General features: G+C 72.8%; 34 protein-coding genes (1 of these 34 running past the window's edge). 13 read left to right on the top strand and 21 right to left on the bottom strand.

What is annotated here, in order from left to right:
• The 5 genes in view from AB0G50_RS27560 to AB0G50_RS27540 are tightly spaced (at most 45 nt apart) and all read right to left on the bottom strand, a layout consistent with a single transcriptional unit that may run on beyond the window.
• Positions 1 to 96, bottom strand: the start of a protein-coding gene (locus tag AB0G50_RS27560; protein ID WP_360113755.1) for a kinase. The gene continues 846 nt to the left of window position 1, outside the view; only the first 96 of its 942 coding nucleotides appear in the window; it begins with the start codon at positions 94 to 96; its stop codon lies beyond the left edge, outside the window.
• Entirely contained in the window at positions 93 to 4,022 is a 3,930-nt protein-coding gene (locus AB0G50_RS27555) for an amino acid adenylation domain-containing protein (RefSeq protein WP_360113753.1), read from the bottom strand. Before AB0G50_RS27555 ends, AB0G50_RS27560 begins: the two co-directional genes overlap by 4 nt.
• A gap of 3 nt (positions 4,023 to 4,025) precedes the next feature.
• Positions 4,026 to 4,238: an MbtH family protein gene (locus AB0G50_RS27550; RefSeq protein WP_360113751.1), complete on the bottom strand. Its 213-nt coding sequence runs from the start codon at positions 4,236 to 4,238 to the stop codon at positions 4,026 to 4,028.
• A gap of 45 nt (positions 4,239 to 4,283) precedes the next feature.
• Positions 4,284 to 12,074: an amino acid adenylation domain-containing protein gene (locus AB0G50_RS27545; protein ID WP_360113749.1), complete on the bottom strand. Its 7,791-nt coding sequence runs from the start codon at positions 12,072 to 12,074 to the stop codon at positions 4,284 to 4,286.
• The gene (locus tag AB0G50_RS27540; protein ID WP_360113747.1) at positions 12,071 to 15,124 is read right to left on the bottom strand and encodes an amino acid adenylation domain-containing protein; all 3,054 of its coding nucleotides are present in this window, start codon (positions 15,122 to 15,124) and stop codon (positions 12,071 to 12,073) included. Before AB0G50_RS27540 ends, AB0G50_RS27545 begins: the two co-directional genes overlap by 4 nt.
• A 222-nt stretch (positions 15,125 to 15,346) precedes the next feature.
• Here AB0G50_RS27540 and AB0G50_RS27535 point away from each other — a divergent pair, with 222 nt between their 5' ends.
• From AB0G50_RS27535 to AB0G50_RS27520, 4 genes are read left to right on the top strand one after another with little or no spacing between them, the layout of a single operon-like run.
• A complete protein-coding gene (locus tag AB0G50_RS27535; protein WP_360113745.1) occupies positions 15,347 to 16,258 on the top strand; it encodes a tryptophan 2,3-dioxygenase family protein in 912 nt (303 codons plus the stop codon).
• 29 nt (positions 16,259 to 16,287) lie between these two features.
• Entirely contained in the window at positions 16,288 to 17,199 is a 912-nt protein-coding gene (locus AB0G50_RS27530) for an alpha/beta hydrolase (RefSeq protein ID WP_360113743.1), read from the top strand.
• 20 nt (positions 17,200 to 17,219) lie between these two features.
• The gene (locus tag AB0G50_RS27525) at positions 17,220 to 18,812 is read left to right on the top strand and encodes a tryptophan halogenase family protein (RefSeq protein ID WP_360113741.1); all 1,593 of its coding nucleotides are present in this window, start codon (positions 17,220 to 17,222) and stop codon (positions 18,810 to 18,812) included.
• An 11-nt stretch (positions 18,813 to 18,823) separates the two neighbouring features.
• Entirely contained in the window at positions 18,824 to 20,053 is a 1,230-nt protein-coding gene (locus AB0G50_RS27520) for a cation:proton antiporter (RefSeq protein ID WP_360113739.1), read from the top strand.
• 110 nt (positions 20,054 to 20,163) lie between these two features.
• On the opposite strand, the gene AB0G50_RS27515 is transcribed toward AB0G50_RS27520, so the two are convergent.
• Both AB0G50_RS27515 and AB0G50_RS27510 read right to left on the bottom strand, forming a co-directional pair.
• Complete coding sequence (locus AB0G50_RS27515) at positions 20,164 to 21,444, bottom strand: helix-turn-helix domain-containing protein (protein WP_360113737.1); 1,281 nt, start codon at positions 21,442 to 21,444, stop codon at positions 20,164 to 20,166.
• Complete coding sequence (locus AB0G50_RS27510; protein ID WP_360113735.1) at positions 21,441 to 21,944, bottom strand: flavin reductase family protein; 504 nt, start codon at positions 21,942 to 21,944, stop codon at positions 21,441 to 21,443. The genes AB0G50_RS27515 and AB0G50_RS27510 overlap by 4 nt, the downstream gene beginning before the upstream one ends.
• 363 nt (positions 21,945 to 22,307) lie before the next feature.
• Between AB0G50_RS27510 and AB0G50_RS27505 the strand changes: the two genes are divergently transcribed.
• Both AB0G50_RS27505 and AB0G50_RS27500 read left to right on the top strand, forming a co-directional pair.
• A complete protein-coding gene (locus tag AB0G50_RS27505) occupies positions 22,308 to 23,960 on the top strand; it encodes a condensation domain-containing protein (protein ID WP_360113733.1) in 1,653 nt (550 codons plus the stop codon).
• A 38-nt stretch (positions 23,961 to 23,998) separates the two neighbouring features.
• The gene (locus AB0G50_RS27500) at positions 23,999 to 24,613 is read left to right on the top strand and encodes a response regulator transcription factor (RefSeq protein ID WP_360113731.1); all 615 of its coding nucleotides are present in this window, start codon (positions 23,999 to 24,001) and stop codon (positions 24,611 to 24,613) included.
• Positions 24,614 to 24,637: 24 nt separating this feature from the next.
• On the opposite strand, the gene AB0G50_RS27495 is transcribed toward AB0G50_RS27500, so the two are convergent.
• Positions 24,638 to 25,564, bottom strand: coding sequence for an ornithine carbamoyltransferase (locus AB0G50_RS27495; RefSeq protein WP_360113730.1), 927 nt, complete (start codon positions 25,562 to 25,564; stop codon positions 24,638 to 24,640).
• Positions 25,565 to 25,586: 22 nt separating this feature from the next.
• A complete protein-coding gene (locus tag AB0G50_RS27490; protein ID WP_360113728.1) occupies positions 25,587 to 27,113 on the bottom strand; it encodes an amino acid adenylation domain-containing protein in 1,527 nt (508 codons plus the stop codon).
• A gap of 306 nt (positions 27,114 to 27,419) precedes the next feature.
• On the opposite strand from AB0G50_RS27490, the gene AB0G50_RS27485 reads away from it, so the two are divergent.
• Positions 27,420 to 27,641 carry a hypothetical protein gene (locus AB0G50_RS27485; protein ID WP_360113726.1) on the top strand — a complete coding sequence of 74 codons (222 nt, stop codon included), beginning with the start codon at positions 27,420 to 27,422 and terminating at the stop codon, positions 27,639 to 27,641.
• Positions 27,642 to 27,693: 52 nt separating this feature from the next.
• On the opposite strand, the gene AB0G50_RS27480 is transcribed toward AB0G50_RS27485, so the two are convergent.
• The 7 genes from AB0G50_RS27480 to AB0G50_RS27450 all read right to left on the bottom strand — a co-directional run bounded on the left by AB0G50_RS27480 (position 27,694) and on the right by AB0G50_RS27450 (position 37,093).
• On the bottom strand, positions 27,694 to 29,436 hold the full coding sequence (locus tag AB0G50_RS27480) for a VWD domain-containing protein (protein ID WP_360113724.1): 1,743 nt from the start codon (positions 29,434 to 29,436) through the stop codon (positions 27,694 to 27,696).
• Positions 29,437 to 29,593: 157 nt separating this feature from the next.
• Positions 29,594 to 30,214, bottom strand: a complete 621-nt coding sequence (locus AB0G50_RS27475) for a response regulator transcription factor (protein ID WP_360113722.1) — start codon at positions 30,212 to 30,214, stop codon at positions 29,594 to 29,596.
• Positions 30,211 to 31,314 (bottom strand): ATP-binding protein, encoded by a 1,104-nt coding sequence (locus AB0G50_RS27470; protein ID WP_360113720.1) that lies wholly within the window; start codon positions 31,312 to 31,314, stop codon positions 30,211 to 30,213. Before AB0G50_RS27470 ends, AB0G50_RS27475 begins: the two co-directional genes overlap by 4 nt.
• A gap of 33 nt (positions 31,315 to 31,347) precedes the next feature.
• Complete coding sequence (locus AB0G50_RS27465) at positions 31,348 to 32,544, bottom strand: fibronectin type III domain-containing protein (RefSeq protein WP_360113718.1); 1,197 nt, start codon at positions 32,542 to 32,544, stop codon at positions 31,348 to 31,350.
• A 55-nt stretch (positions 32,545 to 32,599) separates the two neighbouring features.
• Positions 32,600 to 33,403: an MBL fold metallo-hydrolase gene (locus AB0G50_RS27460; protein ID WP_360113716.1), complete on the bottom strand. Its 804-nt coding sequence runs from the start codon at positions 33,401 to 33,403 to the stop codon at positions 32,600 to 32,602.
• 115 nt (positions 33,404 to 33,518) lie between these two features.
• A complete protein-coding gene (locus AB0G50_RS27455; RefSeq protein WP_360113715.1) occupies positions 33,519 to 35,129 on the bottom strand; it encodes a hypothetical protein in 1,611 nt (536 codons plus the stop codon).
• On the bottom strand, positions 35,126 to 37,093 hold the full coding sequence (locus tag AB0G50_RS27450; protein WP_360113713.1) for a hypothetical protein: 1,968 nt from the start codon (positions 37,091 to 37,093) through the stop codon (positions 35,126 to 35,128). The genes AB0G50_RS27455 and AB0G50_RS27450 overlap by 4 nt, the downstream gene beginning before the upstream one ends.
• Before the next feature lie 316 nt (positions 37,094 to 37,409).
• On the opposite strand from AB0G50_RS27450, the gene AB0G50_RS27445 reads away from it, so the two are divergent.
• Positions 37,410 to 42,662, top strand: a complete 5,253-nt coding sequence (locus tag AB0G50_RS27445) for a CHAT domain-containing protein (RefSeq protein WP_360113711.1) — start codon at positions 37,410 to 37,412, stop codon at positions 42,660 to 42,662.
• A 3-nt stretch (positions 42,663 to 42,665) separates the two neighbouring features.
• On the opposite strand, the gene AB0G50_RS27440 is transcribed toward AB0G50_RS27445, so the two are convergent.
• The gene (locus AB0G50_RS27440) at positions 42,666 to 43,217 is read right to left on the bottom strand and encodes a restriction endonuclease (protein ID WP_360113709.1); all 552 of its coding nucleotides are present in this window, start codon (positions 43,215 to 43,217) and stop codon (positions 42,666 to 42,668) included.
• A gap of 40 nt (positions 43,218 to 43,257) precedes the next feature.
• The gene (locus AB0G50_RS27435) at positions 43,258 to 44,133 is read right to left on the bottom strand and encodes a LysR family transcriptional regulator (protein ID WP_360113707.1); all 876 of its coding nucleotides are present in this window, start codon (positions 44,131 to 44,133) and stop codon (positions 43,258 to 43,260) included.
• Between the two features lie 118 nt (positions 44,134 to 44,251).
• On the opposite strand from AB0G50_RS27435, the gene AB0G50_RS27430 reads away from it, so the two are divergent.
• Complete coding sequence (locus AB0G50_RS27430) at positions 44,252 to 45,238, top strand: NADP-dependent oxidoreductase (RefSeq protein WP_360113705.1); 987 nt, start codon at positions 44,252 to 44,254, stop codon at positions 45,236 to 45,238.
• A 43-nt stretch (positions 45,239 to 45,281) separates the two neighbouring features.
• Positions 45,282 to 47,129 carry a tetratricopeptide repeat protein gene (locus AB0G50_RS27425; RefSeq protein ID WP_360113703.1) on the top strand — a complete coding sequence of 616 codons (1,848 nt, stop codon included), beginning with the start codon at positions 45,282 to 45,284 and terminating at the stop codon, positions 47,127 to 47,129.
• Positions 47,130 to 47,137: 8 nt separating this feature from the next.
• Here the strand turns inward: AB0G50_RS27425 and AB0G50_RS27420 are convergent, their stop codons facing one another.
• A complete protein-coding gene (locus AB0G50_RS27420) occupies positions 47,138 to 47,902 on the bottom strand; it encodes a helix-turn-helix domain-containing protein (RefSeq protein WP_360113702.1) in 765 nt (254 codons plus the stop codon).
• Between the two features lie 65 nt (positions 47,903 to 47,967).
• Between AB0G50_RS27420 and AB0G50_RS27415 the strand changes: the two genes are divergently transcribed.
• Positions 47,968 to 49,362 (top strand): DHA2 family efflux MFS transporter permease subunit, encoded by a 1,395-nt coding sequence (locus AB0G50_RS27415; RefSeq protein WP_360113700.1) that lies wholly within the window; start codon positions 47,968 to 47,970, stop codon positions 49,360 to 49,362.
• A gap of 325 nt (positions 49,363 to 49,687) precedes the next feature.
• Here the strand turns inward: AB0G50_RS27415 and AB0G50_RS27410 are convergent, their stop codons facing one another.
• Positions 49,688 to 50,836, bottom strand: a complete 1,149-nt coding sequence (locus tag AB0G50_RS27410) for a hypothetical protein (RefSeq protein ID WP_360113698.1) — start codon at positions 50,834 to 50,836, stop codon at positions 49,688 to 49,690.
• Between the two features lie 456 nt (positions 50,837 to 51,292).
• On the opposite strand from AB0G50_RS27410, the gene AB0G50_RS27405 reads away from it, so the two are divergent.
• A complete protein-coding gene (locus tag AB0G50_RS27405) occupies positions 51,293 to 51,805 on the top strand; it encodes a hypothetical protein (protein WP_360113696.1) in 513 nt (170 codons plus the stop codon).
• 44 nt (positions 51,806 to 51,849) lie between these two features.
• Here AB0G50_RS27405 and AB0G50_RS27400 read toward each other — a convergent pair whose 3' ends face one another.
• Positions 51,850 to 55,125: a DUF4082 domain-containing protein gene (locus AB0G50_RS27400; protein WP_360113694.1), complete on the bottom strand. Its 3,276-nt coding sequence runs from the start codon at positions 55,123 to 55,125 to the stop codon at positions 51,850 to 51,852.
• 531 nt (positions 55,126 to 55,656) lie between these two features.
• Here AB0G50_RS27400 and AB0G50_RS27395 point away from each other — a divergent pair.
• Positions 55,657 to 57,585 (top strand): metallophosphoesterase family protein, encoded by a 1,929-nt coding sequence (locus AB0G50_RS27395; RefSeq protein WP_360113692.1) that lies wholly within the window; start codon positions 55,657 to 55,659, stop codon positions 57,583 to 57,585.
• Positions 57,586 to 57,671 lie beyond the last annotated feature (86 nt).

The raw sequence follows: 57,671 nt of genomic DNA, 5'->3' as shown, positions 1-57,671 counted from the left end.
CCCGTGGTGCACGCCGACCGACGCCCGGCCGTGCCCGACGACCGGGTCGTCGGGCACGGCGGCCGCGGTGTGGCGCGCGGCGGTGCGCTCGGTCACCGCGCCTCCAAGCGGTCGCGGACGATCCCGCCGATGGTCCGGAGTTCGGCGCTGCCCGACATCTCCCAGTGGCGGCAGGGGATGTCGTGCACCAGCAGTCGGCCGCCGACGTGGTCGAGCCACCGCTCCGGTGACGCCGAGGCGTCGGTCCGACCGGCGGTCGCGGCGAAGAAGAGGACGTCGCCGTCGAACACCCCGGGCCGGTGGCCGCGCAGGAGTTGCAGGTGGTTCCCGACGGTGCCGACCAGGGCGGCCACCTCCCGGTCGGCGAACGTCGCCAGCACCGCGTTCTCCTTGGCGCGTCGCACGACCAGGTCCAGTGGCGGATTCCGGTCGGTGCCCGGGTCGCCTGCTCCCTCGCCGAGCAGCACGGCCAGCACGTCCTGCCGCGTCGGCAGGCCCTTGTCGAGGTCGGGGCCGGGCGGGTAGGAGTCCATCAGCGCGAGCAGACCCACCTCCTCGTCCTTCTCCCTCAGCCGCACCGCCATCGCGTGCGCCACCAGGCCGCCGAACGACCACCCGAGCAGGTGCACCGGTCCGGTCGGCTGGACGGTGCGCAACTGCTCCAGGTAGTGGTCGGCCATCTCCTCGAGGGAAGCGGGCAGCCACTCCGGCTCGGTGAGACCCCGGGTCTGGATGCCGAACAGCGGGGTGTCCGCGTCCAGCCCGCGCAGGAGCCCGGCGTAGGCCCACCCGAGCCCCGATCCGGGGTGCACGCAGAAGAGCGGCGCGCGGGTCCCTCCCGGCCGCAGCGGCAGCACCACCTCGAGCGCCTGCCTGTCGTCCCTGGCCACGCTGTTCGCCAACAGGGCCGGAGTCGGAGCCTGGAACAGCGTTCGGATGCCCACGTCCGCGTCGAGCACCGACCGGATCCGCCCCACCATCTTCGCCGCGATCAGCGAGTGCCCGCCCAGCTCGAAGAAGTTGTCGTCCGGACCGACGGCGTCGAGGCCGAGCGCCTCGGCGAACACCTCGCACAGCACCTGTTCCCGCGGCGACCGGGGCGAGCCCGCGCCCGAGCGACGCGTGGAGGTGACCGCGCTCAGCGCCTTGCGGTCGACCTTCCCACTGGTGTTGAGCGGCAGGCGGTCCACCAGCACCAGGTCGCGCGGGACCATGTAGTCCGGCACGGAGGTGGCGAGGTAGCGCCGCACCTCGGCGACGTCGAGCCCGCTCCGCGCCGGCACCACGTGGCCGACGAGGTGCTTGCCGCTCGCCCCGCCGTCGAACGCCGTGACGACGGCCTGGCTGACGAGCGGGTGCCGGGCGATGGCCGACTCGACCTCGCCCAGTTCGACGCGGAACCCGCGGATCTTGACCTGGCCGTCCGCCCGGCCGATGAACTCCATGTCGCGGTTCGCGTTCCACCGGACCAGGTCGCCGGTCCGGTAGAGCCGGTCGCCACGCCCGCCGAAGGGGTCGGCGACGAACCGCGCCGCGGTTTCGCCCGGCCGGTTGAGGTAACCGCGCGCGACGTGTGATCCACCGACGTAGAGTTCGCCGACGCCACCCGGTGGCACCGGCGCGAACCGGTGGTCCAGCACGTACATCGTCGTGTTGGCCATCGGGACGCCCAGCGACAACGACGGGGCCTGCCGCCGGTCCGGTCCGAACCTCTCGTAGCTGGCGAACACCGTGGTCTCGGTGGGTCCGTAACCGTGCACCAGCAGGGTGTTCGGGCACTGGTCCAGGACTCGTTGCACCGCGGTCGGAGAGCCGACGTCCCCACTGGTCCACAGTTCCGCCAACCCCGCGAGCGGCTCGACGCACTCCTCCGCCATCAGGTTGAACAGCCCGGTGGTGAGGTAGGCCGCGGTGACGTGGTGCTTCGTGATGGTGTCGCCCAGCGCGCGGGGGTCGACCGGCCCGGCCGGGGCGAGCACCAGTTGCCCCCCGGACAGGAGGGTCACCCACACCTCGTAGACCGAGGCGTCGAACGAGTTCGCGGAGTGCACCAGCACCCGGCGACCCCGGTCCGGGTCCCAACAGCGGTCCCGGGCGAAGGCCACCACGTTGTCGTGGGTGACGGCGACCCCCTTGGGGCTGCCGCTCGAACCCGAGGTGTACATCGCGTAGGCCAGGGCCGCTCCCGGCACCGCGACGCCGAGGGGCGTCCCCGGGTACCCGGACAGGTCCACACCGTCGACGACCACGACGGTCCGGCCGTCGAACCGGTGCGCCGACTCTCCCGCGCGGTCGACCAGGACGACCTCGGCACGCGTGTCCTCCAGGATCTCCCGCACCCTGCTCTCCGGAGTTCCCGGCGTGATCGGCACGTAGGCGCCACCCGCCTTCATGATCGCCAGCATCGCCACGACGACGTGGGGCGAGCGGTCCATCACCACGGCGACCAGGTCGCCCGGCGCCACACCGAGGTCGCGCAGGTGCCGGGCGAGGCCGTTGGCCCTGTGGTCCAACTCCGCGTAGGTGAACGCGACGCCGTCGGCCCCGATCGCGGGAGCCCCGGGAGCGCGCCGCGCCTGTTCCTCGAACTCGGCGTGCACGGTTCCGGTCGGACCGAGGTCCAGCGAGGTGTCGTTGTACCGGTGGAGGATCCGGTCGCGCTCCTCGGCCGAGAACAGGTCGATCGAGCTGATCCGCGCGCCGGGGTCGTCGGCGACCGAGGCGAGCAGCCTGCCGAGCCGCGCGGCCAGCCCCTCCACCGTCGAACGGGCGAACAGGTCGACCGAGTAGTCGATCCGGCCGCGCAACCCCGCCGGCCGCCCCTGTTCGTCCCGGTGCGCCTGGAACCCCAGGGTGAGGTCGAACCGCGAGTGGCCCGGTTCGACGTCCACGTCGTACGGCTCGGCGCCCGGCAGCCCGATCGTCGTCGTGGGGTCGCCGTCCACCTCGAGCATGACCTGGAACAACGGGTGGCCGGAGGTGGATCGAGCCGGGTTCATCGCCTCGACCAGTCGGTCGAAGGGCAACTCCGCGTTGCTGTAGGCGGTCAGGTCGACGTGCCTGACCCGATCGACCAGTTCGCCGAAGGTCGGGTCGCCCGAGAGGTCGACGCGCAACACCAGGGTGTTGACGAAGAACCCCACCAGGTCGTCCAGCACGACGTCGTCACGGCCCGCGATGGTCGTGCCGACCACCACGTCCGTGCCGCAGCCGAGTCGGGTCAACAGCGCGGCCAACCCCGCGTGCACGACCATGAAGAGGGTCGCCCTGTGCTCGTTCGCCAGCGCGGCCAGCCGGGAGTGCAGCCGGGCGTCCAGGTCGAGGTGCACGGAGCCCTCGACCCCGCTCGGCACCGCCGGACGCGGTCGGTCGGCGGGCGGACCCACCTCGGCGGGCGCACCCGCCAGCGCGCGCATCCAGTGGGCGAGCCGTTGGGACAGCACGCTGTCCGGGTCGGTCTCGTCGCCCAGGAGCCCGCGCTGCCACAGGGTGTAGTCGCGGTACTGCACCGGCAGGGGCGGCCACTCCGGCTCCCTCCCGGCGACCCTGGCCCCGTAGGCGGTCGCGAGGTCGCGGGTCAGCGGGCCGAGCGACCAGGCGTCGCCGGCGATGTGGTGCAGGACGACGACGAGGACGTGCCCACGCGCTCCCTCGGAGAACAGCCGGGCGCGCAGCAGCGGTCCCGACTCCAGGTCGAACGGCTCCGCGGCGAGGGCGCGCAGGGCGTCCTGCACCGAGGCGGGCTGTTCGTGCCGGAAGTCGACCACGGCCGCGTCCGGGTCCGGCACCTCCTGGAACGGGGTGCCGTCGTGCGTGCTGAACACCGTGCGCAGGACCTCGTGCCGGGAGACGACGTCCCGGAAGGCCGCGCGCAGCGCTCGCGGGTCGGTGTCGGGTGGAAGGCGCCACGCCATCCGGATGTCGAACGGGATCCCGGTGTCGTCCATCTGGTCGAGGAACCACAGGCGCTGCTGCGCGTAGGAGAGCGGCAACCGGCCGCCTTCGAGACCGCGTGATGCCACGGGTCAGCGCTCCATCTGGTCGATCAGGCTCCTGGGGCGCATGTCCTCCCAGTGCGTGGACACGTACTCGAGGCAGTTGTCCCTGGTGTCCTCGCCGTGGACCGTGGTCCAGCCCGCGGGCACCTCCAGGAACGAGGGCCACAACGAGTGCTGGTTCTCGTCGTTCACCAGCACGACGTATCGGCCGTCCTCGTCCTCGAACGGGTTCGTGGTCATCGCTTCTCCTCTGCTCGTCGTGCTCGTGTCCGTCCGACGGGCCGATCAGGCCGGGTCGCGGAAGAGGTCTTCCAGTTCGGTGATCTCGTCCTGGTCCAACCGCACCAACTCCAGGTCCGACGGGGTGTGTCCGCCGACGTGGTGCAGGTCGACCTGGTCGATCAGGGCGACGAGCGCCCGACGGGTGCCCTCCGCGATCGCGCGGACGTCCGATTCGGCCAGTACCGAGGCGGGCCACAGGAGTTCGAACCTCAGCCGCGGTCCGTCGGGACCGTCCACGGCGAGGGCCTCGACCTCCAGCACGTGCCGCAGGGCCATCGCCGGGTCGGGGCCGTTGCCGGGTACGACCCGGTCCCACTCGGCGGTCCAGTCCCCGGACGCGCCGGCACCGAACCTCCCGAGGTAGTTGAACCCGACCTGGGGGGTGGGCGCGTCGGCCAGCGGTCCGGCCGACTCGGCGTTGAGGTACCGCAGCAGGCCGTAGCCGATGCCGTTGTCGGGGGCTTCCCGCAGCAGCTCCTTCACCTGCTTCACCGCCGTCCCCAACGAGGGCACCTCCGCCTCCCCCCAGCCCAGGTCGCCGACGTCCAGGCGGACCGGGTACTCGGCGGTGAACCAGCCCACCGTTCGGGACAGGTCGGGGCCGTCCGCGACGAACTCCCGGCCGTGGCCCTCCAGGTCGACCAGCAGAGCCGTGCCGGAGCCGCCCCGCCACCGCACGCTCGCCGCCAGGAACGCGGTCAGCAGCACGTCCTCGGTGCTCGCGTAGAACGCCGCGGGAACGTCGGTCAACAACGCTCGGGTCTGCGCGACGGACAGGTGGAAGTCGAGCGACCGGAGCGAGGCCACCACGTCGCGAGCGGGGTCCAGGGTCGACTCCGGGGCGAGCGGTGCCGGCGGGGTGAGCACGTCGCGCCAGCGCGCCAGCTCCGCCACCCGCTCCGGTCGGGACGCCTCGGCCACCAACCTCTCCGCCCAGCCGCGGAACGACGTGGGCACGGGTTCCAGTTCGGGTCGCCTCCCCGCGGCGACCTCCTGCCACGCCGCCGCCAGGTCGCCGAGCACGACGCGCCAGGACACCCCGTCCACGACCAGGTGGTGCGCCATGAGCAGCAGGTGCCCCGGCCCGTCCTCCGCGCGGAACCAGACGGCGCGCACCATCCGTCCCGACACCGGGTCCAACGCCGCCTGGGCCCTCGGACCGTGCTCCTGGAGCGCGGCGTCGAGCGACTCCTCCCGCGCCATGTCGACGGTGTCGAGCACCGCGTCCCAGGCGATGTCCACTCGCGGGTCGACCACGAGTTCCCGCGCCACCCCCTCCTCGTCGCGAACCAGCCGCGCCCGCAGGAGGTCGTGCCGTTCGAACAGGGCGGTCAGCACCGCGCGCAGGCCCGCCTCGTCGAGCCGCGCGGGCGTGCGCACCACGACGGCCTGGTTGTAGGTGTCCGTCGGACCGCGCTGCTCGCCGAGCCACCTCGCCGCGGGGGTGAGCGGCACCACGCCGGAACCGTTCTCGGCCTCCGCCCGGACGGTCGTCGCCAGCCGCACCGCCCGTCCCGCGAGGTCCGCCACGGTGCTCGAGGCGTAGACGTCCCGCACCGTGATGCCCAGTCCCACCCGTCGCGCCCGGCTCACCAGCTGCATCGACACGATGCTGTCGCCGCCCAGCTTGAAGAAGTTGTCGCCCGCGCCGACCAGCGGCACGTCGAGGATCTCCGCGAAGAGGTCGCACAACGCGGACTGGGCGGGAGTGGTGGGCGGCACGATCGTCGCGGTGTCCGGCACGGCCGTCGCGATCAGGGCCTTGCGGTCGATCTTCCCCGCCGCGGTGAGCGGGAGTGCGGTGTGGGCGGTCCACCGTCGCGGCACCATGTAGTCGGGCAGCAGTCCCGCCACGTGGTCGGCGAGGACGTCGTCCAGCGCCCCGTCGGCCCCCGCCCGGTCCTCCACGACGTGCGCGGAGAGGTGCTTGCGACCGTTCGCGTCGGCGACCGCGACGACCACGGCCTCGCTGACCCTCGGGTGGGTCAGCAGGCGGGCCTCGATCTCGCCCAGCTCGATCCGGTAGCCGCGGATCTTGACCTGGTCGTCCAGCCGGCCGAGGAAGTCCAGCGCGCCATCCGGGCGGAAGCGCGCCAGGTCACCGGTCCGGTACATCCGGGTCCCGGCCGGCCCGTGCGGATCGGCCACGAACCGGCTCGCCGTCAGCGTGCTCCGGTTGAGGTATCCGCGCGCCACGCCCGCTCCCGCGATGTAGAGCTCGCCGGTCACGTTCACCGGCACCGGCTGGAGGAAGCGGTCCAGCACGTACATCCGGGTGTTGGCGATCGGCGTGCCGATCGGCACCGGGCTGTCGGGGTCGAAGTCCGCGCCGATCTCGTGTGCGGAGCAGCCGACGACGGTCTCGGTCGGCCCGTACTCGTCGATGACGCGGGCGTCGGGCGCGATCCGCCGCCAGGCGGCCACCGTCTCGGGCCGCACCTCGTCCGCGCCCACGACGTAGGTCCGCACGGAGTCCAGCCGGGTTCCCTCGGGCAACTTGGCCCGGAGGGCGTCCAGGTGCCCCGGTGTGATCTTGAGCAGGCTGAAGTCGACCCGGTCGACCAGGAGCGACGCCAGCGCGTCGAGGTGGTCGTCCTGCGGGATCAGCACGACGTCCTCGCCGGCGAGCAGGGGCAGGAAGAAGTTCGGGATCGACAGGTCGAAGCCGATCGACCCGAGAGCGACCGCGCCCGCCGAACCCGGCGTGTCGCGGCCGACGACGCCGAACCAGTCCCCGGCCCACGACAGGTAGTTGGCGAGGCCGTCGTGCGAGACGAGCACACCCTTGGGCCGCCCGGTCGAGCCGGACGTGAACATCGCGTACACGAGGTTCGCCCCGGTCGGCGCCTCCGGAGGTCCCGACGCGCCGGACTGCTCGATGGCGGGCCAGTCGGTGTCGACGTGCACCACCGGACCGGAGAAGTCGGCGGGCAGCGCGCCGGTCAGGTGGTGTTGCGCGACGACGATCCGCGCGCCCGTGTCGGACAGCATGAACGCGGTCCGCTCGGCCGGGTTCGTCGGGTCGAGAGGCACGTACGCCGCGCCGGCCTTGAGGATTCCCAGGATGCCGACGAACATCTCCGGGCTGTGCTCCACGCAGATGCCCACGAACGCCTCGCGCCGCACGCCGAGCCCGGCCAGGTGCGCGGCGAGCTTGTCGGACCGCGCGTCGAGTTCCGCGTAGGTCAGGGCGTTCGCGTGGCGCGCCGCGTACCGGACGGCGATCCGCTCCGGGGTGCGGGCCGCCTGCGCCCGGAAGGCGTCCACGAACGTCCGCTCGGGGTAGGCGACCGCCGTGTCGTTCCACTCCTCGAGGATCCGGTGGCGCTCCGCCCGGTCGAGGACGTCGATCGCGCCCACCCGCACGTCGGTGTCGGCGGTGATCGCCGTGAGCACCCGGACCAACCGGCCGAGCACGGCCCGCACGGTCTCGAGGTCGAACAGGTCGGTCGAGTACTCCACCACGCATTCCAGCGCCGCGGCCGTGCCGTCCCGGTCCACCCGCTCCATGAACGCGAAGGCGAGGTCGACCTTCGCCGCCGGCGCCGAGACGGGGTGGTGCACCACGTCCGAACCGGAGAGCGCGAGCTCCCAGCCGTACTGGTGGTGCAGTTCCAGCAGGACCTGGAACAGCGGGTTGCGGCCCGCCGAGCGTTCGGGGTCGACCAGGTCGACCACCCGGCCGAACGGCACGTCCTGGTGGGCGAACGCGGCGAGGTCGGCATCGCGGACCCGCTCGAGCAGTTCGGCCGCGGTGGGGTTGCCGGACAGGTCCGTCCGCAGGGCGACCGTGTTCATGAACAGGCCGACCACGTCGTCGAATCGCTCGCCCGGCCTGCCCGCGGTCGAGGTGCCGATCACGACGTCGGAATGCCCGCCCAAGCGGGCCAGCAGCAGGGCCAGACCGGCGTGGAGGACCATGAACACGCTCGAGTGGTGGGTCCTGGCCGCCGCGCGCAGGGCGTGGTGCAGGTCGGGAGGGAGCACCAGCTGGGTCTGCGCGCCGCGGAAGCTCGTCTCGGCCGGACGCGGTCGGTCGGTCGGGAGGTCCGACTGCTCGGGCGCGCCCGCCAGCGTCGGACCCCAGAAGGCGAGTTGTCGGGACAGGACGCTGTCCGGATCGCTCTCGTCACCGAGTCCCTCGTGCTGCCACGACGCGAAGTCGGCGTACTGCGCCCGGAGCTCCGGGCGTTCGGGGCGGTCACCGGTGATCAGCGCGCCGTACGCCTCGCCGAGGTCCCGGATCAGCCTTCCCAGCGACCAGCCGTCACCCGCGATGTGGTGCAGGACCAGCAGCAGCACGAAGTCGTCCGGCGAGGTGCGGAACACGTGGACGCGCAGGGGCAGGTCCGCCCGCAGGTCGAACCGCCGGGCGACCGCCTCGGCCGTCGCCTCGGCCAGGTCGGCCTCGGCGAGGTCGCTCACCTCGGGAACGACGAGCCCGGCCTCGGGGGGCTGGATCCGTTGGACCGGGATGCCGCCGGCGTCGTCAAACCGGGTGCGGAGGCTCTCGTGGCGGTCGACCACGTGGTCGACGGCACCCGCGAGCACGTGGAGGTCGAGCACGCCCGTGCCGCGGAACGCCACCGGCATGTTGTAGGCCGACCCGGAGTCGTCAAGCTGGTCGAGGAACCACAGCTGTCGTTGGGCGTGCGAGGTCACGACGTCCTCCTTGGGCCCGTCGTGGGAGCTCGGCTCCCCGTCGCCGCCGCTCGTCGCCGCGGTCAACCGGGCGGCGAGCGCCGCCGGGCTGCGCTCCTCGAAGACGTCGCGCACCGTCAAGGTCACGCCGAAGACGTCGCGGATGCGCGCGATGAGGCGAACCGCCATCAGGGAGTGCGCGCCCAGCGCGAAGAAGTCGTCGTTCGCCCCGACCGCGGTCGCACCGAGCAGGTCCGCCATGAGGTTGCCGACGATCTCCGCGTGCGCCGAGCCCGGCGGGCTCGCGGGGACGGGGCTCCCGGTCGCCGGCTTCGGCAGCGCCGCGCGGTCGACCTTGCCGTTGATCGTCAACGGGATCTCGGAGATCTCCACGACGGCGGAGGGGAGCAGGTACTCCGGCAACACCTCGGACAGCTGCGCGCGCAGGGAGGCGACGACCGCGGGGCCGCCCGGGGTCGGGACCACGTAGGCGACCAGCCGCCGCTCACCCGGTTCGTCCTCCCGCACGACCACGACGGCCTGCGCGACGCCGGGACGACCGGCCAGCACCGCCTCGACCTCGCTGGGCTCCACGCGGAACCCGCGGATCTTCACCTGCCCGTCGGCGCGGCCCTCGAACCGCAGTTGCCCGTCGACGCCTCGGAGCGCGCGGTCCCCGCTGCGGTACATCACCGCTCCCGGACGCCCGGAGGGATCGGCGACGAACCGCGTCGCGGTCAGGTCGGGACGGTTGAGGTAGCCGCGGGCGACACCGGCGCCCGAGATGTAGACCTCGCCGACGACGCCGTCGGGCACCGGGCGCAGCAGACCGTCGAGCAGGTGGATCACGCAGTTGTCGAACGGCAGCCCGATGGGGACGCTCGTCGCCGTCGGGTCCGGCGCGCAGAGGGCGGCGGTGACCCCGACCGTCGTCTCGGTCGGGCCGTAGCCGTTGAACATCCGCCTGCCGGGAGCCCATTCCGCCACCAGTTCCGGCGTGCAGGCGTCGCCGTTGACGATGAGCGTGAGGTCGGCGGGCAGGCTCCCGGCGGGCAGGTTCGCCACGACCGCGGGCTGCAACGCCGCGTGGGTGACCTTCGAGGCCGTGACGAACTCCGCGAGTTCGCGACCCAGCGGCGGGTCGTGAGGTGCGAACACCACCGCGGCGCCGGAGAGCAGACCTCCGAAGACGTCCCACACCGACGCGTCGAAACTCGGGGAGGCCAGTTGCAGGAGACGGCTGGAGCTGTCGACGGACAGGACCTTCCGCAACGCGCCGACCAGGTTCACGACCCCGCTGTGCGGTACCGCGACGCCCTTCGGCACGCCGGTGGACCCCGAGGTGTAGACGACGTACGCCAGGTTCGACCTGACCGGTCGGGTGGCCGGCACCGCGTCCCCGTCGCGGGGAGCGCTGTCGACGGCGACGAGGTCGACACCCGAGTCCCGCAGCGCGGCGGACGGCTCGCCCGCGGTGAGCACGACCACCGGGTTCGCGTCGGCGACCATCCAGGTGATTCGCTCGGCCGGGTACCGCGAGTCGAGCACCAGGTAGGCGGACCCGGTGCGCAGCACGGCGAGCATGGCCGCGAACAGGTCGAAGGACCGGGTGACGGCGAGCCCGACGATCCGGTCCGGGCCCACCGGGTGGCGGCCGAGCACCCGGGCGATCCGCTCGGCGCGCTCGTCCAAGGCCCGGTAGGTGAGCTCGGAGCCGTCCGGCGCCACCAGCGCGACGGCGTCCGGGCGCAGGGCGACCTGCTCCGCGAAGAGGTCCACGACGGTGCGGTCGGAACCCGGCGTGGTCGGACCCGCCGCGCGCGCGGCCAGGTCCAGCACCTCGCCGGTCGGCAGCATCCTCAACCGCCCGAACGGATCGTCCGGCCGCCGCGCGAGTTCCTCGAGGAACAGCACGACCCGGTCGCGGACCCGTTCCGCGGTGTGCGGGGTGAACACGTCCGGCCGGAAGTCCACCTGGAGGTGCATCCGCTCGCCCGGCACCGCGAACAGCCCGATCGGGTAGTGCCCGCCGTCGGACACCGACACCACCGACGCCCGCAACCCCGGCACGTCGACGGGCAACGGGCCCAGCGCGAACGGGAAGTTCGCGTAGATGGTCATGGTGTCGAAGAGCGGGCCGAGCGCGCCCAGTTCGAAGATCTCGGTCAGCCCGAGGTGCTGGTGCGCGGTCATCCTGACCTGGTTGGACTGGCTCTCCCGCAGCGCCGCGTGGACGGGCCGGGCCGGGTCGAGCCGCACGCGACCCGGAACCGTGTTGATGAAGAGCCCGACCATGTCCTCGACACCGTCGAGTTCGGGCGGCCGCCCCGCGACCGACACGCCGAACACGACGTCCTGCCTGCTGGTCAGGTGGCCGACGGCCGCGGCCCACGCGCCCTGCACCACCGTGCTCTGCGTCAGGCCGTACCGGCGGCCGTAGTCCTCCAGCGAGCGGGTCAGCTCCGCGGTGAGGGTCACCTCGGTGCTCCGGGTCCAGATCGGCGCGGGGCTCGTGGTCGAGGGCGTCACGAGCGTCGGCCGGTCCAGCCCGCGCAACGCCTGCCGCCACGCCTCCTTGGCCGCGTCGTGGTCCCTCCCGGCCAGCCAGCCGAGGAAGTCCCGGAACGGCCGCACCGCGGGCAGCGCCCGGCCGGCACCCCGGTAGAAGGCGAAGAGGTCGTTCAGCAGCAGGGGAATCGACCACGCGTCGAGCAGGATGTGGTGACAGGTCAACAGGAGCCGGTGCCTGTCACCGCCGAGCCGGATCAGCGTCCACCTCAGCAGCGGGGGACGGGCGAGCCGGAACGGGCGCTTCTTGTCCGCCGCCGCGAGCCCGGCCAGTTCCACGGCCTGGTCCACCGGGTCGCGGTCGCCGAGGTCGACATCGTACCACGGCACGTCCACCTCCGCCGCGATCACCTGCACGGGTTCGCCGGACTGCTTCTGGTGGAACGCGGCGCGGAGGTTGTCGTGGCGCCGGGGCAGGGCCGCCGCCGCGGCCCTGAGCCGTGTCCTGTCGAGGTCGCCCTCCAGGTCGAGGGCGACCTGCACCACGTACACGTCCGCGGCGTCCCGGTCGAAGGTCCCGTGGAACCACAAGCCGGCCTGCATGGGGGTGAGCGGAAGGATGTCGGTGATCCGGTTGGCGCTCATTCCGAAAGTCCTTCGACGTCGCTGATGACGGAGTGGAACCGGTCGATGTCCTGCTGGGAGACCGTGACCAGGGGCACGTCGGCGGGGGAGAGGGACTCCCGGGCCGGGTGGAGGTCCCGGTCGGAGAACAGGGTGAGGGCCGAGCGCACCAGGACGCCGACCTCCCGCGGCGCGAAGTCGGGCGACTCCGGCCCGGAACGGGCGAGGGCGACCTCCAGGACCGGCCGCGGGCCGTTTCCGGCCAACGCCACGACCACCTCGAGCGCGTACCGCGCGCCCACCCGCGGAGGTTCCGCCGCGGTGTCCGGGCAGGGGCCGTGGTAGCGGAAGTGCACGACGGCCTCGGACCGGTGCACACCGCCTGCCGGGCTCCTCCGCAGTTCCTCCGCGACCCGGCGCACCGCTCGCGCGGGTGTCGTGTCCGCGGCCAGGGTGCCCGGGGCCAGGGTCATCCGGCGCAGGGTCGACATCCGACCGACCGTCCTGGCGTACGCCTCGGTCCGACCGTCCTGCTCGACGTCGACGACGGTCGGCCCCGTCCGGAGGTGCCCCTGCAAGGCCGCGGCCAGCGCGGTGAGCACGAGGACCTCGAGGTCGCAGCCCCACGCCTGGGCGCGGTCCTCCAGTGCCCCGGTCTCGGCGGCGGTGAACCGCTCCCGGACCGATCGCGTCCCCGCCGCCGCCGGGTCGGGCGGGCCACTCCCGGGCGGTGGTGCCGGTGTCCTGCCGCGCAGGGCCGTCATCCACTCCCGGTACGGCGCGGCCGGTTCGAGCTGTGGCGCCCGGCCGCGGGTCAGCGCGGTGAGCGCCGAGGAGAGGTCCTCCCGGAGGATCCGCCCGGTGCGCGCGTCGACCAGGAGCGGGTGCACCACCAGCGCCAGCGAGCCCGTCCGGTGCGGACCGCGGTCGAACCAGACCACGCGCACCGTGGACTCGGTGCCGATCCGCGCGCGTGCCTGCGCCACGTGCTCCGCGCGGGACCGGTCGTCGGCCGGGTCGACCCGGGTCACGAGCCCCCGCGCGTCGACCTCACCGGCGGCCGCGACGCGCAGGCCCCGGGAGGTCGACGCGCGCAACAACTCGTGCCGCTCCACGAGGCTTCGCACGGCCGCCACGACCACCCGTTCGTCCACACCGGACTCCAGGTCGACCTCGTGGACCGAGCCGAAGGGCTCGACGCGGTCGGTGTCCTCCGCGAGCCACGCGGTCAGGGGGAGGTGGGCGACGGTGTCGGTGCTCGTCGTCGCCCCGCGGGCGACGAGGGCCGCTGCCAGCGCCGTCGGCGTCTGCACTCGGTCCACTTCCTCGGGGGTGAGGTCCAGTCCCGCGTTCCGGCCGGCGTTGACGAGCCTCGTCAACGCCATGCTGTCACCGCCCAGCCGGTAGAAGCCGTGGCCCGGGTCGACCGCGGGCAGCCCCAGCACGTCCGCGAACAGGCGGCACAGGGCGTCCTCGACCGGCGTGCGGGGCGAGGTCGACCCGGCGGACTCCTCGGTGTCGAGCAGGGCCTTCCGGTCGACCTTGCCGTTGCCGTTGAGCGGCAGTGCCTTCAGCAGCACCACCTGGGACGGGATCATGTACCGGGGCAGCCGGTTGCGCGCCGTGTCCAAGACGGAGTCCACAAAGGACGAATGACCGGGTGAGCCGGGCAGGTCGCGGTCCGCCGGCACGACGTACGCGACCAGCCGCAGCGCCTCGGTCGAGCCGGCGGCCCGCGCGAGGACGACGGCGTCCCGGACGTCCGGCCGACTCCTCAGCACGGCGCCCACCTCGCCCGGCTCCACCCGGAAGCCGCGGATCTTGACCTGGTCGTCCGCGCGGCCGAGGAAAGCCAGGGTTCCGCCGTGGTCCAGTCGGACCAGGTCCCCGGTCCGGTACGCGCGCCCGCCGGAACCGGCGGGGTCGGCGACGAACCGCTGCGCGGTCAACGCGGGTTGGTTGAGGTAGCCGCGCGCGAGCCCCGGCCCCGAGAGGTACAGCTCGCCGCTCCCGCCCGGTTCCACCGGCGCCAGCCGCTCGTCGAGGACGTGCGCCACCAGGTCGCCCAGGGCGGAGCCGATGAGGCTGACCGACTCGTCCCGCACCACCGACCGGTCGAGCGCCAGTCCGGTGGCGAACACCGTCGCCTCGGTGGGCCCGTACATGTTGACCAGCAGCGGGCGGGCCGCCGGGCGGACGCGGTACCACTCGGCGACCCGGCGGAAGTCGAGCACCTCCCCGCAGAACACGATCGTCCGCAGCCGCAGCCGCGCGGCGAGCTCGGGGAGGTCCACGACGGCGCTCATCAGCTGGTGGAAGGCGGAGGGGGTTTGGCCGAGGACGGTGACGCCCTCCTCCACCAGCATCGCCAGGAGGTCCCGCGGGTTCCGCGTCGTGCGGTCCGGGACGAGGAGCAGGTGGCCGCCGCGCAGCAGGGTGCCCCAGAACTCCCACACCGAGAAGTCGAAGTTGTAGGCGTGGAACATCGGCACGACGTCGTGAGGTCCGATGGAGAACCAGCGTTCGCACTGCTCGAAGAGGCGGGTGAGGTTGGCGTGCGTGACGACGACCCCCTTGGGGTTGCCGGTCGACCCCGAGGTGTAGATGACGTACGCGGCCCGGTCCGCGGGCGCGCGGTCGGTGGGCGCCCCGGCGGACGCGGTCCCGCCGGCGGGCACGTCGTCCACCAGCAGGACCGGCACGTCGGTCACCGGCAGACGGTCCACTTCGGACTTCCGGGTCAGCACGAGCGCGGGTTCGGCGTCGCGGAGGATGTGCGCCAGTCGGTCGGCGGGCTGTCGCGGGTCGAGCGGCAGGTACGCGGCTCCCGACTTGAGCACGGCGAGGATCGCGACGACCTGGTCCGGTGATCGCGGCAGCGCGAGTGCGACCAACCGTTCCCCCGCGGCCGGCGCGGCGGTGAGCCTGTCGGCCAGGCGGTTCGCGGCCTCGTCGAGTTCGGCGTAGCTGAGCGTGGTCCCCTCGAAGGACACCGCGGGTGCCGCCGGCGTTCGCGCCGCCTGTGCCTCGAACAGGGTGTGCGCCTGCTGGTCGGAGGGCCGGCTGGTCAAGGATCCCACCTCTCGCCGATTCTGGACGCGGTTCACGACAACGGAACAGTAGGTGGGCCGCGGTATCGCCGGCGGAACTCGAATAGGCAGGAGACAGGCACTTGCGCGGGTCCGCCCGGACGTTCCGCGTGCCGCGTACCTGCCGTTGTTTCTGCCTTTTCGGGGTGTGTTCGACGGCTACGGTCGGATTCCACGGATCGTCCGGACCCTAGGAGAACCGCAGTGGCTTTTGAGCCGGTTGGTCGCGCCCGTCCGTTCGAGCCGAGTTCCGAGGTCGACCGGAGTGAGCGCGCTCAACGCAACGGTGGACTGCCCCAACTCGATTTCGGGCAGGGCAGCGGTGCGGGGCCGAGCACGCCGTTCATCGACTACCTCCACCTCGACGTTCTGCTCCAGTTGCAGCACCCGCGGACCGGGGAACCGGCGGAAGCCTCGTTCCTGGTGCTCGGGCAGATCCACGAACTGCTGTTCACGACGTTGTTCTCCGAAGTCGACCGCGCGCGGGACCTGCTCCTGCTGGACCGCCTGCCCGACGCCGTCCACCGCCTGCACCGCGTCGAACGCCACCTGCGGCTGCTCGAGGCCACGTGGGAACCCCTGAGCGTGATCACGCCCGACGAGTTCACGTACTTCCGCGATCAGCTCGGAGTCGCGTCGGGGGTCCAGTCCTTCACCTTCCGGCAGCTCGAATTCGTGCTCGGCAACAAATCGCGGCGGATGGCCGAGGCGCACCGGCCCGTGCCGTGGGCGTACGAACGGGTCGATCGCGCACTGCGCGCGCCGAGCGTCTACGACGCGGGCCTCCGAGTGTTGTCGAAGCACGGTCCGACATTGCCTCCGGAATGCCTCGACTACGACTACGCGGACGAATACCGGCCGCAGCAGGAAGTGGAGGACGCCTGGGCCGAGGTCTACCGGGAACCGGACCGGTACCGGTCGCTGCACGTCCTGGCCGAGGCGCTCGTGGACGTCAGCTTCCGCTACACCTGCTGGCACGACCGCCACGTGCTCACCGTCGAGCGGTTGATGGGTTCCAAGCCGGGCAGCGGTGGTTCCGACGGGGTGCGTTGGCTCCGCTCGGGCCCGCGGCCCCGGTACTTCCCCGAGCTCTGGTCGGCCCGCTCCGCCCTCTGATCCCTCCCCGCTCGTGAAACGAGATGTCGGTGTCCTCAGAACCGCTCGTCTACCGCACCTTCGACCAGCGCGAACTGGATCGCGAGTACTCGCCGAGTTCGCGGGTCGAGGACCTCCCGGCACTCCTGCGCGACTACGCCGAGGCCAGCGCCGCCGTGCGCGAGGCACTCGAGGTGCGCACCGACCTGGCCTACGGCCCGGGCGCGGCGGAGCGGCTGGACTTCTTCCCCTCCACCGAACCCGGCGCGCCGCTCCAGGTGTTCGTGCACGGCGGTTACTGGCAGGAACTCGGCAAGGACTCCGCGGCGTTCGCGGCCGAGGGGTTCGTCGCGGCCGGCGCCGCGTTCGCGGCGGTCGGCTACGGGCTGGCTCCCGAACACCACCTGGACACGATCGTCGACCAGGTCCGGCGCGCCCTGTGGTGGCTCGTCGGCCACGCCGAGGAGCTGGGCGTGGATCCGCGTCGGGTCCACGTGAGCGGTCACTGCGCCGGCGCCCAGCTGGTCGCGATGGCACTGCTGCGGCCCGCTCCGCCCGGAAAGCCCGAACCGGCCGACGTCTTCGCGGGCGCGACGTTGCTCAGCGGGGTGTACGACCTGCTGCCCGTTCGCCGGTCCTACGTCAACGACGCGCTCGGCCTGGACGACGACGCCGCGGTGCGCAACAGCCCGATCCGGTTGCTGGGCAACAGGTTGCCGCCTCTCGTCGTCGCCAGGGGAGGAGTGGAGACCAGCGAGTTCGCGAGGCAGCACGACGACTTCGCCCGGGCGGCCGTCGGCCGCTCGCCGCGGGTGAAACAGCTCGTGATCGACCACCGGAACCACTTCGACCTGCCGTTCGACCTGGCCGACCCGGCCACTGCGCTCGGCCGGGTGGTCCTGGGTGAAATGAGGCTCGTGAGGCCCGCCTCGGAGCCGGAGAACTCCCCCACGTTCGCCTAGATCACTGGAGTTGCTCGGACATGACGGACAAGCGGATCAAGAACGTAGTCGTGCTCGGCGGCGGTACCGCCGGCTGGATGGCCGCTTCCTACCTGGGCAAGGCGCTCGGGCCGGCGGTGACCATCACCGTGCTGGAAGCGCCTTCGATACCGAAGATCGGCGTCGGCGAGGCGACCGTGCCCAACCTGCACAAGACGTTCTTCGACTTCCTCGGCATCGCCGAGGAGGAGTGGATGCGTGAGTGCAACGCCAGCTTCAAGATGGGCATCAAGTTCCTCAACTGGCGCACGCCCGGCGTCGGCGAGGCGACCGGCAGGCCCTACCGGGGCACGACCGACCACTTCTACCACCTGTTCGGCCTGCTGCCGAACCACGAGAACCGGCCGCTGTCGCACTACTGGACGCACAAGGTGCTCGACGGCCAGACCGACGAGCCGTTCGACTACGCGTGCTACCGCGAGGGGCCGATCATGGATCGGAAGCTCTCGCCGGTGTTCCTGGACGGCACGAAGTGGACGAACTACGCCTGGCACTTCGACGCCAACCTGGTGGCGGACTTCCTGCGTCGGTTCGCGTGCACCAAGCAGGGCGCCGTCCACCTCGAGGGCAAGATGACCGAGGCCGTGATCGACCAGCGCGGCCACGTGTCCGCCCTCAGGACCGAGGACGGCCGCACCGTCGAGGGCGACCTGTTCGTCGACTGCTCCGGGTTCCGCGGGTTGCTCATCAACCAGGCGATGAGGGAACCGTTCCTGGACATGAGCGACCACCTGCTCAACGACAGCGCCGTGGCCGCCCAGGTGCCCCACGCCGACGAGGTCGAGGGTGTCGAGCCCTACACCTCCGCGATCGCGATGTCGTCCGGCTGGACCTGGAAGATCCCGATGCTCGGCCGTTTCGGCACCGGTTACGTGTTCTCCTCGCGGTTCCAGTCCCGGGACGCCGCGACGCTGGAGTTCTGCTCCATGTGGGGCCTGGACCCGGAGAACACCCCGCTGAACCAGGTGAAGTTCCGCGTCGGGCGCAACCGGCGGGCCTGGGTGAAGAACGTCGTGTCGATCGGCCTGGCGTCGTGCTTCCTGGAGCCGTTGGAATCCACCGGCATCTACTTCATCACGGCGGCGCTGTACCAGTTGGCCAAGCACTTCCCCGACAAGAACTTCGCGCCGATCCTGGCCGACCGCTTCAACGCCGAGATCGAGACCATGTTCGACGACTCGCGGGACTTCGTGCAGGGGCACTTCAGCCTGGCGCCCCGCGACGACACGCCGTTCTGGCAGGCGTGCAAGACGCTGGAACTGGCGCCTGAGTTCGAGGAGAAGGTCCGGATGTACCGGGCCGGCCTCGCGGTGAACATGCCGGTGACGGACGAGACGACCTACTACGGGAACTTCGAGGCGGAGTTCCGCAACTTCTGGAACAACTCCAACTTCTACTGCATCTTCGCCGGACTGGGGTTCCTGCCCGACCACGCGCTGCCCGCGCTGGCGGCTCGACCCGACGTGCTCGGGTCCGCCGAGCCCGCGTTCGCGGAGATCAAGCGCAAGCAGCGCGAGCTGCTGGGAAGTCTGCCCTCGACGCACGACTACCTGCGCCGACTCCACCGCCGCTGATGGTGGCCGTCGTGGCGCACGTCGCCCTCGTGGTCCTCGCCGTGCTGCTCGTGGCACAGGCGGGTCGGGTCGCCGCGCGGGTCCTCGGTCAGCCGCCGGTGATCGGCGAGATCGTCGTAGGGCTGCTGCTGGCACCCGCGGTGCTCCTGGTCGGCGGCGAGCCCGCGCTGGAGGTGGTGTTGCCGGACCAGGTCCTCGACCTGGTGAAGGTCGTCGCCGACGCCGGGCTCGCCCTCTTCCTGGTCGGCCTGGCCGGGGAAACGGGTGCCCGCCGGACGACCGGTGGGGCGCGGTCGGTCGTCTGGCTCACCGCGTGCTCGCTGGTGCCGGCGTTGGCGGTCGGAGCGGGGTTGGCGCTCTGGGTCACCGGGCTGGGCGACCAGGGGTTGCGGGGCGAGGCGTCCGCCGGCTCGTTCGTCCTGTTCATGGCCGTGGCGACGGCGATCACCGCCGTGCCGGTGCTGGCCCGGATCCTCGTGGACCGCGACCTGATGTCGTCGGACGTGGGGAGGTTGGCGCTCACCTCGGCCGTCACCATGGACGTGGTGTGCTACCTGCTGCTGTCCCTCGCGCTGGGACTGCGCGCGGGCAGCCTTCTGGGTGCCGTTCGCGAGATCCTCGCGATGGCGGTCGCGGGTGTCACGGCGATGCTGGTGCGGCGCGTGCTCCGAGGCGACCGGATCACCGGGTTCGTGGCCACGCGTCCCCTGGCGGCGGCCGCGGCGGTCGCCGTCGGCGCGATCGGGGCGGCCGTGGTGAGCAGGCAGGTCGGCTTGACGACGATCTTCGGTGCGGTCGTCGCCGGGTTCGCGGTCCCCGTCGACCGGGAACCTTGGCGACGAGCGGTCGAGTCGGTCGCGCGGTTCGGCCGGTCCCTGGTCCCGGTGTTCTTCGTGACCGCCGGGATGTCGACCGTGGCGGGCGGGCAGGGTGGCGTGCGCTGGCTGCCCGCGGTGGTGATCGGGGTGTCCGCCGTGCTGGTCAAGATCGGCGGCGGCTACCTCGGATCGCGCCTCGGCGGATCACCGCCCGCGAGTTCCTGGCGCGTCGGGGTGTTGATGAACACCAAGGGGCTCACCGAGTTGGTCGTGCTCCAGCTGGGCCTGGGCGCGGGCATCATCACGGGTTCGCTCTTCGTCGCGCTGCTGCTGATGGCGGTCGTCGCCACGGCACTCACCCAACCGCTCCTGTCCCTTGTGGACCTCGTCGATCGGCGACGTGCCGTGGCCGGGCACTCCTAGTCCCGACGTCGGTGGCACGAGAGCCTCCCCCGGTGGTGGTGGACCGGGTGATCACCGCCGGGGGGAAGGGCAGCGCGACCCGCTGCTCCTTCCCCCGGGCGACACCCCGCTCAGCGCAGCCTGGTGGCCCGAACCAGGTTGAGGACGGAGAAGCGGACCGTGGTCGAGGTCTCGACCCTCCGCACCAGACCGCGCAGCAGCAGCCGGCGGACGTCCGGGGAGACCTCGGCCACCCGACGACCGAGGTGTTCGGCGACGTCGAACACCGACCACCGGCCGCCCAGCTCCACCAGGTTCTCGAGCAGACGCCGTTCGTCCGGCCCGAGCGCGGCGACGGCGGAGTCCATCCCCTCCAGCGGGGCCTTGCCCTCCGACGTGTCCGGGACGCCGCCCAGCGTGCGCACGTCCTGTTCCACCAGGTCCGACAACTGCCCCGGCGAGTACACCAGGCTCCACTGCCCGACCATGGTCAGCATGTCGGGCAGACCGTCGAGCTGCCGGCAGAGCTCGGCGATCGCCGGCGCGGTGTCCGGGGTCAGGTTCAGCCCCGGCCCGACCTGGTTCGTGTGCTGCAACAGGAGCCGGACCGAGTCGACCTCGGCCAGCCTGGCGAGATCGGCCTCGTCGCCCTCGGAGGGCACGCTGAGCGGCCCGAGGGGGAACACCAGATCCGGTCCCGGATCTCCCACCTCCCGCTTGGTGACGAGCACCTGGAGCTGGGGGAGAAGGGCCAGCAGTTCCAGGATCCTGGACGTCGGCACGGTCCTGTCCCAGCCGTCCAGCACCAGCAGCGCGTCGCGCGGGCCGACCGTCTTGGCCGCGAGCCCCAGGTCGAAATCCGGCTTCACCAGCAGTTCGGCCAGCTGTGCGCTGAGCAGGCTCGCCAGGCTGCCGAGCCCGGCGGTGGTGCCGTCGTCCACCGGGTTGTCCGCCAGCCACAGCACCGAGAACCGGTGCTGCCGGTGCATGGTCGCGGCCACCTCCTGGGCCAGGAGGCTCTTGCCCACGCCACCGAGACCCACCACGGTCACCCACCGGTGCCTCCGCAGGCGCAGCAGGTCGACCAGGGTGTGGAACTCCTGGTCCCGGCCGACCATCGCGCGGGTGATCACCGGCGGCACGATGGCGCCCCCGTCGTGCGCGGCCTGGAGTTCGCTGTCGGTCACGTGCCTGCCCGCGGTGACCTCGAGGCGGACCCGCTTCGACCACTCGAGCCGCAGGCCGTCGGCGAGCAGCCGGACGGTGTCCCGGCGCGGCCTGGTGGCGTGACCCAACTCCAGGTCCCGGATCGCCCGCACGCTCAACGTGCTCAGGTCCGCGAGCTGTTGCTGGGTCAAGCCGGTGGAGGTCCGGTAGCGCCGCAACAAGGTGCCGAAGTCGTGGTTCGTCACCGCGGCCCACCGTCCTGGTCGGCCCGCGCGGGAGCGGCCGCGGCGTCGAGGTCGGTCGTGGGCCAGGACGAGAACTTGCGGAGCCCGTACAGCAGCGGGACGCCGGTCCGGTGGCGGATTTCCCGGACCTCGCCGAACACCACCGTGTGGTCGCCCATCTCCACCGTGCGCCGCAACCTGCACCCCGCCGTCGCGAAGGCGTCGTCCAGCAGTCTCGGCAGGCCGTCCTGCCCCCACGCCGACCAGCGGATCTTGGTGAACTTGTCCGCCGCGGGCGCGGCGAACAACCTGGCCGCACCACGACCGCTCGCCCGCAGCAGGTTCACCGCGAAACGGCCGGAGTTGACCACGGCGTCGAGCGTCCTGCCCTCGCGGAGGCAGACGAGCAGCACCAGCGGGGCGAGCGACACGCTCGCCAGCGACGAGCAGGTCGCGCCGACGGGTTGGTCGTCGTCGCCGTTCGCGGTGACCACGGCCACCCCGGTGGGAAAGGCGCTCATCAGGTCGAGGAACTCCCCTTCCGTGGGCGCGGGAGGTGAAGTCAGGTCGTCCGGTCGCATCGATCGTCCCCCTTGAATCCCATGACGTGGTGCCCGGTTCCGCACTTCGGGCGTTTTCGGCGGCGTTTTCGACGTCCCCCGTCGATGTCGTCGTCCGGCATGGTGCTGCGCCCCGCTATCCGCCGGGATCCGTTCTGCTACTCGCGCGCTCGCCACCGGCGCCCGGCCGCTACTCGGCCCGCCGGCGGCAGTCGGGGAGGCGGGGCGGAGGCAGGTCGCGCCGGGAACGCCCGGACGCCGATTGCCCCGTGATGTCATCCACCCACCGCCGAAACGGCCCTCGACACGGGAATGGAGGACGACATGGGCGCTTCGCCGATCGAGGATGTGCTCCCGCTCGTGCCGCTACAGGAAGGCCTGTGGTTCCACGCCACCTACAACCCGGAGGACGACGACGTCTACGTCGGTCTCTGCGTCCTGGCGCTGGACGGTCCGCTCGACGCCGCCGTCCTGCGCTCCTCCCTGGAGGTCATGCTGCGCAGGTACCCCAACCTGCGGGCGTCGTTCGTGCAGCGCGCTTCCGGCGAGCTGATCCAGGTCATCACCCGGAACAGCGCGCTCCCGTGGGAGGAGGTGGACCTCACCCCGCTCCCCGCGGACGCGGTGGCGGACGAACTCGACCGCGTCGTGGCCGTGCGGGCGCGTGGGCGGTTCGACCTGGCGCGGGGGCCGCTGATGGGGTTCACGCTGGTGAAGACCGGACCCGAGGCCCACCGGCTCGTCATCAGGTTCCACCACATCCTCTGGGACGGCTGGTCCTCGTCGCTGTTCCTCAGCGGTCTGTTCGCCTGCTACCGGTCGGGCGGCACCGACGTCGGCCTGCCGATCGCGCGCGACTACCGCGACTACCTCCGCTGGCTCGCGACGAAGAACCTCGACGACTCCGAGGAGGCGTGGCGGAAGGCGCTGAGCGGACTGGCCGGTCCCACGCTGGTGGCCGGAACCCGGTTGCCGCACGGCGGCGCCGCCCAGGAGCAGCTGGAGCTGCGGATGACCCGGGCCGACAGCGAACGCCTCGTCGCGTTCGCGAGGGCACACGACGTCACCCTCAACACCGCCGTGCAGGCCGCGTGGGCCGTGCTCCTGGCCCGGCGGACGGGCGTTTCGGATGTCACGTTCGGCGCGACGGTGTCCGGTCGACCGATCGAGCTCGACGGCGTCGAGGACATGATCGGGCTGTTCGTCAACACGATCCCGGTGCGGGTCCGCGTCACCCCGGAGCAGTCCGTGCCCGAGTTCCTGCGCGAGGTGCGGGATGGTCAGCTGGAGGTCGTGGAGCACCACCACGTCCCGCTGAGCCGCATCCAGCGGTGGGTGGGCGTCGGTCCGCTGTTCGACACGGCGGTGACGTTCCAGAACTACCCCGACGAGTTCGAGGGTCTCCTGGTGGACGGCGATCTGCGGGTGTCCGTCGTCTCCGCGCGGGAGCGGACCCACCTGCCGTTGACGTTGCAGGTCGAACCGGGCGAGGAGATCCGGCTCGAGGTGAACTACCGGCCCGACGTCCTGCGCACCCCTGTCGTGGAGGAACTCGTGGCCTTCCTGCGCACCGTGCTGGTCGACCTGGCGGACGGGGCGCAACGCCCGGTCGGCGCGCTGGCCGCGTCCTCGCCGGCCACGGGACGCGGAGCCGCCGACGAGGCGGACCGGGTGGCACCGCGGGCCGATGCCGACTCCGGGCCCGCGGCGGTGCCGCGCTCGAGGTGGGAGGACACCCTGTGCGGGCTGTTCGCCGACATCCTCGGGGTTCCGGCGGTGGGTGTCGACGACGACTTCTTCGCACTGGGCGGTGACTCGCTGCACGCCATCCGGCTCACCAGCAGGATTCGCGCGAGCCTGGGGCGCGACGTGCGGACCCACCACGTCTTCGACGTTCCGACGGCGAGCGGACTGGCGGTGCTGCTCGAAGGCCTGCCGCCCGGTCGGGCACCGCTGCGACCGACCCGTCACCCGTGACCGGGTCGGACACCGCCGTCCCGGAGCGAGGGGGCGAGGTGCGGGTTCTCCTGTGCCACCAGGACAGGGCGGTCCGGGTCATGGTGCGGGACCTGCTCGCGGCGGTGCCCGACGTCCGGGTGCTCGGGGACGTCGACGCGGCGGAGAACGCGGTCGGGAGGATCGCCTCCGCGGCGCCGGACGTGGTGCTCGTGGACGGGGGTGCGGCCGGGCAGCGCATCCTGCGGGAGACGGAGCCGGGTACGAAGGGGCTCGTGCTCATGGAACACCCGGATTCCGTCGTCGACGCCGTCCGCGCGGGTGCCCGGGGGTTCCTCCTGTCGTCCTGCGACGGCCGTGAACTCCAGTGGGCGATCAAGGCGGTCGCCCGGAGCGAGGCGTACCTGGCGCCACCGATCGCGCACCGCCTGCTGAAGCAGATGGTTCCGGACGGGCGGTGGGCGGGACGGGCGGAGCTCCCCGAGTCCCTCACCCGTCGGGAACGCGAGGTCCTGGGGCTCGTCGCGGGCGGGCTCAGCAACGTGGAGGTGGCCGGGAGCCTCGTCGTCAGCATCGCCACGGTGAAGTTCCACGTGTCCAACCTGCTCGGCAAGCTGGGGTTGCGGGACCGGGTCCAACTCGCCGTCTACGCCCACCGCTTCCGGCAGTCCTGACCCGCGTCCCGCAGCCGGCGCCCGCTACGGCCGCCGGTCGAGCACGCACCACTCCAGCACCGACATGGCGGAGGTCATCTTGTGGTAGGCCTGCCGCCAGGCCAGGCTTCGCGGTCCGTCCAGGACCTCGTCGGTGACCTCCTGACCCCGCACGGCCGGGAGGTCGTGGAGCAGGACGGTGTGCGACTCGCCCACCCGGTCGAGGAGGGCGCGGTCGACCTGGAACCCGCGGAACGCGTCCAGCCACCGCGGATCCGCCTTGGGCACGCCCATCTGCTGCCAGCGACTGGTGTAGACGGCGTCGAACTTCCCGGTGAGGTCCTCGACGGCGTCGAGGTGGGTGGTGGTCGACCGCCCGGCGGAGAGTTCGTCGGCCACGTCCACGACGGCCTTGGGGATGCCGTACCCGGGCGGGCACAGCACGGTGAGCCGGAGGTCCGGGAGGTGGGCGGCGGCGAGCAGCAGGGCCGACGCGGAGCTGTTGCCCTCGCCGACGTAGAGCAGGTTCAGGCCCGACAGGTCGCCGAACCGCTCCTCCAGCGCGGCGAGGTCCGCCACGGCCTGGGTGGGGTGCTCGTCCGCGCTCAGCGCGTTGACGACCGCGAGGTCGTCGCGGGAACCGAGGACCCGGGTGTGCTCGACGGGGCCGTTGGTTCGGACGACCAGCGCGTCCAGGTACAGGGAGAGCACCCGGGCCGTGTCCGAGAGCAGTTCGCCGGTGGTGAGCTGAAGGTCGTCGAAGCCCGAGGTGATCACGTCGGCGCCCAACCTCGTGGCGGCGCGCCAGAACGAGGTTCGGGTGCGGGTCGAGGCCTTGCTGAAGTAGATGCCCACCGCTCGACCCGTGAGCACCCGGTCGACATCCGGGTTCGCGGCGATGCGGACCGCGCGGGTCACCAGGCCCTGCAAGGTCGTCGGGGTGATGTCACCCAAGGAGATGAGATTGCGCACGACGTCGTCCTTTCTCTGCGGCCTACTCGCTGCTCCGTGGCGACAGCGCGAGCGCGCGTTGGTCCAGCTTTCCGTTGGGTGTCAGCGGCAGTGAGTCCACCGCGACGAAGGAGGAGGGCACCATGTGCGCCGGAAGCCGATCGGCGAGGTGCGCCCGCAGCGCCGCGGCGTCGAGCCCGCGGCTCCCGGAGAGGACGACGTAGCCGACGAGCTGCCTGGCCTCCGACAGGACGACCGCGGCGTGCCGCACGGAGACGTGGTCGCGCAGCGCCGCCACCACCTCGCCCGGCTCGACCCGGAACCCGCGGATCTTGACCTGGTCGTCCGCGCGACCGGCGAACGTGATCCGATCGCGGTCGACCCGCGTGGCGAGGTCCCCGGTCCGGTACATCCGGCTGCCCGGCGGCCCGAAGGGGTCGGGGACGAACCGCTCCGCGGTCAGCGCCGATCGGCCGAGGTAGCCGCGCGCCACCTGGCTGCCCGCCACGTAGAGCTCCCCGACCGCGTGCCGCTCGGTGGGCTCGAGGTCGTGGTCCAGGACGTACATGGCGGAGTCGCCGGTCGGTCCGCCGAGGGTCAAGCCCGCGACCCGGCTGCCCGGCGCGAACACCTCGTAGCCGCAGAAGACCGTCGTCTCCGTCGGCCCGTAGGCGTGGACCACGGTGGTCCGGGGGCAGTGGTCGAGCACGTGCCGCAACGCGGCGGTCGACAGCACGTCGCCACCGGTCCAGACCTCCGCGAGATGTCCGAGGCTGTCGACCTCCTCGTCCGCCATGACCTCGAACAGCGCCGTGGTGAAGTACGCGGCGGTGACGCCGTTCGCGACGATCGCCTCCCCGAGTTCGGCGAGGTCCAGCCGCGTTCCCGGCAGGATGACGACCCGGCCTCCGCGCAGGAGCGGAACCCACAGCTCGTAGGTGGAGGAGTCGAAGGTGGTCGGGGAGTAGTGCACGACGGTGAGGTGGTGCCCGTTGTCCCAGTGGGGGTCGAGCACCAACCCGGTGATGTTGCGGTGCGAGATGCCGACGCCCTTCGGGGTTCCGGTGGAGCCGGAGGTGAACATGACGTAGGCGAGCTGGTCCGGGTGGACGGCCAGGTCGGGCCCGGTGTCCGGGAACCGCGGCTCGGCGAGGAACGCGACGACGTCGATCACCGGAGCGCCGCCGGCGAGGCGGTCCGCGACCTCGTCGCCCGCGGACAGCACCGCCGCGGGCGCCATCTCGGCCACCATCCAGTCGAGGCGGCCCAGCGGGAGTCGCGGGTCCAGCGGCAGGTACAGGCCACCCGCCTTGAGCACGGCCAGCAGCGAGATCACGTACTCGGGCGAGCGGTCCGCCAGGATGGCGACGGAGTCCTCCGGCCGCACACCGACGTCGATCAGCTTGTGCGCCAAGCGGTTCGCCGCGACCTCGACCTGTCCGTAGGTCAACTCGCGCGTGCCGCAGACCAGGGCGACGGCGTCGGGTGACTCCCCGGCGCGAGCCGAGAAGAGCTCGTGCAGCGTGTCCGGGACGAGGCCAGGTCGTTCCGAACCGGCAGCGTCGCCCATGTCAACCCCCGCGCCCTCGACGTGTTCCCCGCCCGGCGGAACCGGGGCTCAGGACGATGCTCCCGTGAGGAGGAGGCCGCGCCTACTCGTCGCGCGACTAGTTTTTCGGCACGCCGACCGCCCTCGGACCACCTCGGCGAGGTGCGCCCGTCGACCCGCTTCCGCCACGGAACCGGACGCGATCGGGCGCGGTGACCGGTGTGTGAAGCGGCGGAATGGCCGCTGTCCGGGGAGGTCCCACCGATCTACGGTCGGGTGGTGGGACGAGTCGGACGGCCTTGGGCGCCGAACAGGGGGTTGCGCGTGGTGAGGATCGTTGCGGTCGCTGTCGCGGTGGTGGGTGCGGTGCTGGTGCCGGGAACGGCGAACGCGAGCAGCTGGTGGGTCACCGACGGCTATTGGAACGACCAGGCCGAGTGCGTGGCGGAGAAGAACATGACGCGGACGCTGGGGTTCGTCGTCTCGCCGTTGGGGCAGGTGTGCCTGCACAACCAGCGTGGTTACTACTACCAGTACCTGGACAACTGACCACGCGGTGACCTCCGGGGACGGCCGGTGCGGCCGTCCCCGGAGTCGTCGGTCAGCGAGGCGGGTTCGCTCGGCAGCCGTGGGTCGGCGGGCAGGTCGGGCCCGGTGGCTCCGCGTGGTCGGGGTTGCCGTTGATGGGTGGCATCCGGCTCACGTAGGTCGCCGCGGCGCCGGTGCCCAGCACGGCCACGTCCAGCAGGCAGGCGTCGTACCACTCCTTCGCGATCCGGCCGTTCAGGCAGGTCCGCCACGCGGCGTCGCGGTAGGTGGTGGGGAGGTCCGCGGCGAAGTAGGGGTTCGGCGGGTTGGTCGAGGGGACCGCGGCGCAGAGGGCGAGCAGCGAACCGGTGGGGGAGATGCGCCAGCCGTCGCCGAAGTTGTAGTAGAGGTCCTCGAACGAGATCGGCGTGCGGTAGGTCGTCCTGCCGTCGCGGTCCCCGAGGAGTTCCGGGGTGTTCGGGTCGGGGGTGCCCATCAGGCCGCGCACCGGCACCGGCCAGGTCGGGAGGCCGATCTGGAGGTCGTTGTAGACCTGGCTGCCGACGGTGGTCGGGCGGAACCGGACGACGCGCTTGGCCGGGTCCGTCGCGGTGTACGTGGTGCCGTCGCGGCTGATCGTCACCCCGCCCTGGAGCGGCAGCGACTCGCCGGGTGCCAGTGTGACGGCGCTTCCGTTGACCAGCAGGCGGGTTCCGTCGCACAGGGCGATCCTGTTGTTGCCCATCCGGGTGCCGACCGACCGGTTGAGCGAGGTCAACGGCCACGGCTCGGCGGCGGGCGCCTTGCGGGTCTGCACCTCGAAGTCGGTGCCGACCTGGGCTTCCACGAAGTCGCCGGTGGCCTGGAAGTCGTAGCTCACCCCGCCGAACGTGAGTTCGTGGGTGTCGCCGACGGTCCACGCCGCGCCGCACGGGACGGGTGCCGCCCGTTCACCGGACGCCAGTCGCTTGACGCGGAGCTGGAGTCCCGGTTTCCCCTGGAGTCGCGCGGCTTTCCGGTCGAGGAAGGAGAGGTTGCTCGCCTCGCCGCTGGAGCTGGTGCTGTCGCACCCCGGCCGCTCCAGGCTGACGTACGAGTACTCCGTGCGGACGTCGAACTCCGTGCCGGTGTCGAACAGCGCCGTGCTCCCGTCGCCGTAGCCGAACACGTTGAACTCGGCCTTGTCCCAGGCCGGTCGGGCGTCGAACGTGCGCGCGCCCTTCACCTCCGTCGAGACGGTCCCGTTCGTGAACGTGACCTTGTCCTCGGCGGTCGAGAGGTCCACGGTCAACCGGTACCGCTCCGCGGTGGTGCTGCTGAACGGCATGCTCGCGATGGTCGGGCCGAGGTCCTTGCGGTAGCAGTTGCCGTCCCACACCGTCCAACCCTGGACGCAACCGCCCGGTGGCGACACGACCCAGTACTTGACGTACAGCCGACCGTTCACGCCGTCGTTGGCGAACCCGAACTCGACCCAGACCTGGCACTGCGCGGTCGAACCCGGGCACGGCGCCGAGAAGAGGTTGGTGTGCGCCTGGAACGAGTACGCGTCCACCACGTCCCCGGTCTTCACGCTGCCGAAGCTGACTTTGTTGTCGCCGTACACGGGGACGACGAACCAGGCCTGCACCTTGGAGATGGGCGCGGAACCGGGTGGTCGTACCGCCACGGCCCCCACGCCGCGTCCGATGAGTCGAGCGCTCACGTCGGTGGTCTGCGCGACCCCGGACTGCGCTCCCAACAACAGCAGCACCGCGATCAGGGCGGTGATGGTCGATCTGCGCTTCGCCCGACGTTTTCGTGGCAGGGATGTCATCGGCTTCCTTTCGTTCGCCGTGAGCCGGAGGAGAGGCAGGCGGCGGGCGCCTCCCCTCCGGCGGTCCATCGTGACCGGTGGCCGGGCGACCGATAAATGCCCGGTCCGACCCACGCCGAGTGGGTGCGCTTACCCATGCGGCGCGATCGGGTCCCGGTCAGTCGTGCAGGTCGCGGGCGATGCGGATCAGCTCGGACCGGCGGTGGTGGCCGGACTTGGCGCGGATGTTCTCCAGGTGCCGGTTCACGGTGCGCAGGGCGATGCCGAGGTCGTCGGCGATCTCCCGGTTGTCGTAGCCCTTGGCCAGGCAGCGCAGGACGTCGCGCTCGCGGTCGGTGAGCGGCGGGGTGTGGCCGTGGAGTTCGCCGACCAGGTGGGCGGCGAGTTCCGGGGGGATCACCGGCGCGGTCAGCACCGCCGTCACGGCCTCGTCCAGCTCGGCCGCGGTGGCCGCCTTGGTGATCCACCCGTGCGCGCCCGCGCGGATCGCGACCAGCACCTCCCGCGGAAGTGCCTGGGACAGCACGAGGATCCGCACGGCGGGTCGGTGCCGGCGCAGGTGCCGGATCACGTCGAGGCCGCTGTCACCCGCCAGCCGCAGGTCGACCACGGCCACGTCGACCGGCACCCGGTCGGCGAGCAGGCACGCGGTCCGCGCGTCCGCCGCCTCCGCCACGACGACCGCGCGCCCGCCGCGCTCGAGCCCGGCCCGGACACCGTCCCGGGTGACCGGGTGGTCGTCCACCACCAGCACCCGCACCGCTTCCTCCACGGTCACCCCTCCCCGACGTCCGCCGGCACCAGCAGTTCGACCTCGGTGCCCGCGCCGGGCCGGCTGCGGATGCGGACCCGGCCGCCGAGGCGTTCGACCCTGGCCCGGACGGACACCTCCAGGCCCAGCCCCGCGGTGTCCGCGGCCGCGAAACCGGCGCCGTCGTCGCGGACGGTCACGGTGACGTGCCCGGGTTCGCGCAGCACGGTGAGCCACACCTGGCGCGCGTCGGCGTGCTTGGCGACGTTGGTGAGCAGCTCGGCCACCGCCGCGCCGATCTCGGCGACGACCTCGCCGGGCAGCGGCACGGGTCCGGCGGCGACCAGGCGGACGGGCACGTCCTCGTGCCGCCGTGCCACCACCGCGAGCCGGTCGCGCAACGACGCCGCGCCGAGCGCCGGCCCGGCCGGGTCGGACCGCGCCAGTTCGCGCAGCACGACCTCCTGCCGGGCGATGTCCTCGGCGACGGCGGCGAGTCGCGGCCCGCCGGGCAGTTCACCGAGCCGCGCGCGCAGCCGGCCGAGGTCCTGCAACACGTCGTCGTGGATCCGGGCGGCGAGACGGTGGCGCTCGGCCAGCCGCGCGGCCCGCTCGCCGCTGCGGACGGCCTGCCGGTTGAGCAGGTCCACCTTGTCCGCCACCACGCCGACCACGCCGCCGAGCACCACGTACGACAGTCCCCACCCGACGGCGCTGAGCGCCTGGAGGAACGACAACCTCGTGACACCGTTGGCGGCGTAGGCGATCGGCAGCGTGAGACCGAGCACCACGCCCGCGAGGATCCCGCCGCGCAGCCGGTGCACCGCGCCCCACGCGGTGACCGCCGCGGTCGGGTAGATGCCCGCGAACGTCGGGTGGTCGGTCACCATCGCGAACGGCGGGTGCACGTAGCCCGACACGACGAGCAACGCCATCGCCACCCCGAGGTCGACGACCAGCGCCGGCACCGCCCGCCGCACGGCCGCGACGGTGAGCCACGCCGTCCAGCAGCCCACGACCAGCAGCGCCGCGCCCGCTTCGACCGGTCGGTCGATCTGGCCGCTGAGCAGCGCCACGACCACCATCCACCCGAACGCGAGCCAGCGCAGCGCCAGCACGAGCAGCATCAACTCGGGACGTCCCGCCCCGCGCCCGGCCACCTAACCCGCCCGCACGAGCACCCGGGCGGACGGCCAGGTGCAGGTGGACCGGCGCAGGAAGCGCTTGTCGCACGCGGCGACCTCGACCACGTACGCGACGCCCGGTCGCAGGTCGGTCAGGACGTACTCGTACCCGGCCGCCTCGCGCTGGGTGAACCGCCGGTCCGCCGGATGCTCCGGCCACCAGGAGACGTTGAACGCGTCGGCCTCGCCGTACTGCCACCCGATCCGGACGCCGCCGGGTTCGGCGCGCACGCTGGTGACGCACGGGCGGTCGGTCCGCGCGCACGGGCTGCCCACGTCGCGGACCACGGGCTGCCGCTGCCCGAGGAGGGCCTCGGCAGGCCCGCCCGGTGACCGGACCACGATCGAGCCGCCGTCGAAGTTCTGGAAGGCGGTGGTGTCGTCGGTGATCGACTCGAGCGGCCGGCCGAGCGGTCCCGTCGGGCCGCCGTGCGCGACCCACACCGCGAAGATGGCGGCGAGGATCAACACCGGCTCGCCCGCCGGCCCGAGGTAGAGGACGTTGTCCTGACCGTAGGGGGAGTGCTGCTCGGGCACGGTCCACGGGGTCGAGCGCAGGCCGGACGCGTCGACGCTCGTGTCACCGGCCGGGCAGCCGAGGCCCTCGGTCTCCCACCACCGGCGCACGGCCTGGTCGAGGGCGAACCGCGGGCAGTCCAGGCGCCGCGACCGTTCGAAGTCGACGGAGACGATCAGCATCGTGGCGGCCGAGATCGTGACCAGGAGCACGGCCACCGCGCGCACCGCCCTGATCCGCGGCGACCCGCGGGCCGGGCGCGCGTCGGGTTGCAACCGGACGAGCGCGCGGGCGTGTTGTCCTTGCCGCAGAACCCATCCCGCCACCAGCGGGAGGCACCCGGCCACCGCGCCGCTGAGCGCGACGACACCGTCCACCTCGGCCATCACGCACGCGAGCGCCGCCGTGCAGACGACCGCGAGCACCACCGCCCCGCCGTCCCGGATCGCGCGGGACCAGCGCGGCGCGGTCAGCCACTGCCGGGCCCAGTCGACGCTGGTGTCCCAGACGTCGTCGTCGGCGAACCGCCTGCCCCGCCTGGCGTCGCGCAGCACCGCCCTGCGCACCGCGAACCCGAGCTGCCACCAGGCGACCTGCGCCCCGAGGACCGCCGCGAGCACGCGGTGGCCCGTGCTCGACGGCCCGATCGACGCCACGGGGCCAAGTCTGGCGGTCCGCGCCACCCGACCGCACTCGCCCGGACGGCTGCTCCTACGCCTCGCCCCGCTGCGCGAGCCGCTCCCGCTGCCCCTCGTGCACCGAGCCGACCCACTCCCAACCGGGCTTGGCCGACGACCCGAGCCGCGGGTCGTCCGGGGTCCGGCCGTCGCGCAGGGCGTGCAGGTAGTCCCGGTCCAGGGCGATCCGCGCGCGCAGTTCGTCGGCGTCACCGACGGACCCGTGACCCGGAACGACGACGTCGACGTCGTCCGCCACGTCCTCGATCAGGCGCAGCGCGGAGAAGTAGTCCTCGAACGGGTCGACGGTGCCGTTCAGGTCGAGGATCGGGACCAGGACGTCGGACAGCAGGTCGCCCGCGACGAGCACCCGGCTTCGGGTGATCAGCAGCGCCGCGTGGCCGGGTGCGTGCGCCTGGTGCTCGACAATCCGGATTTCCTGGCCGTCCCAAGGAATTCGCGTGGCTTGGGCGGGCAACCCCGTGACGTCACCGAGCAGGTCCAGCGAGGCCTCCTCGGGAATCCCGAACCGCCGCGCGTCGATCCCGCCCGCGAGCCGTTCCTCGGCGGTCGCCGCGCAGCGCGCGGTGCTGTGCCGGGGAACGTCGCCGAGCGTCGCGTGCCAGAGCAGGTGATCCCAGTGCGGGTGCGTCGAGAACCCGGCGACCACGGTGCGGCCCAGCGTCGCCAGGTCGTCGCCGAGACAGACGATCTCCTGCTCGTGCACCCCGACGTCGACCAGCAGCACACCGTCCGCCGCGCCCTGGACCACCACGGCGTTGCTCTGGCAGAACACGCTCTCGTGGACGAGCACACCCTCGGCGACCTGCGTCAGCATCGTGCCCTCGTTCCGCTGAAGGAGTCCGTTCCGCGGCCACTATATGGAGGGCTTGATTCCTGTCAAGCTGGAATCGGCCCGACGGCACCGGCATCGAGGCGCCTCGGGCCGGTCCTCACTCCTTCAAGTTGCAGAGCTCGTCGCCAACCTTCCGCGCGGTCACCGGCCGTACTGTGCCATCGGATTGCAGGCACACCGGGACGGGCGCGTTCTGGTCGAGATCCTTGCGCTCTCCGTATTCGAAGTGGAATTTCCCGCCGGCGCCTTCGTAGGGTTTTGTCGAGGTGAACAGGCCTTTGCTGGAGTTGCCGACCGTCGTCAGACCGGGGATGGCCGACTGCATGCTGTCGTCCTGCTCGCCGCGGATCCACTGCGTCGCCACGTGCAGTGCGTCCCACGCCATCATGGCCCATCCGGTATTCAGGTCGCTCACGTGATCGGGCAACTGGTCCCGGAGTCTGGTGAGGCTCGGGTTGTCGGGACCGTCCGGATCGGCCAGCGGGGTGAACAACAATTTGACCTCTTTGTCCTGGAGGGCATCGTGGGCCTGCTGAACGCCCCAGGAGTGGACGGCGCTGTCTTCTCGGACGTCCATGCGCAGCACGGCTGCGTCGGACGCGCTGACCACGATCACCTTCTTCTCGCACTGCTTGTCGTGGAGCTTGACCAGCAGATCGCTCAAGTAGCGGGCTCGACCGGCGTAGAACAGCACTGCGGGGTTCTGGGAGCTATTGCACAGTCTGGTCACTATGCCGGCGAATCGACTGCCCAGTCGGTCGGCATCTTCGTCGTCGAAATCGAATGGATCCGTGCGTGTTTCCAGCTTTCCTCGAATGTGATCGGCGAGCGTCTGCGAGTAGGTGTCCTCCTTCTTTTTGCTGCGGACCACGACGCCCTTTTGCCAGGCTATGCCGACGTTTCCCAGGGCGGAGATCGAGTTATCGATCTGTTTAGTGTTGGCGAAGGCGGCTCGATAGAGGAGTGGTGTGGTGCCGAAGTTGTCCGCCGTGATGAGGTCGGCGACCATCGGGATGTCGGACTTCGACAGGCTATCGGTGGCGAGTTTGGTGTTCCCCTGGCTCAGCCCCAGTCCGACAACGGCCCTCAGCGGCACCGAATCTTCGTGCGCCATCGCGATCAGGTCTTCGACCACCCCCTCCCACCCGTCCCCCTCGGCACCCACGTGCGCGAGCACCAACTTGATCTTGGGGGCGAGCACCATCTTGTTGAGGTCCCTCTGGGCTGCCGCCAACCCCGCCAACTCGTGCACCACGCGAGGTCCCGAGAGCGGTGAGGTGAGGGGCGCCAGGAACGCCACCTTGACGTAGTCGCCGGTCACCTCGTCGTTCTGCTTCTTGATCTGCCCCAGGACCTCCCGGTAGCGCTGCCGGGTGGTGTCGCCGATCTCGTCGTCGGCGAACCCGCGGGAGAAGTCGTAGCCGCCGTCGCTGACGCCCACGCACTCCGACTCGGACCCCGTCGTCCAGCCGCGCAGGGTGACGCCCGGGTCGAAGCCGCCGCCGAAGCACAGTGCCGTCGGGGCCGCGACGACCGCCGAGGCCAGGGGGAGCAGGACCAGGCCGACCACCAGCAGTACCCGGACGGGCCTCGGCATCCGGTCCTGCGGCACGATGTCGCCCGCGAACCTGCGACGACGGCGTTCCCGCAACGCGATCAGGGCCACCCAGGCCAACAGCAGCAGGCCCGAGACGATCAAGGCGATCATTCCGCGTTTCCCAACCCTTCGTCCTGGTGCAGGTCCAGCCAGCGCCTGACCGATTCCCGGTGCTGCACGGCGATCGACACGAACTCGCTGTGGTCGTTGCGCGCCCGGTGTGCCACCAGCGGCATCTCGGTGCACACCACCGCGTGCTTGTCGGCCCGCCTGCCGATCGCGACCGGGTCGGTGCTGACCTGCCACGCCGTCAGCACCGCGGTGATCGCCCCGGTCAGCTCGTCCTCGGGCTGCCCCGCACAAGCGGACCGGGCACCGGGCGGTGGGATCGGGCAGTGCGCCAGCGAGCGCACCAGGGCGAGCCACTGCCTGCCGTCCCGCTCGCGCAGCAACGTAGTCAGCCACTCGACCACGGCGGGGACCTCGCCGCCTGCGAACCGGTGGTGCATCCGGTCCTCCTCGTGCTCCGCCCGGTCGGCGAGCAGCCCGAACACCGCGCGCCAGGAGTCGGCGGCGTCGGCGGGTCGCGCGGCGAGGTTCCGCAGCAGGAGCAGCCGCAGCAGCGGGTGCATCACCGGTGCGCCACCGGGTTCGCGCGGCGCCCAGTACGTCGTGGAGAACAGCGGTTCCTGCTCCTCGAACGAGGTGCCGATCATCCGGGAACCGGCGATCACGCCCGCCTCGTCGCGGTCGCGGGCCGCGGCGCAGGTGGTCAGGTCGTCGCGGAGCGCCTTCGGGAGGTGGGCCAGGAACATGTCGACGAGGAGGTCCGCGGCGGGTTTCGTCCGGGTTCGGGTCCGGTCGTGGGGTGGGCGTTCCGGCACGGCCATCGAGGCCGTCAGCAGGTCTTCCGGGTAGGCGACGTCGGGGCCGACCTTGAGCGCGGCCCGCATCAACAACGCCGTACCACCGGGGTGCCCGCGGGTCAGGCCGCGCAGCACGCGCACGACGCGGTGGCGGTGCTGGTGCGGGATGCCGATCTCCTCGGCCAGGGCGAGCATCTCCGGTTCGGTGAGGTCGCGCAGCGCCAGCGGCAACCACGGCCCGGTGATCTCGAGTCGGCCGGTGCGCACCCGTTCCACCGCGGCGGGGTCGCCGCCCGGCGCCTCGTCGGCGCCGATGCCCAACCAGTCGACCAGCGGGCCGTTGCTGGTCGCGATCACGGTGAGGTGGTCGTGCGGGTAGTCGCCTCCCGGCGCGTACCGGACGGCCTCCAGCGCGCGGAGGAACTCCAGGCCGGACTCGGTGTCGGCGGCGTCCAGCAGCACCACCGGGTCGACGGTCGTCCCGCGCCGCGCGGCGTGCCGGACGTCGGCCAGGAACGCGGCGGTGATCGTGCGGTCGACCTCGGCCTGGCCCTCCTCGCCGCCGTGGCGGCGCAACCTGTTGAGGGCGACCAGTTCGGTGATCGGATCGCGCTCGCGACCCCGGTCGCGGTGGCCGTACCAGTCGTGTCCCGCCAGCAGGGTGACCCGCCTGCCCCAGCGCGTCCGCGTGATGCCCTCGATGAGCGGTGGCACGACCTGCTTGGCCGCCTCGGCCGCGTCCGGCACCCCGGTCGTCTCCGGCAGGAGGGTCATCATCGCGCTGATCTGGTCGGCCAGCGTCGCCGAGTCCACCCGACCCAGCACCTGCCGCACCTGCCTGGTCGCCTCGGCGACGTTGCCGTCGTCCAGTTCCGCCTCGGTGACCAGTCGACCCACCAGGAACCGGGGGAACCGCCACCGGCGGGGACCGTGCCGGACGAGTTCGAACATCACGGTGGTGAGCAGGTCGAGCACCGACGGCGGACCGTCCGGGCCGGCCGCGGGCGCGTCGAGACGGACGTGCGGTTGGTCGGCGAGCTTCCGGTCCAGTTCGCCGAGCGCCGTGGTCTTCCCGGAGCCGCCGGGCCCGACCAGGATGAGCACGGGAGGGATCGTGCGCTCGCCGCGCCCCGCTCCCGCCACCGCGGGCGACCCGCGCACGATCAGGTTCGTCGCGATCTCCAGGACCGCTTCCTGCCCGTGTGCCATCTGCGCTGCCCGTCCGTTCCACCGTGGCGCAGGCACGTGTCCAAGCGACGACGAATCGCTTGCGCGCCAACGAGTCGACCCGCGTCGAGGTCATGATCGGTCCCGACGAGAGGGTCATCGAAGCAGGGGTCGCGGCGGGGTGACCCGGCTGCCGGCGGAATTCACCCGGGTGGACCAGGGATCGTGCGCGCGGTCCGCAATCGTGCGTGCGGTGTGAGGATGTTTCTTGTTCCACAACGGAATTCCGGGTTGCGCGGACCCGGGTCCCGGCACTCGGTAGGTTGCCGCGGGAAACGGCGGTGAACGGGGGACGCGGGTGCGGGAGCGGTTGGTCGCGGCGATTTCGGCGCGGGTCGAGGAGGTGGAGCGGACCGGGGTGGACGGCGCGGTCTTCGCGGAGGAGGCGGTGGACGAGGCGGACTCGTTGCTGCTGCGGGTGTCCGGACCGGCGTCCGGCTCGACCGTGGACGTGGTCGCGTTGACCGCGCTCGGACGGCTGCGCCTGGTGCGGTACCAGGCGCGGGGCGACGAGGAGGACCTGGAGGACGCCGTGCTGTTCCTCGGCGAGGTGTACCGGGTCGCGCCCGAGACCTTGCCGGAGCACCTGCGCGAGGTCTTCGCCGACCTGGTGGACGACGCCGAGGAGGACGACCGGGCGTTCGGGCACAGCGGCGATCCGGACGCCTACACCCTCCAGGCCGAAGCGCTGGTCGAGTGGTACGAGGAGCGCGGTGACCTGGACGCGCTGGAGGCGGCCGTCCGGGTGTACCGCGCGGCGGTCGTCGCGGCCGACGGGTCGGGCAACGCCCGGTGCCTGCGGGGTTTGCACACGGCCCTCGTGGCGCTCGGGCGGGAGACCGGTGACCCGGCGGTGGCGCGCGAGGTCGACGCCGTGGCGCGGTCCCTGGCCGCGGCGGGTCCGGAGGAGGAACCGCCGGCCGAGAGCGAGGCGATGCACCTCGTGGAACTCAGCGGCACGCTGCGGGCCGAGTTCACCCGGAACGGCGACGAGGCCGTGATCACCGAGTCGATCACGGCCGCGCGGGCCGCCGTGGAGGCCGCCGCGGACGACGAGGAGCGCGGGCTCGCGCTGACGAACCTGGCCGCGTCGCTGGAAACCCGGCACGAGTACCTCCAGGACGACGAGGCGCTGCGCGAGTCGGTCGACGTCGGCCGGGCGGCGATCGCGGCCGATCCGGAGGCGCTGCCCGCCATCGCGAACCAGGCCCTGTTCCTGCGGGAGTTGTTCCTGCGCACCAACGACGTCGCGCTGCTCGAGGAGTCGCTGGCCGCGCACGCGCGGGTGCTGCGCGCGACCTCGGAGGACGACCCCTCGCTGGAGTCCCGGCTGACCAACGCCGCGAACACCCTGCGCGTGCTCTACCGGTGGACCGAGGACCCCTCGCCCGTGTTGGACGCCGTCGCGGCGCTGGAGGAGGGGACCGGCGGGGTCGCGACGTTCGCCGCCGGGCTCGTGGACCTGGTCGACCGCACCGGTGACGAGGAGGTGCTGCGCGTGGCGATCGCGCTGTGCCGGTCGGCCCTCGCCGCGGTCGCCGCCGACGACCCGGTGCGCGGCGACCTGTGGTACTCGCTGTCCGGCGCGCTCCACCACCTGGCGTGGCGCGACCAGGACCCGGACGTCGCGCACGAGGCGGTCGAGACGGCCCGGGACGCGGTCGGGATCGGGTCCGAGGACGGCGTCGCACTCGCCCGGCGCCTGACCCACCTCGGGTTCGTGCTGCGGCACGCGTTCGCGACGACCCACGAGCCCGCCCTCCTCGGCGAAGCCCTGGTCGCGTTGATCCTCGCCCTGGAACTGACCACGCCGGAGGTCGTGGGGCAGGTGCTCGCCGTCCGCGCGGCGGCCGTGGAGGCGGTGGTCGAGGACGACCGCGTGATGGAGCTGTGGATCCTGGAGCGGTCCGTGAGCTGGGCCGCGCCGGTGGTGCGCGGCCTGTACCGCTCCGAGCTCCTCGGTCGGATGGGCCGGGTCGGGGAGAGCGCGCACGCCGTGGCGCTCGACCTGGCGCGGGAGTTCGCGGCGGCCCGCGACGCGGCGACCGGGGTACCGCCGACCGCGCGGTCGGGTCTGATCGCCGCCGTCCGCGAGCGCGTGACGCGGTTCCACGACACCCGCGACCCCGACGAGGTGCTGGTCCCCGCGGCGGTGGACGAGCTGGTCGACCTGCTGTGCGCGGTGCCGGACCCGTTGGCGGACTTGGACGTCGCGCAGGCGGCCGGGTTGCTGCTGTGGGCGCGGTTCGCCGCGCGCGGCACGCCCGAGGGCCGCGCGGAGCTGGCGGTCACCCTCGACCTGCTCGCGCCCCTGCACCGGATGGGCGGTCGGGCGTACCTGCCGTCGGCCGTCGCCGAGCAGTTCGACCGCGACCCGCCCGCCGAGCCGGACGCGGCCTCGACCCTCGGGATGCTCGGCCGCGTCCAGTACGGCGACACCGACCCGGCCGCCCTGGACCGGGCCGTCGTGCTGTTCCGCCGGGCGGTCGCCCTGGCCGGGCCCGGGCACGCGCAACTCCCGTTGCTGCGCACGAACCTCGGCACCGCGCTGATGGCGAGGGCCGACCGCGCCGGCGACCTGGGCGACCTGGACGAGGCGATCGGGCAGTGCCAGGCCGCAGTCGCCCTGGCCGCGCCCGAAGCACCCGTCCGGGCGACCTGCCTGGCCAACCTGAGCCTGACGCTGATGACCCGTGCCGAGCGGCTGGACAGCCTCCAGGACCTGGAGAGCGCGGTGGCGGCCTGTCAGGCGGCCGTCGACGGGTGGCCGGACCACCCCGACATCGCGTCGATGAGGATCAACCTGGCCACCATGCGGCGCAGCCTGGTGAACTTCGTCGGCCAGGAGTCCGCGCTGGACGACCGGATCGACGCGACGTCCGATCCGGACGAACTGGCCGACCTGCTGTGGAACCGGTACGTCCGCGCCGGCGACCCGGCGGACCTGGACCGGGCCGTGCGGGTGCGGCGGGACGCGCTCGACGCGGGCGGCCCGCCCGCGGTGCACCTGGCCGGGCTGTGCGACCTGCTCCGGACCCGTTTCGTCCACCTAGGACAGCCGGCGGACCTGGCGGCGTCCGTCGCGGCGGGACGGGCCGCGATCGAGGCGACGTCGGACGACGACCCGGACCTGGCCTGGCGCCGGTCCACGCTGGCCAACGCGCTGTCCCGGCGGTACCAGACCGCGGGTGTGCCCGAGGACCTGGACGAGGCGGTCCGGTACGCCCGGGACGCGGTGGCGGCCATGCCCTCGGCCACCTACCTGACGAACCTCTGCCTGGCGCTGCGCCTGCTGTTCGAGCGCACCGACCGGGTCGAGCACGTGGACGAGGCGATCGAGGCCGGTCGGGCCGCCGTCCACGGCTCGCCGAAGGGCAGCCCGCTGCTCGGGGTCTACCTCGGCAACCTGGGCGGCGCGCTGGTGGCCCGGTTCCGCCGCACGAGCGGTCAATCCGACCTGGACGAGGCGGTCGACGTGCTGCGCCGGTCCGTGTCGGCGATGCCGGGGACGAGTCCCGACCGCGGCATGGCGCAGGCGAACCTGTCGGCCGCGCTGCTCACCCGGTTCGAGTCCCGGCGGGCCGTCGAGGACCTGGACGTGGCGATCGAGCACGGCCGCCGAGCCGTCGAGGCGACCCCGCCCGACCACGACGCCCGCGCCCCGCGCCTGTCGAACCTCGCGGCGGCGCTGCGGACCCGGTACGGCGTCACGACCGTCGACGCGGACCTGGACGAGGCGTTGGAGGCGTGCGAGGCCGCGGTGGCGGCGTTGGCACCCGGCGATCCGCGCCGACCGACCGCGTCGCTGAACCTCGCCCAGGTGCTGCTGGACCTGCACGACCGGACCGGACGACCCGACACCCTCGCCACCGCGGTCGACGTGGCCCGCGAGTCGTTGGCGCGCCTGCCGGAGGACCACCCGAACCGGCCGCTGCACCTGGTGTCGCTCGGCCGGGTGCTGCGCCGGCGGGCCGAGGGCACGGACCTGGCGGCCGCGCTCGACGCGGTCCGGGAGGCGGCGGCGAGCGACGTGGGCGCGCCGCGCGTGCGCGCCCTGGCCGCCACGCAGTGGGCCGGGCTGGCCGCGTCCGAGGGCCGGTGGGCGGAGGCCGTCGCGGCCTACGGCGCGGCGATCGACCTGATGGGGCGCACCGTGTCCCGGTCCCTCACGCGGCGCGACCGCGAGGCGTTGATCGACGGCATGGCGGGTGTGGCCGCGGACGCCGCCGCGTGCTGCGTGCGGGCCGGACAGCCGGCCAGGGCGGTCGAGCTGTTCGAGCAGGGGCGCGGGCTGTTGCTCGGGCACACCCTGGACAGCCGCGCCGACCTCACCGCGCTCGCCGACCGCGAACCCGCCGCGGCGGCGGAGTTCACCGAGCTGTGCGCGGCCTTCGAGGACTCCGCCGCGGACGTGGTGACGCGCCGCGGGGTGGCCGCCCGGTACGACCGGCTGCTGGCGGACATCCGACTGCTGCCCGGCTTCGCGGAGTTCCTGCGTCCGCCGACGGCGCGCGACCTCGCGCCGGCCGAGGGGCACGCCGTGGTCGTCGCGGTGTCCGACTTCGGGTCGTGCGCGCTGGCCCTGTCCGCCGCCGGCGAGGTAACGGCCGTCGCGCTGCCCGCGCTCACACCGGACGTCGTGGAGGCGGAGGTCCGGCAGTTCCTCCAGGCGGTCGAGGACGCTCGGGCCGACCGCGCCCGGACCAGGGCCGCCGCGCAGGACCGGGTGGCGCGCACGCTGGAGTGGACCTGGGACGTGCTGGCCGGTCCGGTGCTCGACCGGCTGGGCGCGACCGGGAGGGTGTGGTGGTGCCCGTCCGGCGTCCTGTCGCTGCTGCCGCTGCACGCGGCGGGGCACCACGACGGGGTGCGCGCCGTGCTGGACCGGGTGGTCTGCTCGACCACGCCGACCCTCCGGGCGCTGGCGCACTCGCGGCGGGTCGTCGACCCGGCCCGACCGCGTGCCGACCGCGCGCTGGTCGTGGCCATGCCGCACACGCCGGGTCACCCCGTGCCGCTGCCCGGCGCCGAGCGCGAGGCGGCGGTGGTGCGCGCGCACCTGTCCGGCGCGGTCGACGTGGTGAGCGGGACCGCGGCGTCCCGGGACGCGGTCGTCGCGGCGCTGCCGAAGGCCCGGGTGGCGCACTTCGCGTGCCACGCGGCCGGCGACCTGGCGAACCCGTCGGACAGCCTGCTGATGCTGGCCGACCACCACGACCACCCGCTCACCGTGCTGGACCTGGCGCGCCTGCGGCTCGACGCGGACCTGGCGTACCTGTCCGCGTGCTCGACGGCGCGCGCCGGCGGGAGGTTGGCGGACGAGGTGATCCACCTGGCGTCGGCGTTCCAGCTGGCGGGGTACCGGCACGTGGTCGGCACCCTGTGGCCGATCGGCGACCGGCCCGCCGTGGACTTCGCGGAACTGGTCTACCCGGTGATCGCGGCGGGCGGCGACATCGCGACGGCCGTGCACACCGCGACCCGGGCCCTGCGCGACCGCCACCCCGACGATCCGCTGGTGTGGGCCTCGCACGTGCACGTCGGCGCCTGACGGTCAGAAACCGGGGCGCCCCAACAGGAACTCCGCGACGCACTCCGGGTGGTCCTCGTCGTCGGCGGCGAGGACCACTCCCCGGGACCCACCGTGGTAGCACGCCACGAGCGCGGGCCGGGCGGCCTTCGCGGTGTCCCGGGTGGTGAAGACGAACCGCCCCTCGGCGACCGTGACGAGCGCGATCCCGTGCACCCGCGCGAACTCGACCGCACCGGCCTGGAACGCCGACGTCGCCACCAGCACGCCTTTGTGCGCGCCGACGCTCTGCGCCTTCTGCCGCAACACCTGCACCAGTTCGCGCTTGATCGGGTTGCGGTGCAGCTTCGCCTCGACCACGACGAGGAACTCCATCCCGGCGAACCGGTACCGCACGGTCGCGTCGAAGTCGTACACCCCGTCCACCCCGGCGACCTTCTCGTGCAGGCTCACCACCAGCCCGTCGACCTGGGACCCCGCGGCGCCCAGCAACTCCGCGGCCACGAACTCCTCGAACTCGCCCGGCGTGATCCCGGGGTGCGGGTACCGCCCCACCACTCGCTCGTCCTGCACCACCACGCCACGGTACCGGGGCGTCGATCACGCCGGGGTGTCGTCAGGCGACCGCGCGGCCGGCCGCGCGCAGTTCCCGGATCAGTTCCCGCACGGCCGTGGAGTCGCGGGTCGCGGCGGTGGTCACGTGGACGACGCGGCGGGTCGGCGGGGAGTCGTCCAGCGGCACGACGGTCACCGAGGCCGGGTGGTCGGTCAGGGTCAGGCGGGGCAGGACGGCCATTCCCATGCCCTGGGCCACCATCGAGAGCACGACGCCGTCGTCGGCGACGCGGACGGTGGCGGGTGGGAGCCAGTTCTGCCGGGACCACCAGGCGGCGGTGTGCGAGGAGCAGTTCTCCGGCCAGTCGATCAGCGGCAGGGAGCGGGGGCGCGGGTGGCCGGTCGGGTGGGCCAGCAGGTACGGCTCGGTGAACAGGTCGCCGTGCACGGTGCCCGGCGGTGGCGGGGTGCGGTCGCTGTAGGTCGCGATCGCCAGGTCCACCCGGCCGTCGGCGGCTTCGCCCGCGGTGCCGCGGCCCAGTTCCGGCACGATCGACACGGTCGGCCGCACGCCCGGGAAGCGCGTGGTGAGGCGGTCGAGCGCGGCGGGCAGGAGGTGGGCCGCGGCGGTGCGGAACGCGGCGACCCGCAGCACGCCGGTGACCTCGCCCGCCGCCGCGATCCGGGCCTCGGCGCGCAGCAGGTCGAGTTGGCGCAGGATCTGCCGGGCGTGCACGAGCGCGCGGTCGCCCGCGGGTGTCGGCCGGGCGCCGGTCCGGCCGCGGCTGAACAGCACCGCGCCCACCTGCCGCTCGACCCCGCGCACCGCGTGCGAGACGGCCGACTGGGTCAGCCCGAGCCGGGTGCCGGCGGCGGTGAAGCTGCCGGTGTCGGCGACCGCGACCAGCAGTCTCAGCGCGCGCGTGTCGAGGTCCACACCACCGAGTCTTCCATGAACGCGGTTCATGGAAGACGTCGATCCATCGACCGCGCACCCTGCCGGAACCCTCCGGGGGAGACCTAGCGTGCGGGCACCTGCGAAAAAGGAGTTCCCCTTGTTCCTCAAGGCAGTCCGGGCCGCCCGCCGCGCCGAGGGCACCCCGCGCCCCGACGACTTCTCGATCATCACCGCGCCGCTGCCCGACCCCGGGCCGGGCGAGGTCGTCGTGGCCAACGAGTACCTGTCCGTCGACCCGTACATGCGGGAGTTCATGGCCCTGGGCGGGTGGGAACTGGGCTACGGGCTGGAGGGCCGCGCGATCGGCCGGGTGATCGCCTCGACCGTCGCCGACCTGCCGGAGGGCGCCTTCGTCGCGCACCGCCACGGCTGGTCGACCCACGCCCGCCTCACCCCCGCCGAGCTGCGGGTGATCACCGAGTACGAGGGCGTCCCGGCCTCGGCCCACCTGGGCCTGCTCGGCGGCACGGGCCTGACCGCGTGGGTCGGCTTGACCCGCGTCGCCCGCGTCCGCCCCGGCGACGACGTGTTCGTGTCCACGGCGGCGGGCGCGGTGGGTGGCGCGGCGGGCCAGTTCGCCCGCCTGCTCGGCGCCCGCCGGGTGGTGGGCAGCACGGGCAGTCCGGCGAAGGTCGGGCACGTGGTGGGAACACTGGGTTTCGCCGCGGCCTTCGACTACCACGACGGCCTGGCGGAGGGCTTGGCCCGGGTCGCGCCGGACGGCGTCGACGTGTACTTCGACAACGTGGGCGGCGCCCACCTGGAAGCCGCGATCGACGTGCTGCGCGAGTTCGGCCGCGTCGCGTGGTGCGGCGCGATCGCCCAGTACGCCACCCTCGCCGACCCGCCGCCCGCTCCGCGCAACCTCTACGACGTGGTCGGCAAGAGCCTGCGGCTGGAGGGTTTCCTGGTCCGTCGCAACCTCGACGCCCGCCCGGAGCTGGAGGACTTCGCGGTACCCCGCATCCGTTCCGGCGACCTGGTGGTGGACGAGACGGTGGTGGACGGCTTCGACCGCCTGCCCGAGGCGTTCCTGGGTCTGCTGCGCGGCGAGAACACCGGCAAGATGCTCGTGCGGCTGTGACCGCGCGGGTCGGGTGAAGTCCGGATTGTCGTGGAATATCCCCATGTTCGGCCCCTCGGGGCTGCGGACGGTGCAGGATTGCCGGACGCGGGCCGAGGGGGTTGTGGTGGACGACGTCGCGGGCGTGTTCGTGGGGCGTGGGGCCGAGTCGGCGCGGTTGGCCGCGCTGGTGTCGGGGCCGGGTGGTCGGGTGGTCGTGGTGCACGGGCCCGACGGGGTGGGCAAGTCCGCCCTCGTGGCGCGGTTCGCGCGGGCGCACGCGGATCGCTTCTCCCTGGTGCGGTGGCTGAGCGCGGACTCGGGGGTCGCGCTGTCGCAGGGTTTGGCGGACCTGGGCGCGGCGCTCGGCCCGGTGGCGGCGGACGACCCGCTCGGGAAGCGCGCGCAGCACGCGTTCGAGTGGTTGACCACCCACTCCGGGTGGTTGCTGGTGCTGGACGACCTGAGCGTGCCGGAGGTCCTGGCGGGGTTGGCGCGCCGGTTCACGGCGGGCACCATCGTCGTCACGTCCTCGCGCGCCACCGGGTGGGAGGGAGTTCCGACGGTCGCGCCGGGACCGCTGGCACCGGACGAGGCCGCGGAGTTGGTGACCCGGATCGTGCGGGAGCGGTGGCCCGCGGCCGACCTGCGCGGCGTCGAGCGGGTGTGCGAGGAGTTGGGGCGGTGGCCGTTGGCGGTGGAGCAGGCCGCCGCCCACCTGGCGCACACCCGGACCACCCCGGCCGGGTACCTCGACCGGCTGGCCGCCTACCCGGCGCGGGCGTTCACCGCCCGGGACGACGCGGAGCTCGCGCTGACCCGGGCGTGGCACGTGACGTTCGAGGAGCTCGCCCACTCGGCCACGGCGTGCCTGCTGCTGCACGTGCTGGCGTGGTTCGCGCCGGGCGACGTCCCGCGCGAGGTGATCACGGCCGCCCAGGACCCCGGCGGCCGACGTGGCGTGGCGGACGCGATGGACCTGCTGGCCGCGTTCGGGCTGATCACCCTCACCGAGGACACCATCACCGTCCACCGCTCGGTCCAGGCCGTCACCCGGACCCCGGACCCCGCCCGCGGCCAACGACACCCCGGCGGCATCGCCGCGGCCCGGCACAGGGCCTTCGCCTACCTGCGCCTCCGGCTGACCGGCCCGCCCGACCCCGAGGCGTGGCCGACCTACCGCGAGGTCGCCCGCCACGCCGCCGCGCTGCTCGACCTCGCCCCACCCGAGGACGACACCGCGGCGGCCTGCGGGTTGTTCGACCTGGTGGGCTCCTACCTCGTCCGCCAGGGCGACACGGACGCCGCCGTCGGCCACCTGACCCGGGCCGTGGTCAGCGGTGAGCGCGTGCACGGCCCGGACCACCCGCTCACCTCGCTCGCCCGCGACAACCTGGCCCTCGTCACGCGGACGGTGGGCTCGGAGGTCGACCGGCGCGCGGCGTTCGCCGACCACGCCGAGCGGACCTTCGGCCCCGACCACCCGAACACGGTGTCCGCGCGGAGCAACCTCGCCGCGGCCCACGACGCCGCGGGTGACCACGACCGGGCGATCGCGCTGTACGAGGAGGTCCTGGCGGACAGCGTGCGGGTGCTCGGCCCGGACCACCCGGACACCCTGATCACCCGGAACAACCTGGCCGGCGTCTACCTGGCCGCCGGCGACTTCGCCCGGGCGATCCCGCTGCACGAGGAGGCCCTGGCCGACCGGGAACGCGTGCTGGGCCCCGAGCACCCGAACACCTTGATGTCGCGGAACAACCTGGCCGGCGCGTATCTCGACGCGGGCTACCCGGACCGGGCCGTCGCGACCTTCCAGGCCGTCCTCACCGACTGCGAGCGGATCCTCGGCCCCGACCACCGCCTCACCGTCGGCATCCGGAACAACCTGAGCGTGGCCCTGCGGCTCTGACCCGGAAACTACTGCGCCCCAAGGGAGTCGAACGGTCGGTCGAAGATCTCGGCCAAACCCGCCGCGCCCGCGTCGGTCAGGTGCACGACCCGGGGACCGGCGCCGTGGCGGACCCACCCCAGCGCGAACAGCCTGGCCGCGATGGACGCGCCGAGCGCGCCGGACAGGTGGTGCCGCTCCTCGCTCCAGTCCACGCAGTACCGGACCAGCGGCCGCCGGGTGGGCACCCGCAGGTCGACTCCCAGCGCCCGCACCGCGTCCGCGCCCCGGTCGGTCAGCTCGTAGTGGTGGTCGCGGCCGTAGGTGGACGGTCGGTCGTGGGTCGCCGTGCCCGGCCGGCGCGCGCCCGTGAGCACCCCGGTGTCCAGCAGCACGGCCATCAGGTGGACGCCCAGCCGACCCGCGAGGTGGTCGTAGCAGGTGCGCGACCGGCGCAGGGCGTCGGCGCGCACGCTCTGCCGCAACGACGTCACCGGCGACGACGGCGGCGCGATGACGGCCAGCGCCTCCAGCGCCTCGGCCACCTCGGCGCGGGCGAGGCGGTAACGGCGGTGGCGGCCGTCGCGATGGGCGGTGACCAACCCGGCGTCCACGAGCTTCGCCAGGTGCGCGCTGGCCGTCGGCCCGCCGACACCGGCCTCCTCGGCGAGCGCGCTCGCGGTGATCGACCGGCCGTCGCACAACGCCTTGAGGATGCGGGCCCGTGAGCCGTCCGCGATGAGCGCGGCGGCGCGCGCGATGTCGGGGTCGGCCTTCGGCGGGTCGGGCTGCACCCCCCGACGGTACGACACCGACACTTCGCCCGCCGGCGAAGTGTTCCCGCCGCAGACTGGGCCGCATGAGCGTCCTGAAGCCGCGCGCCGCGCCACCCCTCCTCGCGCTGAGCCTGGGTTACTTCCTCGTCATGCTGGACGTCACGGTGGTCACCGTCGCGGTGCCCGCCGTCCAGCACTCGCTGCGCGCCGGCCCGTCCGCGACGCAGTGGTCGGTCGACGGCTACAGCGTGGTGTTCGCCGCCCTGCTGCTGCTCGGCGGCGCGCTCGGGGACCGGCTCGGCCACCGGCGGGTGTACCTGGCGGGCCTCGTCGGGTTCGCCGGCGCGTCGGTGCTGTGCGCGGTCGCGGCGGCACCCGGCGCGCTGATCGCGGGTCGGCTCCTCCAGGGCGCGGGCGCCGCGCTGCTCGTGCCGACGTCGTTGGCCCTGCTCGCGACGACCTACCCGGACCGCGCCGCCCGGGCCCGCGCGCTGGCCTTCTGGGCCGGTGTCGCCGCGGTCGCGTTCGCCGCCGGGCCGGTGCTGGGCGGGCTGCTGGTGTCCGGTGTCGGCTGGCGCGCGGTGTTCTGGCTCAACCTCCCGGTGACCGCGCTCGCGGTGGTGCTGGTGCTGCGGCACGTGCCGGCGCCCGCGGTGTCCGGGTGCGCCAAGCGGATGGACGTGGCCGGCCAGGTGTTCGCGATCGTCGGGTTGACCGGTGTCGCGGGCGGGCTCAACGAGGCGGGCACGGAGGGCTGGACGTCGGCCGTCGTCGTGACGTCGTTCGCGGTGGGGTGCGCCGCGCTGGTGGCGTTCGCGGTGACCGAGCGCCGCCGCGACCGCGCCGACGCCGCGCCGCTCCTGCCGCCGGTCCTGTTCGCCGACCCCGGTTTCGCCGCGACGGCCGTGATCGGCGTGCTGCTGAACCTCGGCTACTACGGCATGTTGTTCGTGGTCACGCTGTACTTCCAGCAGCAGCGCGGGTACGACGCGCTGACCACCGGCCTCCTGCTGCTGCCCACCGTGTGCCTGGCGCTGGTCGCGGCACCGCTGTCCAGCCGGCTCACCGCCGCGCACGGCCCGTACCGACTGATGACCGCCGCCCTCCTGCTGGGCTCGGCGGGCTTCCTCGGCTGGCTCGTCGCGGGCCCGGAAACCCCTTACGCCGCACTGCTGTTCCCGTTGGTCGCGACGGGCCTGGCGACCCCGTCGACGGTGCTCGCCGCCACCACCGCGGTCATCGAGTCCGCGCCGGACGGAAAAGCCGGGGTCGCCTCGGCGGTGTTCCAGGTGTCCCGCCAGATCGGCAACGCGGTGGGCGTCGCGCTGTTCGGCACGGTGCTCGCCGCGGCGCCGAACGCCTACGACGGCGTGCGTCGATCCGCGGTGATCGCGTCGGCGGCGTTCTGCGTCGGCGCGGTGACGGCGTTCCTGGCCGGTCGTCGCGCCTCTCGCGCGGCCGTGTTCGTCGGTGGGTGATCGCGGTCGGTCGAGGTTCCTCCACAAAGGACTGTCGCCCGCCGGGGCGGCTCCGGTGTCGTTGCGGGTGGTCGATCGCGGTCAGCCGAGCGTGCCGGTCCGCGCGTCGAACCGTGTGGGCGTTTCGGTGGCGAGGGGCAGTGGCGCGCCCAGGCTGTGCCAGGCGGCGTTCTGCGTCGGCGCGGTGACGGCGTTCCTGGCCGGTCGTCGCACCTCTCGCGCGGCCGTGTTCGTCGGTGGGTGACCGCGGTCGGTCGAGGTTCCTCCACAAAGGACTGTCGCCCGCCGGGGCGGTTCCGGTGTCGTTGCGGGTGGTCGATCGCGGTCAGCCGAGGGTGCCGGTCCGCGCGTCGAACCGCGTGGGCGTCTCGGCGGCGAACGGCAGTGGCGCGCCCAGGCTGTGCCAGGTGGTCCAGCCACCGGGCGGCTGCTGGCGGGTGTGCCCCACGGCCCGGTTGGCGTCCTGGACGAAGATCTCCAAGGTGCCGTCCGGGTTGCGGCCGACGGCGGGCGCCGTGACCCACGCGCCGTGCAGGCTGAGCCAGATGCTCCACGTCGGCGGCTGCTGCCAGACGTGCCACAGCGCGCTGTCGTCACCCCGGGCGAACGCCTCCGACCGGCGGTCGGGGTTGACGCCCACCCCGATCGGGCTGGTCACCCGACCACCGAGGCTGTTCCAGGTGTCCCAGTCGGTGACCGCGGCCCCCTGCGTGGTGTGCCACAGCGCGCCGTCCTGGCCCTGGGCGTACACCTCCACGCTCTGGTTCCGCACGACGGTCGGGTAGGAGGCGAGGGTGCCGCCGTGGTTGATCCAGGGGCTCCACCCGGTGGACGTCTCCTGCTGCCTGATGTGCCACAACGCGTTCCCGCCGCCGCGGGCGAAGACCTCGGTCTGGCCGTACCAGTTCAGGCTCGCGGCGGGCGCCGAGGTGAGCGACCCGCCGAGGTTCTGCCACGCGCTCCACACCGTGGGGTAGACCCGCTCCTGCCGGATGCGCCGCAACGACCCGTCGACGCCCCGCGCGTACACCTCCAGCCCGGCGGACTCGCCGGTCATCACGGACGGCACCGAGTTCAGGCTGCCGCCCAGGCTTTCCCAGGCGCCCCAACCGGACGGCGCCGACGGCTGCTCCCAGGCGTGCACCAGCGCGCCCGTGCCGTCGACGGCGAACACCTCGAGTTGGCCGTAGGCGTTGTAGGTCACCGCGGGCGTGCCGACGATGCTGCCGCCGATGCTCCGCCACGTGGTCCACCCGGTGGGGGAGGAGGGTTCCTTCCGGATGTGCCACACCGCGCCGTCGGCGCCGCGCACGAACACCTCCAACCCGTCACCCACCCTGATCACGGTGGGTGCGGGCGCCAACGGCGGCGGGGTGGGCGCGCGGTCGGTGCTCGCCATCGTCGTCCCGCTCGGAGCCAGGGTGGCGGCCAGGACCACCGATGTGGCCAGCAGCCTGAGGATTCCGGATCTCATGGGTGCTCACGGTGGCAGGGGCGGGTGGTGAGGGGCCGGCGACCGGGAGGCTGACGTGGTGTCCCGTCGCGGACACGCGGGGTGACGAGGCAGGGGCGCGATGCCCGACCGAGGTCCTGCCGAGGTCGTGGACGACGTCGCCGCCGGCGGTCGAACACGCTGGTGGACATGACGAAGCAGACGACGGCGCCGGTGACCGAGGCTCTACCCGGCCGAGGGAACCGTCCGCAACCAACCTCTCCGGCGCCACCACCACAAACAGCGCCGGCTGGAAGCCCTGCGCGTGGCCGACGAACGCGGCCGGCTGTCACGGTTTCCGCGCCCCGCGCGGCGGACGCGCTGGGCCGAACGTGTCGCTGCGGCCCCATCCGTGTGAACCGCGCCCGGGGTGTCTATGGCGTTCCCCCGGCGGGTGCCAGGGTCGGGCCCGAGGGCCGCCAAGACACGAGGAGTGGAATGACCATCCGGAACGCATGGGGCGCGGTGCTCGCGATCGCCGCCGCGGTCGTCGGGCTGGGCACGCCCGGAACGGCCGCGGCGAGCCCGGCGGGGAGCACGTGCGCGGTGCAGACCCTGAACACCGGCACCTACCTGACCGCCGTCCGCGGTGGCGGGCAGGTGATCGACGTGATCCACAGCGACGCGACCAGGATCGACGCGTGGGAGCGGTTCACCTTCGTGGACGCCGGTGATCAGCACTACGGCCTGCGCACCGCCAACGGGAACTACGTCACCGCGGTGCGCGGCGGGGGACAGGTCGTCGACGTCGTCCACACCGACGGGACGACGCTGCGGGGCTGGGAGACGTTCTCGCTGGTGCCGACCGGCGCCGACCGCTACGCCATCCGAACCTTCGACGGCCACTACCTGACGGCGATCGGCGGTGGCGGCCGGGTGACCGACGTCCTGCACACCGACGCCACCACCATCAGCACCTGGGAACAGTTCCGGCTCGTCTGCGGGGTGTGAGCCAGGCGGGCGGACAGCGGCTGCCGTCCGCCCGCCCGGGTCGGTCACGACGTCGTGAAGACCACGTCGACCCAGTGGTTGTTGCCGGTGTTCTCGTTGGGGTAGTCCGGGAAGCTCATGAATCGGCCCAGCAGTCCGTTCGGGTTGGCCGGCGCGGAGAGTTGCGGGGTGTCGATGCCGCCCGCCTTGAAGTAGTTCGTGGTTTGGGTCCACTGGCCGTCCAGCATCTTGTACCAGGCCAGGTACGTGGTGCCGGCGGTGACCGGTGCCGGGGTGGCGAAGGTCAGGGTTTGCCAGCCGGTGGCGGACTCGTTGGTGAACTCGCCTCCCGCGACGGTTTTCGTGGAGCTCAGGGAGATCGCGCCGTAGTGCGTGCGGCCGTTGTACGGGCCCTTGTAGAACTTGATGCCGGTCACGAAGCCGTTCACCTTGGGCACGAAGTTGATCCCGGCCCCGGTGCCGCCGTAGTAGCCGTACGACAGGATCTCCGGGATCGACGCCTCGCTGAACAACGTGCACGGGCACGGTGCGTCGCCCGTGGTGTAGGTCCACGTGGTCGGGGTGGGCAGGGTGTTCTCGTGGACGTCCGTCGCCCGCACCGACACCGTGTACGGCGTGGTGCGCACCAGCGGCGCGGCCGGGGTCCAGACCAGGGAGTGGTCGTCGTCGGCCCGGGTCACCGTGCCGCGCATGACGACACCGTGCGAGTCCTTCACCTGGACCGTCGAGTCGGTGAGGCTGACCTGCTCGTCGTAGGTCGCCACGACCGGCGCGGAGAGGCCGGCGCCGGTGCCGTCGTCCGGCGGGTTGTGCGACACGTTCACCGGCGGGGTCGTGTCGGCGAACGTGGCGAAGTCGACGTCGACCCAGTAGTTGTTGCCCTCGTAGGACCGCGTCGGGAAGCCGCCGCCGGGCGCGAAGACGCCCGAGAACGGGCCCGCGCCGGTGGCCAGCGGGCCGGAGGTGACCGGGTCGCGGCGGGTGAAGTACTGGTGCTCCACCGCGTAGTGGCCGTTGGGCGCGGTGTAGGAGGCGGTGTAGACCAGGTCCCGGTGGACCGACACCGGTTGGGCGAACGTCAGGGTCTGCCACCCGGTCGCGGTCTCGCCGGTGAACGTGCCGGTGCCCAGGCGCTCGCCGGTGGGGCTCCAGATCGAACCGGTGTGGGTGCCGGTGTTGCCCTCGCCCTTGTAGAAGCGCACGGCGGTGACCAGACCGCCGCGCGGGACGGTGAACCGGACGCCGAGTTCGTAGTTGCCGCCGTCATTGGCGGACGGGGTGGTGGGCACGGTGGCCGTGCTGAACAGCGAGCACGGGCACGTCGCGGTCGACCGGGTGGTGAGGTCCCAGGTCGCGGGCGCGGCCAGGGAGTTGCCGTTGAGGTCGGACGCCTGCACGCTCACCGAGTACTTCGTGCCGGGCTTGAGGGAGCCGTTCGGCTTCCACGTCAAGGACTTCCCGTCGGCGGCGAACGTCGTCGTGCCGCGCAGCAGACCGCCGCCGCCGTCGCCCAGGGTGATCACGGCCGAGTCGGGGTCGATCGGCTCGCTGAACCCGAGGTCGACCGACGGGTCGAGGGCCACGTCCGTCGCGTTCGGGCCCGGGGTGCGGGTGTCCAGGGTCGGCCGGGTGGAATCGCCGTTGAGCCCGGTGCGGTAGACCACGTCCACCCAGTAGTTCGAGGCGAGGTAACCGGTCGTGGGGAAGCCGCCGTCGTAGCGGAACAGGCCGTTCGGACTGGCCGGGTCCTCGGCGGGCGCGGTGATCGGGCCGTACGTGGTCGCCCGCCCGGCGAACTGCGACTGGGTGACGGCGTAGTGGCCGTTGGGCGCGTAGTAGGTGACCACGTAGGAGGTGGCGGGCGCGACGTTCACCGGGTCGGCGAAGGTCAGGGTTTGCCACCCCGTCGAGGTTTCGCCGGTGAACGTGCCGGTGGCCAGGCGGGTGCCGGTGGCGCTCCACAACGAGCCCGTGTGGGTGCCGGTGTTGCCCTCGCCCTTGTAGAACCGGACGCCGAGCACCTGCCCCTTGGCCGCGAACCGGACCTTCACGCCCAGCTCGACCGGGCGCGCGTCGCCCGCCGAGGCCGCCGCGGGCGCCGTGAAGTCGTCCCACAGCGTGCACGGGCACTCGGCGGGGCGCGGACGGCCGGTGGTGAACGTCCAGGTGTACGCGGCCGTCTGGTTGCCCGCCGCGTCCCGGACCTTGCTGGACGCGGTGAACGCGGTGCCCGCCGGCAGCGCGGCGTCCGGGTGGAACTCGACGGTTTTCCCGTTGCCGGACAACGAGGTCTGCCCGGCAACGGCGCCACTCGGGCCGGTGAGGGCGAACTCGGCGGAGCCCGGCGCGATCGTCTCGTCGTAGGCGGCGCCGATCGTCGGGCTCGGCGCGACGCTGCCCGCGCCGGCGACCGGCGAGGTGGTGAGCAGGTCGGGCGCGCGGGTGTCGGCGCCGGGTTCCGGTGCCCACACGACGTCGACCCAGTAGTTCGCGTCCGCGCCACCGGTGTCGGGGAAGCCGCCTCCGCCGTGGAAGACGCCGTTCGCGCCGTCGACGCCGGTTTGCAGGCCGGTCAACGGTTCCAGGTAGCGGGAGGTGGTGCCGAAGTAGCCGGTGTCGACCGAGAAGTGGCCGGTCGGCGAGAAGTAGGAGACGACGTAGGTGGTGTTGCCCGCGACCGCGACGGGCTGCGGGAAGACCAGCGTTTGCCAGCCGGTGCCCGTCTCGTCGTGGAACGTGCCGGTCGCGAGCCGGGTGCCGGCGGCGTTCCACAGCGAGCCGGTGTGCGTGCCGGTGTTGGCCGCGCCCTTGTAGAACCGCACGCCGCGCACGTAGCCGTCGGTGGTGGAGCGCCACTTCAGGCCGAGTTCGAGGGCGGCGTTGTCGCTGGCGTCGACGGTGGCGGGTACTTCGTCGGACCACAGGCCGCACGGGCAGACCCGGGCGGCGACCGTGGTGTCGGCGGTGGCCTGACCGACGGTGTCGCGCGCCGCGTCGAGCGCGCGGACCTTGAGGTGCGCCGGGCCCGAGCCGCCCGGGGTGTAGGTGTGGCTCCACGCGGTCCGGCCGGCCTGCCAGGTCGCGGGGCGCCAGGTGACGCCGTCGTCGGTGGACACCTCGACGGCGCCGACCGCGACGTCGTCGGTCACCGTGCCGGAGAACGTGTAGGGACTGCCGACCGCGGCGGTCGTGGGGACGGTGGTGAACGCGGTGGGTGTCGCGGCGTGGGCGACCGGCGTGCGGTCGGCGATGGGCGCGACGAGGAGCGCGGCGGCGACGATCGCGATGCTCGCGAACCGTGCCGCGTGGCGTAAGGACATTTACCCGCCTCTTCCCGCAGGGCCTCAGGACGGCCCCGGTTCCACGTCGGGCATCGGGCTCGACGGTGCCACCGTTACCGGGACCCTTCACCCGTTTGCGCGGAAAGCGTTGTCCGGCAATGGTTGTGGCGGCAGTCGGGGGTGCGGCGTGGGCCGACTGGTCGCGGACCCGATGCCATGTCCGTGCGCAGAAAATAGGATCGGCGCACCGCCGGGGTCGGAGCCGGCGACCACCGTCGCGACGTACCTGGAGAAGTGGGACGGCCGGTTCACCGACCTGGTCTCGGGCGACCGCACCACACCACGCGAATCCCCGAGCCGGGAGAAGGTGGACGCCCTGCTTGGCGGGGATTGGGACGGGAGTCCCCTTGGTGACGCTACGTCCGCGCCGGGTTCCTCTGGGTAAATGTCTGGTATGTCCAATGGCCGTGCGACGGTCATCCGCCGTTTTGTGAAAGTTACTCATCTTGTCGCGGGTGCTTGCGACCGTTCGGAGTGCACAACCTCCAGCAAAAGGAGCACTCCACAGCCATGTCACCCCAAAGGCGCGCCGCACTGGCCGCTGTCGTCGTGGGTTCGGTCCTGGCGGGCTCGTTCGCGCTCGCCTCGCCCGCCTCCGCCGACACGCCCAACGTCAGCCGGGTCATCCTCACCCCGACCGCGACGCCGACCGACTCGCAGAACTTCACCTGGCGCAGCACCGACGCAGCCGGTGGGACGGTGCAGTTGCGCACCGTCGGCGGGACCGCCATCACGATCGCGGCGACCGCCGTGGACACCAGCACGCTCTCCGGCGTGAACTACACGCACTACTCCGCCACCGCCACGGGTCTCACGCCGGACACCGCGTACGAGTACCGCGTGGGCACCGGTGACCAGCTCAGCCAGTGGCGCCGGTTCCGCTCCGCCGCGAAGGAGGCCAAGCCGTTCGAGTTCCTCTACTACGGCGACGCCCAGATCGGCCTGGAGTCCACGTGGCCGGCCGTCGTCGCGGCCGCCAACGCCAAGGCGCCGAACTCGGCGGGCAGCGTGCACGCGGGCGACCTGATCGACTCCAGCACCCAGGTGCAGTGGACGAACTGGTTCAACGGCATGGGCGAGAGCGCCGCGACCACCCAGGTCCTCGCCGCGCCGGGCAACCACGAGTACAAGGACGACGCCGCGCTGCGGAACTGGAAGATGAACTTCGAGTACCCGGCGAACCACCCGAACCTCACCACGATCGGCGCCCTCGCCGACCGCGCCAAGGGTGACACCGACGCCGCCCGCCAGACCGCCGCGTACTTCGCGCACTGGGACGACGTCGCCAAGGAAACCGTGTACTACAGCGACTTCCAGGGCGTCCGCTTCATCACGCTCAACGCCACCCAGAGCGTCGGCTACCTGACGCCGAAGACGCTGCCCTCGTGCGCCGTCGGCTGCCCGGACCCGTCGACGCTGTGGATCGAGTTCCAGACGGCGTGGCTCGACCACGTGTTGGCGAACAACCCGAACAAGTGGTCCGTCGCCACGTTCCACCAGCCGGTCTACAGCAGCGCGGAGGGTCGCGACGAGCCCATCCTGCGCGACAACTGGGTGCCGGTGTTCGAGAAGCGCGGCATCGACCTGGTGCTGATGGGCCACGACCACACCTACGCCCGCGGCTACAAGAACTCCGACGCCACCGGCACGCCGGGCGTCACCTCGGGCCCGGTCTACGCGGTCAGCAACTCCGGCGCGAAGCACTACACGTTGGCGCCCAAGGACGACAACGTGTGGACGCAGAACGCCGCGACCCAGGTCCGCCGCGGCGAGGGCGTGACCACCTACCAGGTCGTCTCGGTCAACGGCGACACCGTCACCTACCGCTCCTACGTGGTCGAGAAGACCGCGGCGTCGCCGGAGAAGGAGAAGGTGGGCGACCTGTTCGACTCGTTCACCATCACCAAGCGCAACGGCGTCAAGCACGTGACCGAGGCGGGCGTCGAGCCGCCCGCGCGCGACGGCGAGCAGAGCGTCAAGGTCACCGTGCCCCAGCGCTCGGCGGGCGAACTGGTGTGGAGCATCGACGGCGGCAACGGCGTCGTGGACCTCGGCACGGCCAAGGAGTCCGGCGACCACTTCGGCGCGAAGGGCTCGCTGAACCCGGTCCGCGTCACCGACACCCGCCTGAACGCGCCGCAGTGGGCGCTGTCCGGTCAGGTCGGCGACTTCACGTCGGCCGGTCAGCGGTTCAGCGGCAAGTACCTCGGCTGGTCGCCGTTCGTCGCGGAGAGCGCCGGCACGGCGGTCGCGGGCGCGCCCGTGGCCTCCGGCTTCACCTCCGGTGACGGTCTGGCCAAGTCCGCGACGCTCGGCAGCGCGGCCGCCGGTCACGCCGCCGGCACGTCGCTCCTGCGGGCCGACCTCGACCTGCGCCTGCCGATCACGGTCGCGAACGGCACGTACCGCGGCACCCTCACCCTGACCGCCCTGGGCTGAGTCCACCGGTGGGGCGGCGCCCCCACGCCGCCCCACCACCCCCATTCCAGGTGGTCCCGATGCGCCCGCGGCGGGTCCCACTGACC

It is taken from the genome of Actinosynnema sp. NPDC020468, from assembly GCF_040642015.1.
Classification (GTDB): Bacteria; Actinomycetota; Actinomycetes; order Mycobacteriales; family Pseudonocardiaceae; genus Actinosynnema.
The sequence above is the reverse complement of the archived record's forward strand: the minus strand, read 5'-3'. Positions and strand labels throughout refer to the sequence as shown.

Bases quoted from the DNA above. Each gene is read 5' to 3' on its own strand.
- AB0G50_RS27525 (WP_360113741.1), top strand. From the start codon at position 17,220: ATGACGGACAAGCGGATCAAGAACGTAGTCGTGCTCGGCGGCGGTACC.
- AB0G50_RS27480 (WP_360113724.1), bottom strand. From the start codon at position 29,436: ATGACATCCCTGCCACGAAAACGTCGGGCGAAGCGCAGATCGACCATC.
- AB0G50_RS27550 (WP_360113751.1), bottom strand. From the start codon at position 4,238: ATGACCACGAACCCGTTCGAGGACGAGGACGGCCGATACGTCGTGCTG.
- AB0G50_RS27395 (WP_360113692.1), top strand. From the start codon at position 55,657: ATGTCACCCCAAAGGCGCGCCGCACTGGCCGCTGTCGTCGTGGGTTCG.
- AB0G50_RS27490 (WP_360113728.1), bottom strand. From the start codon at position 27,113: ATGGGCGACGCTGCCGGTTCGGAACGACCTGGCCTCGTCCCGGACACG.
- AB0G50_RS27505 (WP_360113733.1), top strand. From the start codon at position 22,308: ATGGGCGCTTCGCCGATCGAGGATGTGCTCCCGCTCGTGCCGCTACAG.
- AB0G50_RS27415 (WP_360113700.1), top strand. From the start codon at position 47,968: ATGAGCGTCCTGAAGCCGCGCGCCGCGCCACCCCTCCTCGCGCTGAGC.
- AB0G50_RS27405 (WP_360113696.1), top strand. From the start codon at position 51,293: ATGACCATCCGGAACGCATGGGGCGCGGTGCTCGCGATCGCCGCCGCG.
- AB0G50_RS27425 (WP_360113703.1), top strand. From the start codon at position 45,282: ATGTTCGGCCCCTCGGGGCTGCGGACGGTGCAGGATTGCCGGACGCGG.
- AB0G50_RS27410 (WP_360113698.1), bottom strand. From the start codon at position 50,836: ATGAGATCCGGAATCCTCAGGCTGCTGGCCACATCGGTGGTCCTGGCC.
- AB0G50_RS27450 (WP_360113713.1), bottom strand. From the start codon at position 37,093: ATGGCACACGGGCAGGAAGCGGTCCTGGAGATCGCGACGAACCTGATC.
- AB0G50_RS27460 (WP_360113716.1), bottom strand. From the start codon at position 33,403: ATGCTGACGCAGGTCGCCGAGGGTGTGCTCGTCCACGAGAGCGTGTTC.
- AB0G50_RS27470 (WP_360113720.1), bottom strand. From the start codon at position 31,314: ATGCTGCTCGTGCTGGCGCTGCGCTGGCTCGCGTTCGGGTGGATGGTG.
- AB0G50_RS27545 (WP_360113749.1), bottom strand. From the start codon at position 12,074: ATGAGCGCCAACCGGATCACCGACATCCTTCCGCTCACCCCCATGCAG.
- AB0G50_RS27400 (WP_360113694.1), bottom strand. From the start codon at position 55,125: ATGTCCTTACGCCACGCGGCACGGTTCGCGAGCATCGCGATCGTCGCC.
- AB0G50_RS27510 (WP_360113735.1), bottom strand. From the start codon at position 21,944: ATGAGCGCCTTTCCCACCGGGGTGGCCGTGGTCACCGCGAACGGCGAC.
- AB0G50_RS27455 (WP_360113715.1), bottom strand. From the start codon at position 35,129: ATGATCGCCTTGATCGTCTCGGGCCTGCTGCTGTTGGCCTGGGTGGCC.